Raw genomic sequence first — 57,671 nt, 5'->3', positions numbered from 1 at the left:
CCGGGCTTCATACGTTCCCAGCGGCTGGTAGGCATTGTTGGTCGGCTGTACGTATTCCGACGAGAAGCTGTAATAATCCTGGCTCACGCTGCCTTTCAGATACAGGTTGTCCAGAATGTCGTAACGAATGCTTCCCTGACTCAGAAACCGGTTTTTGGTGTCGTCGTTTTTGAACTTGTTGACCACAAAATAGGGGTTCGGGGCGGCTGGAACCGGGTTCCACTCTACTTCTTTGCCCGTCAAAGGGTCATACCCCGGCGAAAGGCTGCGGATGTCAACCACGTTGGCCACCAGATACGTCGCCCAGTGCGGGTTCATGTCGGCGTACCCCACTTTGGGGCGGTTTTTGCCTTCTTCCAGGTTATACTGGAACACGGTTTCGATGCTCAGCTTCTTGCCCAAAAAAGCGTTCAGGTTCAAATTGGCGATTCGGCGGGTGAACGACGAGTTCGGCACGATGCTGTTGGAACTGGTGTTGTTCAGACCCAGGCGGAAATTGACCGATTCGTTGCCGCCCGTGAAAGCTACCGAGTTGATGTAGTTGCTTCCGGTGCGGTAGAAGTTTTTCAGGTTGTCTTTCTGGGGCGAATACGGGTGCAACTGGCCGTCGACCTGAATGGTGGGCTGGCCGTCCATCCGCGCTCCATACGACAGGCGTCCCGTACTTTTGGCTTCCGTCAGCGTGGTCGGTTTTTTGCCGTCCAGACCCTGACCGAACTCATACTGCCAGTTCGGAATCACGGCGATGTCTTCAAACGTTGTGTTGCTGTTGATTTCCACCCCGATTCCCTTCTGACCGCGTCCTTTTTTGGTCGTGATCAAAATCACCCCGTTGGAGGCCCGGGCGCCGTAAAGAGCTGCTGCGGGGCCACCTTTCAAAACGCTGATGGATTCGATGTCGTCGGGGTTGATCCCGCCGATCCCGTCGCCCCGGTCGACGTTCATCCCGTTGCCGTCCGAAGCCGTGCCACCGCCCGGAATGCTGTTGTCCATCGGCATCCCGTTGATCACATACAAAGGCTGGTTGTTGCCGTTCAGCGAACCGTTTCCGCGGATGATGATCCGGCTCGAACCACCGGGGCCGGTGGCCATACCGGTGGCGTTCACCCCGGCAATTTTACCGGTCAGGGCGTTGGCGACGTTGTTTTCGCGGGCCTGCGTAAATTCACTGCCTTTCACCTCCGAAACGGAATAAGCCAGTGCTTTTTTCTCCCGCGCAATCCCGAGGGCCGTTACGACCACTTCGTTCAGCGACTTGGCTTCCGGAGCCAGTTGCACCGAAAGCGTCGTCTGGTTACCCACCGTTACTTCTTTGGAGGTATACCCTACGAAGCTGAAAATCAGGACGGCAGTCTGAACTTCCGCATCCGGAATCTCCAGTTTGTACTGCCCTTCGGCGTCGGAAGAAGTTCCCCGCTGGGTGCCTTTCACCAGAACGCTGACGCCGGGGAGTCCGACACCGTTTTCGTCTGATACTTTCCCCGTTACATTGCGTTTGGGTGCTTCTTTGACACTGGCTGGTGCGACTTCGACCGGACCCGGAGCGCGTTTCAGGATAATTTTGTCCTGCACGACTTCGTAAACCACCTTATGCGGGGTCAGTATTTTTTCCAATACGCCCGAAAGCGCTTCGTCCTGAAACCGGAAAGTGTATTTCTGGTTGCTGAAAACCTGGGGATTGTACATGAATTTGACTTTCGTCATCTTCTCAATTTTCTCCAGCGCCTTCTCGACATCGACATTGGTTAGCAGCAGCGTTACTTTTTGCTCCAGCACTTTCTGACCCCGTACGTCATGGGCGTGGGCCAGCGGAGTTAAAATAATGAATAGAGACAGCAGGGATTGATACAGAGCAACGCGCATAATCGTCTGTAAAACAGGATGAATAGGTAGGTGTCTTAACATAATGTTGGTCTTGTCGGTTAAAATTCGGCGTAATGATTCCCAATCCATCCACTGGGGATGTAGCAAAACGAGCATAGAAACGAAGGGGATCAACTGACCGGTAATGGATGTCCCACCACCGGCTTTATTAAATAGTCAGCAATGAAGTTTCTTCATAGGCTTCCGTATTTTTTGTCTACAGGATCGTTAGGTTGGTAATTTTTTAGGGTTGTTGGTCCATTTATGGTGGCTAACGCGCCAGCCACCATAAACCAAATACCGTAAACTGAAAACCGTATAATATGGCAGATTTGAGCTAAAGATGCAGTAACCGGTAGTCAATACTCTTTTTGCTGAAATTATTTTTGGGGTAATTTTAGAAATCTGAAATAATATATGGCAGAAAGGCCAGAAATGCGGCTTACTTCTTAAATTTTTTTACAAAAGCGGTTCGCGAACCTCAATCATCGGCCATTTCTCCCGGTTTATTCCGCCTAAATTGTTCTTCGTCGGAAACCGCTTCAATTCCGGGTTCCGGTCGGGTAGCTTTGAAACCGTATTCGAAGTGATCCGCCATGAAACAACCATTACTCTGCTGTTGCGCCCTGTTTTTTCCGTCCTTCGCCTGGGCGCAAACGACGATCACCGGTAAAATCACGGATCGCAAAGGCAATGGCTTGCCCGGTGCCAACGTCTTCATCGCCGGTTCCTACGATGGCGCTAATACCGATGCCACCGGCGCGTTCAGCTTCCAGACCAGCCAGCCAGACACGGCCACCATCGCGGTGAGTTTTGTCGGCTACGAACCGTTCCAACAAAAGCTCCGGCTGAGTCAACCCACCATTCTCTTCACCGCAAAATTGCAGGAAACCGCCACGATGCTCAATACCGTCGTCATTACAGCGGGGGCCTTCGAAGCCAGCGACGAAAAACGCCAGACGGTTTTGAAACCGCTCGACATTGTGACGACCGCCAGCGGGGGTGCCGACATTCCGGCGGTGATGCAGTTGCTGCCCGGTGCGCAGCGCGTCGGCGACCAAACCGGTTTGTTCGTGCGGGGTGGGTCGGCTTCCGAAACCCGCACGATTATCGACGGTCTGGTGGTTCAGAATCCGTTTACGAGTGGCGGGCCGGATGTGTCGCAGCGGAGCCGGTTTTCGCCTTTTCTGTTCAAAGGAACGGCGTTCAGTACGGGCGGTTATTCGGCGCAATACGGTCAGGCGCTTTCGTCGGTGTTGTCGCTGAACACCAAAGACCGGGCGGAAGACAACGACGGCATCAGCGTCGGACTCAATGCCGCCGGGGTCACTTTGTCGGCTTTCAAAAAAGAACGGATAACGTTTTCGGTGAATTATACCAACCTGAATCCGCTATTCAACGTCCTGAAACAGAACATCAACTGGATTCACGCACCCGAAGCGGGCGGCACGTCGGTCATTCTGACGCAGCCCATCGGCAAACGCGGGTTGCTGAAACACTACACCGACGTGTCGGCCAGCCACCAGTCCCTCTCATTCCGGAATTTTACCGGCGACTTCCGGGCGTCGCCCTTCACGGTTCGGAACCACAACGCGCTTTCGATGACGACCTTTCAAACGACCTGGGACGAAGGGCGCTGGGGCCTGCAAACCGGTTTGAGCTACAACTACAACCGCGACCGGCTGGGCATCGATACCGTTCAGGCCCGGACGCAGGAACAGCGGATGCAGGGGCGGGTGGTGGTGACGCGCTCGCTGAGCGACAAGGTTTCGTTGCTGGCCGGGGCCGAACTCCATCGGTATACCTACCAAAACCGCTACGGAATCTGGGGCGGCTCATTGACGGACTGGTATTCAGCGGTTTTTGTCGAAACCGAAGTGTTTTTTACCCGAAAACTGGCCGTTCGGGCGGGGTTGCGCGGGGAGCGGACGTCGGTCATTGGTCGGGCGAATCTATCGCCCCGGCTTTCGATGGCCTACAAAACCGATTCCTACGGACAGGTCTCGCTGGCCGCCGGTCAGTTTTACCAAACACCCGACCAGACCTACCTGCTGACCAATCCGACGCTGCGGTTCGAGCAGGCCAATCACCTGATTTTGAACTACCAGCGCATTCGGGATAACCGGACGTTCCGGGTCGAAACCTTCTACAAAGATTATCGACATCTGGTACGGGAAAACACCAACGGTTTTTATGACCCCAACCCATACCGGTTTCCAACCAGCCGAACCAACAACAGCGGTTTCGGCTATGCGCAGGGATTTGACGTGTTCTGGCGCGACAAACGGTCGATGAAAAACGTCGATTACTGGGTTTCGTATTCGTTTCTGGATACCAAACGCCTGTTCCGGAATTATCCGGTTGAAGCCATGCCGACCTTCGCGGCCACGCACACGTTGAACCTCGTTTTCAAAAAATACATCCCGGCGCTGGGCATCAATACCGGGGCCACGTATTCGCTCGCCAGCGGTCGGCCTTATTACAATCCAGGCAGCGATCAGTTTCTGAGTGACAAAACCCGTCCCTACAGCAGTCTGAGCCTGAACATGAGTTACATCAAAATTCTGCCGCGAAAATTTCTGGTCCTTTACGCATCGGTGGAAAACGTGCTCGGAACGAAAAATACCTACGGCTACCGGTACACGCCCGACGGCAGCCAGAAGTTTGCGGTCGTGCCGCCGTTTTACCGGTTTTTCTTCCTCGGGGCGGTGTTGAGCCTGACCCGAAAACCGATCGATCCTGAACTGATTAGTAATCCATAAGGTGCCCGCAGACTTCAACCATTCAACCATCTCTTTCAACCATTTCTAACCATCTAAAACCATGAAAAAAACCGTTCTTTTTCTGACCCTCGCCCTGGGAATTGGGGCCAATGCCCACGCGCAAAATGAGAAGTACACGAAAGCGATGGAAGGCGCGATTGCTACCGTGAAATTTATGACGCCCACCCCGGAATTGCAGCAAACCGCCGGGCAGTTCGAGCGCATCGCCAATGCCGAAACCGCAGAATGGCTACCGGCTTATTGGGCGGCTTATACCTACGCGCTGCTCTCGTTCAAGGAAACGGATGCCGCTAAAAAAGATGCGCTGCTCGACAAGGCTGCTGCATTTTACCGGAACGTCGCACAAAAACAGCCGGATAACGACGAAACGATGGTGTTGGCGGCTCAACTGGCCAGTGCCCGGCTGGCCATCGACCCGGAAAACCGCTGGCAGCAATACGTGCCGGAATTTGAAGCGGCTCTCGGCAAAGCTAAAGCGAAAAATGCTGAAAACCCGCGTATTTACGCGCTTCAGGGCCAATCGCTGTTTTACACCCCCGAGCAATATGGCGGGGGAAAAGTCGTGGCCTGCCCGGTGTTGAAACAAGCCGCCGAAAAATTCGCTACTTTCAAACCGGCATCGACCATTCACCCCAGTTGGGGCGTGGAAACGAATCAGTATTTACTGAGCCAGTGTGGTCAGTAATGAATCCTAAACCGCCTATGAGTTCCTTTCAACGTCTGAAATCCGGAAGCTGGTTTGTGCAGAATAACCTGCGCGACTGGTTGATTTCGATTGTCGTTTGCGCGATGTTGGTATACGGCCTGAGTGGAATCATTTATTTCACGCTGGAACTGATTAACCCGACCGGTGAGTACATAGAAATCACCATCATGATTTGTTTAAATAACCTGATCAGTGCGGTTTTTGTATTGCTGATTTGTTCATTTTTCGGGTTGATCGCGCATCGTTTTTCGTCGGTTCTGGGGCAGCACCTGGTTCTGTCGCTCATCTTACTGGTGGTGGTAGGAGGGATCAATTTTCTAATGTGGAAAGGATGGATTCTTACGTATTTTAACCAGCCGCAGACCTTTCTCTACCGAAGTCGTGGGAATAATACCTCGATTCTTTACCTGTTGGGGCCGATTGGGGTCGGCAACCTGTTTTTTTATTTCCAGCAACGGGCCCGCCATGTGACGCGCAAAATTACCGAACAGGAATACCAGTTGCTGCACCTGGAACAACTGAAAACCCGGGCCGAACTGGAAGCCCTGCAAGCCAAAATTAATCCACATTTTCTGTATAACGCCCTGAATTCCATCGCCAGTCTCGTTCACGACGAACCCGACCGGGCCGAACGCATGGTGGTGCTGCTGTCGAAACTGTTTCGGTATACGACCGGCATGAAAAACCGGTATTTCAACACCATTGCCGACGAACTGGAGATGGTTCGGACGTATCTGGACGTGGAGCAGGTGCGCTTCGGCGACCGGCTGACCTACCGCATCGATTTGCTCAATCCGGCTTTGAACGAGGTTCAGATTCCGCAGTTTTTGCTGCAACCACTGGTCGAGAATGCCATCAAACACGGAATTTCGAAAGTGGCCGGGCCGGGCGCCATTATTCTGCGGATTACGGAAGAAGAAGGCTGGCTCAGTTGCCGGATTCACGACAACGGGCCGGTATTTCCGGAAGAACTCGTGGCCGGCTACGGACTGCAAAGCATTCAGGACAAGCTGAAACTGCTGTATGGCAACGATGCCCGTCTGATCGTTGAAAATAAACCGCGTAAAGAAGTGGTAGTGCAGATAAAAAAAGAACGGCTGAATAACCCTCCGGATGCGATTCGAAAAACACTATTTGTTGAAAACCAACCGATTCAATCATGAAAGTGGCTACCGAATTTCCGCTCCGAACCTTGTTGGTGGACGACGAACCCCTGGCCATCAACCGGCTCCGGCGTTTGTTGGGTGCGTATGGCGACACGTTTGAGATTGTGGGCGAAGCGGGGAATGGGCTGGAAGGCCTGAAAGCCGTGGAAGCCCTCGAACCGGATCTTATTTTTCTGGATATTGAAATGCCGGGACTGAACGGTTTTGAGATGCTGGCGAAACTGCCGTATCTGCCGATTGTGGTTTTTGCCACGGCCTACGACGATTATGCCGTGCGGGCTTTCGAAGAAAACTCCATCGACTACCTCCTGAAACCCATTGAGCCGGAGCGTCTGGAAAAAACGGTCGAGCGCATTCGCAAATCGCATTCGGCACCGACGGGTTCCAGTCCGGATTTACGGCACGTTCTGGAACTGCTGAAACCCAAAAAAGAACTGCATTCCATTTCGGTCAAAACCGGCGACCGCATTTTGCTGATTCCGCTCGCCAGCATTGCCTATTTTGAAGCCGAAGACAAATACGTGTTTCTCCATACCGTTGACGGCCAGCAGTTTCTGACCAACCATACCATTTCGACGTTGGAAGAAAAATTGCCGGATTCGTTCACCCGGATTAGCCGCTCGACTCTTCTGAATTCCCGCCATATTCAGGAAATTCAGCGGCATTTTAACGGAAAGTATGCGGTTATCATGCGGGACAAAAAAGCTACACAGCTACTAACCGGAAGCAGTTTTCATGACAATCTGAAAAGCCTGATGGAATTATAAAAGTGCCCAAGCTACGATACGTCTGCCGTCCGGAGAAAGGTTGCCGGATACCGGCCAAAGCGATTCAGAAACAGCCGCGAAAAATAGACAACATCCTGAAAACCAACGGCATAACATACTTCTTTAACTGTACTGTACTGCTGGTTTTCGAGCCATTCGCGGGCGGTTTGAAGCCGGATTTCCTGCATGAACTGATTGGGCGAGAAACCGGTCAGCTTCTTCAGTCGCCGGTATAACTGCCGCTCGCTGCTGTGAACGGCGTCGGCAATCGAATGGACCTGAAACTGGGTATTGGTCAGATTTTTCAGAATCAGTTGCTCAATCTGCAAAAGCCATTCTTCGTCCATCGGAACCGGCGAGCCAGCGGTTTCGGACGGAAGCTGCTGCTGCCAGGCGGTACGTTCCTGCGAGCGTTCGAGCAGATTACCGATGCGGGTGATCAGCTCATCCTGGTCGAACGGTTTGGTAACGTAATCGGCAACGCCCAGGCGGAGGGCTTCGAGTTTGACGTCCTGGCTGGTTCGGGCGGTCAGCATCAGCACCGGGATCGCGCGAACTGTCGGTTGCTGGCGAATCTGGTTGACCAGGGCCAATCCGTCCATATCCGGCATCATCAGATCGGTAACAATCAGGTTGGGCTGGTCGGCCACCGGCAGGGCACTCAGCCACTGCCAGGCTTCCCGTCCGTTTCGCGTCACGTGGAGGAGGTAATACGGACTCAGGATCGTTTCCAGATACTCCGCCATGTCGGGATTGTCTTCGACCAGTAAAATTCGGGTAGACAAATGGTGGTTTTTAGCTTCGGCCAAAACCGGCTCGGGGTTTTTGGTTTCCGGTGCCGGAATTGTTTCCTGCGGAGCAGTTGGCTGGTAGGGACAGGTCAGGGCAAATGTGCTGCCTTTCCCCAGGGTGCTGTCGACCGTTAAACCTCCACCCCAGAGTTTACAATATTCCATCGACAAAGCCAGCCCGATTCCGGTGCCTCCCCGCAGCGGAGCATCGGGTTGTTGTGACTGGTAATACCGTTCAAAAATGTGGGGTAGGTCGTTCGGGTGAATGCCGCTGCCGGTGTCGCTCACTTCGATGTGCACCCAGTCTGCCGGTTCGAATAAGCGGACGGTAACCGATCCACCGGCGGGGGTAAAATGCAGCGCATTGGCCAGCAGGTTTTTCAAAACCGTCTCCATTTTGGCTACATCCAGCAAAAGCCAGACCGGTTTTGAGGTTCCTGTCACGGTTAGATGAATACCGGTGTACTCTGCCTGGGGGGTAAAGGAAGAAACCGTCTGATTGATGAGTGCACACAGGTCGGCGGGCTGTTTTGTCAACTGCATCGGGTTGACGTCGAGTTTGGAGAGGTCGAGCAAATCGCTGACCATGGCCAGCAACTGTCGGGCATTGCGGTCCATGCCGGCCAACAACCGGGCGGTAGCCGGCTCGGTAGTCCGTTTGGATAAATACGCCAGCGGACCCAGCAGCAGGGTCAGTGGGGTCCGAAATTCGTGCGAAACGTTCGCGAAGAACCGGGCTTTCAGCGTGGCACTGGCCTGCAAATCGGTGGCCTGTTGCTGGATCAGGGCCTTGTCGTTTTCAATTTGTGCGGTTCGGCGGGTTACTTCCGCTTCCAGCCGTTTGGTTTCCCGAATCAACCGTTCGTTTCGCCACCGGAAAATACCAACGATTACCCACAAGAGGCTCAGGAGACACAGAATTACGAACCACGGCTGTTGATAAAACGGGGTCAAAACCGTAATGGGAATTGTGAGGGTGTCGGATACCCACTGTCCATTAGGATTTTGCGCCCGCACCTGAAGTTGGTATTGGCCGGGGGGCAGACCATTGATCGCCACATCCCGCCGGAGTTGGGACGTCCAATAATTCTGCCAGCCGACAATGCGGTAGGATAACCGAAATTGACGGCCGTAGCGGTAATCGAGCAGTGCAAAAGTCAGAGAGAACGACCGGTTTTGGGTAGGAATGGAAATCTGTTGATCCCGGTTGAAATCCGCAAGATGATCCGTGCGCTGGCCGGTGCTGGCGTTGAGCTGTTCATAATCCGTCACCATGAGAGGAACAACGACCGGTTTTTCGAGCATCTGTCTATCGGGCCGGAAGGCCGTCACGCCGTTCAATCCGCCCAAAAAGAGTTGACCGTCCGGAGCCAGAAAATAGGAAGCCAGGTTAAATTCTTCGTGCGTAATGCCATCCTGCGGCAGAAAGACCTGGGTTTGGTGAGTTTTCTTCTGAAACCGCATGAGGCCGTAGCTACTGGGCAGCCAGAGACGTCCCTGGCGGTCTTCATGAATCGAATAGATTTCGTTGTTGGAAAGCCCGGTTTCCCGCGTGAATTGTTGCCAGCGACCGGTTTGGCGTTCCCACCGGATTAACCCTCCTCCGCGTGTGGCCAGCCAGTAGATACCGGGTTGGCTGCGGTCGGGATGAACAAAGGTAAGGTGGTCGAAGGGAAGGTGATAGGGGGCAGGGTCCTGCGAACTGTAGCGGGCCGTTATGCCCCGGAGTGTGTCGAGCAGATACAGACCCGACGAAGCGGCCACCCAGAGGCCCCCGGCGGAGGAATCCGGAAAAAAACCGTTGACCCGATTTTTCGCCAGTTCCCGGTATTGGTTATACTTTCTGAACGGTTGGTCTCGTTTCCGGTGGTTGTCAAAATACGAAAGGCCTTCATCGAAACCCAGCCAGAAATTGTGTCGACCGTCCTGCCAGAGCGCCCAGCAAAGGCTTGCCGGATTTGTTAGGGGATATTTTTGGATCTCCAGCGTTATTGGATTGACCCGGGCCAGAAAGTGGCCGGTTGCCGGGGCCCAAATCGCCTGATCATGACCCCGGACGACGGGGCCATAGGTTCCCAAAACCACCTGTGGACTTTGTCCGGTTTTCAGGTTCAGTAACTGACTGGTACCAAAATAAGGCCAGTTTGCATTGATCCAGAGCCAGTCGCCAACCTGAGCAATGCCCCGGGTGCTCAGGTTAGGTGTGGCGGTTTCTTGGTCGGAGTTATAGAAATGCCGTTGAAAAGGGTTTGGTTCGACGGTCATCAAAAAAAAGCCATTGTTGGTACCGATCCAAACAGCGCCAGTTCGGTCAACGAATAGTTGATTGAATTCGTCTACGCTGGTGACCGGAAAGCCCGATGCGGCCAGGTTGAAAACGATACCGTGTTTGGGGCTCCAGGCGAACAGGACGCTTTTGCTAATAATCCAAAACAACTGGTGTCTGGCGTCGTAGGTCATTTTACAGCCCTTTCCCGTAAATTTATACTGATTGGGGGCCGGGAACGGATTGGCCGGAAAAGAAATCGGCACATTGATCAGCCTTCCGTCTTCAGTAAGTCGATAGAGCAAGCGATCTACCTGGTGTTCAGTCAGATGGGGAGAGTCCTGTGCCTTGTTGCCGGGGGAAAAGAATTTTTCATTGTTCAGGTAAATCGTTCCCAGGCGGTCTACCCACACCGGAAACAGCCGATTCGGTATGGCTTGCCGCCGGCGAACGGTTCCGTTGGACCAAAGTTCGACTAATTCGTTCAGGAAGGGAATTTGGCTGGTAGGGTAGCGTGTTGGTTCCCGGGAGAAAACCAGCAGTAGGGTCCCGGTAGGCGTCACATGCAGATTAATGAGTTTGTCGGACGATGAAACGAGTTGATTGGATGATACGGTATGGTGATACAACCGCTTGAAATGACCTTTTCCCTCATACCGCCAAATGTCGCCATTCCGCAAGGGCACCAGGATAGGGTCTGTTGACTGCCGGGGACCATTCTCCTGCGAACCAATTTCGATCATCTCATCGGCATCAAAAGGGAGCTTTCGGTGAAAAAAAGCTTCAAATGAAGTGGGCTTCTGCTGCCCCGGAGCCAGGATTTCAATCTGTTCATGGTCGCTGGACGACCAGGCTTTAAAAAACCATAGATTCCGTTCTGAATCAGTACGAATGGCATGAACTACGGAAGCCAATGAACTTTCCCTGGCAGATTGTTCGGGCGGAAGTGCCTTGAACGAATGGCTGTCGAATCGATACGCATTATTCATGGTACCAATCCAGGCAAAGCCTTGATGATCCTGCCCGATGGTCATCACGATCCGATTGGGTAACCCTTCTGCCACGGAATAATGCTGTACTTTGATGGTATACGGCGTGTCCGCACACGCGGGGCTTACCCCAAGAAACCCGCCCGTCAGCAGGAGGCCGATGCACAGATAGCACCAACGCGTTGAAGTCCAATTTCGCCCACTTGTCCCCAGTTTTGTCCTTACCATCCTGCTTTATCGAAAAAACACCTCTCCAAACACGTTATTTTACCCTTTTTGGCAGGATTGCCCTAGTATTTTGGCAGGATTGCCATGTTTTTCTGTCCGTCCTTTGTGCTATCGTTCAAAGCGAGAGTACCACCCGGTCCGCCCTGAATACCCTTCTCCGATAAGAAGGATTTAAAGATAGGCCTTTTTGAAGGTTGGGCGTTGTTTCCAGTTGATCGGGATCGCGGTTTTGTGTGGTTTTTTTTCACGTTTGTGTACTAAATCGTTCAGTTCAATACAGTATTGGTTGAATTGATACCTTTTTGGGAACCCCGGAAATTTTCCGCAGATAACGTTTCTCAAACCTGAATTTCAGTCTACTACGAATGATTATGAATCTACAAAAATGCCTCATTGTGGATGACTCGGCCAAAGCCGGGACGGAGTTGAGAGATTACATTACCCAATTGCCGTTTTTTTTACCACCCGACGTGTGCCATTCCGTGACCGAAGCCCTGGGATTGCTTCGTCAAAAGTCATACAATCTGGTGTGTCTGGACATGCACCGGCCGGGTCTGAACGGATTCGACTTAATTGGCTCCTTTTCAAAACACGTTCCGGTTATTGTGACCTCGACCAATGCGGAGTATGCGGTCGACAGTTTCGATCTGGGTATTGTCGATTATGTGCTCAAGCCCTTCACCTTTCTGCGTTTTACGCGGGCCATCAACCGGGCGCTGAGTGTTCGGCTTACGCCCGGAAGCCAGACTGGTTATCCCTTCATTTTCCTGAAAACCGGGCACACGTTTCAGCGGTTTGATTACACGGATATCGACTACGTACAGGCCTACGGTATTTATTGTAAGATTGCCGGACAACAAAAAGTCGTTGCTGTCAACGACACCATTTCCAACCTCGAAAATGTCCTTCCCCGGCAACAATTCCTGCGGGTTCATAAATCCTACATTGTCAACCTGTCTAAAATTACCAGTTATTCCTACCGGAGCATCTCCGTTGGAAGCCACCAGATTCCACTGGGAGCGGCTTACCGGGAGCGGTTTCAGGGTTTTCTGGGATTGCTTGGCAAAAAAAGCGACGCCTGACACCCGTTGCAGTACCACCTACCCCTACTTTATCCCCAACAGGGTCTAAAAGCGTGAGGGAGTGAAAGATCGATGGCGTGAAAATATAAATCACTCCCTCGTCCCTTCGCTCCCTCATGCCTTTTAAAACCGTGTGCTTTTTAGTAACTTGCAGCCTGATTTTGATCGGCCCACCTCGTCGGGCCGTCTTTATGTTAAAGTTTGTTAAAACGAATCCGGCTGAATGAAAGAACTCATTGACCTGAGCAATCTGCCCCGACACATCGCCGTTATTATGGACGGAAATGGACGCTGGGCCAAAAAGCAGGGAGCTGCACGGGTGTTCGGCCATCGGAATGCAATCAAAGCCGTCAGGGAAGTAACCGAAGGATGTGCAGAACTGGGCGTGAAGTACCTGACACTCTATACCTTTTCCACCGAAAACTGGAGCCGTCCCAAGATGGAAATCGATGCGCTGATGCACCTGCTGGTGCACACCATCCGGGGCGAAGTGCCAACCTTGATGGAAAATAACGTTCGGTTAACGGCCATTGGGAGCATCAGTACGCTGCCCAAAGAGTGCCGGTCGGAACTGGCCGAAGCCATCCGGTTGACCGAAAACAACGACGGCCTGAATTTGAATCTCGCGTTGAGTTATAGCGGTAAATGGGATATTCTGGAGGCCACCAAAAAGCTGGCCCGACAGGTACAGGACGGTACCCTGACGCCCGACCAGATCAATGAAGACGTGTTTGCCGGTGCGTTGGCAACCGAAGGCATCGACGAGGTGGATCTGATGATCCGGACGGGCGGTGATCACCGCATCAGCAATTTTATGCTCTGGCAATTGGCTTACGCAGAACTCTATATTATTAATGACGTGTTGTGGCCCGATTTCCGTAGACCACATTTGTGGGAAGCGATTCTGACCTATCAGAACCGTGAACGGCGTTTTGGAAAAACCAGTGAACAACTCGTAAAGTGACGTATGAAAGGAACTCCTACCACCTTGGTATTTTTGAACAGGAAACGATTTTGGGCGGGAGTGGTCTCGCTGACGCTGTTCATCGCGCTGTCGGCTCAGGCGCAGGTTCGGCCAGGATTCGGGGGCGGGCGCATTACAACGGGCCAGACACCAGTCTCCTCAACACCTTCCCTCATCGATCTGAACTACGCCGATCCAAAAGAGTACGAAATTGAAGGGCTTACCGTAACCGGAAACAAATACCTCGATCCTAACTCCCTGCTCTCGCTGACGGGTTTGAAAGTCGGTGATAAAATCCGGATTCCGGGCGAAGCCATCAACGGGGCCATCAAACGCCTGATGGGACAGGGACTGCTCGAAGACGTCGAGATCCTGGCCACCAAAGTCGACGGTTCGCAGGTAACCCTCAATGTGTCGATCAAAGAGCAACCCCGTCTGTACAAGGTAACGTTCGTCGGGATTAAAAAATCAGAACAGGACGCGCTGAAAGACAAGATAAAATTGAACCTGGGCCGTCTGATTTCCAATACGTTAATCAAAAATACGCAACTGAGTGTGAAGAAGTATTTCGTTGAGAAAGGCTACCTGAACACGAAAGTCAAAATCCTGTCGGTGCCGACCGACAGCACCCGCAACCAGGCCACCATGCGGGTGTCGATCGACAAAGGAAGCAAGGTTAAGATTCATAATATCGAGATCCGCGGCCGGGAACTGGTGGACGAGTCGAAAATCCGAATGAAAATGAAGGGCACCAAACAGATGCGGTTTGGCCGCCTGTTCACACCTTCCAAGTTCGTTCCGAAGAAATTTGAGGAAGACAAACAGAAGATTGTCGAATATTATAACAAGGAAGGCTACCGCGATGCGGCTGTCACCTTCGACTCGGTTTACGCCCACGACGACCGGACCGTCAATATCATCATGAACATTGACGAGGGGCAGAAATACTACGTTCGCACCATCAGCTGGGAAGGCAATTACCTGTATACCGATGAACAGTTAACGCAGGTTCTGGGGCTGAAAAAAGGCGATGTCTATAGCAAAGAGGACATCGAGAAAAAGAAAAACGGGATTCCCGGCAGCGATTTAAGCTCGGCTTACATGGACCGCGGGTACCTGTATTTCAACGCCGAAGACGTAATCAAAAGCGTGGAAGGGGACTCGCTCGATATTGAATTCCGCATTTTTGAAGGCAAGCAGGCCACCATCAACCGGATCATCCTGAACGGAAACACCAAAACCAGCGACCACGTCGTGTTGCGGGAAATCCGGACGCTGCCCGGTCAGAAGTTCAGTAAAACCGACATCATCCGGACGCAGCGCGAATTGTCAACACTGGGGTATTTCGATCCGGAAAAAATCGGCATCAACCCGGTTCCGCAGCCTGACGGCACGGTAGACATCGAATATACGGTCGAAGAAAAACCGAGTGACCAGATTGAATTATCCGGTGGCTGGGGTGGTTACGTCGGGTTTGTCGGTACGCTGGGTCTGGTGTTCAACAACTTCTCGGCGCGCAACATCACGAACATGAAAGCCTGGCGGCCGTTGCCAGCGGGTGACGGGCAGAAACTGGCCCTGCGTTTTCAGGCCAACGGGCGGCAGTTCCAGACCTACTCCCTGACGTTTACCGAACCGTGGCTGGGTGGAAAACGGCCTAACTCGTTCTCCGTCAGTTTGTCGCGGACGGTCTACCGCATTTCGGATTATAACCAGTTGTATACCAACCCGAGTGCCTACGGTAAAAACTTCCTGGGTTCCTACGGAAACACCATGATTTCTCTGGGGCTGGGACGCCGGTTGCGTTTCCCGGATGACTTTTTCCAGTTGAGCAATTCGCTGACCTACCAGCGGTATGAATTGAACAACTACGATATTTTTGGCATCGGTCTGCGCGACGGTACTTCCAATAGCATCACGTTCAACAGCACCCTGGCCCGGAACAGCATCGATAATCCGCAGTTCCCCCGGTCGGGTTCATCAATCTCCCTGCTGGCCACGTTCACCCCACCTTACTCGGCATTCTCGAACAAAACGACGAATGCGAACGTGGACGTGAAAGACCGGTACAAGTGGGTCGAATACCACAAATGGATGTTCGATGCCAGTTGGTTTGCTACCGTGACCGGGAAGCTGGTCTTAAATGCCCGCGCGCACATGGGCTTTCTGGGTCGGTATAACAACCGCACCGTTTTCAGTCCTTTTGAACGGTTTGTGTTGGGTGGTTCAGGTTTGGCCGGTACGGGTCAGTTTGCCCTCGCACAAGACATCATCGGGTTGCGTGGCTACAACGATCGTGACGTTTATACAGGTCTGAATGGTGTTTCACCAACGACTCTGGAACGGTCACAGGGCGGGTTGGCTTTCAGCAAGTATGTGATGGAACTCCGGTATCCGGTCTCCCTGAACCCGTCGGCGACGATTTTCGTTTTGACCTTTCTGGAGGCAGGGAATAACTGGGGAAGTTTCAAAAGTTACAACCCGTTTGACCTGAAACGCTCGGTTGGTGCGGGCGCACGGATCTTTATGCCTGCCTTCGGGTTGATCGGAATTGACTACGGTTACGGTTTCGACCGGATGCCGGGATCTCCGACACGGGTCGGACCGGGTGGTCAGTTCCACTTTACAATCGGACAGCAGATCAGATAAGAAATCGGTCTTCAAGACGTTATTAGAAGATGCAAAACAGGTGACCCATTGACTGTAATGGGTTCATGCAGAATAAAATAATGTCGAAGCACACTGGTTTTGTTTCAAAAAATGTCATGAAAAAAGGACTTATTTTTGTAACTTTGCTCTCCTTTTCGGCTCTTGGGTCGTTACAGGCGCAAAAAATTGGGTATGTAGACTCGGAGTTTATTACGAGCAAGATGCCTGCTTACCAGAAAGCGCTGACGGAGATCGACAAATTTGCCGAGAAATGGTCGAAGGATATTCAGGATAAATATTCGGAGATCGATAAGTTGCAAAAGACCTACCAGGCCGAAGAAATCCTGCTCACGGAAGACATGAAGCGGGATCGGTTGCGGATCATTAGCGATAAAGAGCGCGAAGCGCGGGAGTACAACAATAAAGTGTTTGGGTACGAGGGGTTATTGTTTGAAAAAAAGAAAGACTTGATGAAACCCGTGACCGAAACCGTGATCCGGGCCATCGACAAAGTGGCGGCTCAGAAACGGCTGGACATGGTGCTCGATAAAGCCAGCGAAGGGGTTGTCCTGCTTTTCACCAATCCGAAGCACGATTATACCGATTACGTCATGGAAGAGTTGGGGTTGACGGCCGATCAGAAAGCCAAAACTACCGCAACCTCCGAATCCGTGAGTACCAATCCGCCGGAGAAAGAATTAAACCCGGCCGGTAATTCTAAATCTAATACCAGTAAACCTACAAAACAACCAAAATAACGAGGTAGAAATGAAAAACAAACTCATTGCACTGGCAGTAACTCTGCTATTAGGAGGTAGCCAGGTGTGGGCACAGGCGCAACAACCGGCCACGACAGCGGCCCCGACGGCTTCTGTGAAGATTGGTTATACGAATATGGAATACATCCTGCAAAATATGCCGGAAAGCAAAGATATTCAAAACCAGATTACCATTCAGCGTACGCAGTTGGAGAAAAATTACCAGGAAATGTCCAAGGAGTTTCAGGACAAACTGGCTTCCTACGAAAAAGGTCAGGCCCAGATGTCTGATTTGATCAAAGCGGACAAAGAGAAAGAATTGCAGGGACTGCAGCAGCGGATTCAGGAGTTCCAGGCGAACTCGTCGACGCAGTTGCAAACGAAATACAACCAGTTGGTGAATCCGGTGATGCAGAAAATCCAGAAGAACATCGACGCGGTTGCCAAAGAGAGCGGTTTTACGTTCATCTTTAACCTCGATGCGGGTTCCGGTACGATTCCGGTTCTGCTGTATGCGCCCGAGGAAAACGATGTGACCGAACTGGTATTTAAAAAGATGGGGGTTGCGCTTCCGTCGAAACAGGCAGCCGCTCAACCAGCGGCCAATCCAACGACGGCGAAACCGACGACTCCCGCTCCGAAGAAAAACTAACAGACTCTGTAAAGAGAACGGAAGCCGTCCAGCAATGGGCGGCTTTTTGTTTATCAGCTATCCGTAAACCTGAGATTAAGCGGCTTTTTGCGTCAACTTTTTCTTAAATTAATACAAAATAAAGGGCGCTTTCAGAATCGTTCCATCAATTATACGTTGTGTTTACGGTTTCCATGAAATCTATCTATTATTTTTACGTTACACTTACAAACCATCGGTGACGATTCCTCATGTTTCAAAAAATAGGGAGTATAGTTACTTTATTCGTAATCTTAACCAGACTGACCGCTTTAGCGCAGGAAGCTAAATCTCTTCAAATAATCCTACCTCATCAGTTGGACCGGCAAAACGCGAACTGGAATGTCGTCGCGGAAGGCCAGAGCATTGATGTGCAGATCCGAGTCGCTGGGAGCAAGACCGACTCGGTGACCTATGCCATTAAGCAGGGACAGATGGAAGGCATGACGCTGGACTCCACGGGCCACTTCCGGTGGACGCCGGGTTTTGACATTGCCGACCGGATCAATACGACCAAAAGCGTTCCGCTGATTTTCGAAATTCGCAACAAACAAGGCGAAACCGCCACGCAATCGGTCGATATCAAAGTGCAGCACGTCAACCGACCTCCGATTATTGGTGATTTGCGACCTTTTTACGTTCGGAACAAAACCCAGAATGTTTATAAAATTGACGCGGCCGCCGTTCGCGACGAAGACAATGATCCCGTGGTTTTTATTCCCATTGCCGATCAGATGCCGGAAAATTCGAAACTGACGGCGCAGGGCGAATTTACGTGGCAGTTGTCACTCAACCAGTTCAACCATTTGAGGGCCAACAAGGGGCAATACATTGAATTTTGGGTTGAAGATCAACCCGCCAAATCCCGGACAAAAGGGCGGCTAAAAGTGGAAGTGACGCAGATGGATGTGCCGCCGGAAATCACCCTGATCCCGGAAGAACCACGGGTAAAGATCAAAGAAAACGCGACGGTCAACCTAAAGTTTTACCTGGGCGACCCCAACGGCGACGACGACATTACCACCTTCGATTTTCTGTCGGAAAGCCAGGATGTGCCGAAAAGTGCGCTGCGGAAAAATACCGAAACCAACTATGAGTTCATCTGGAAACCCGGTTATGATTTCGTCAAGGATCCGTATGATTCACTGACGTTTCAGATCGTGTTCTTTGCATTGGATAAGGGCCAGAACCGGGCGGAGCGCAAAATCAATTTTACGATTTATAACGCGGTGAACGAAGATGAAAAAGACCGTTATTATTACGCCCAATACCGTCAGGCACTCGTAACGGCCTGGAATTTACTGGAGCAATTGGGCGAAAAGGAAGAAGAACTGAAAAGAAGCTATCGCCGGGCCAAAAAAGGGAAGCGGAACCGCTCGGTCGCCAATGCCTCGCTGGGGGCCGTAACGGGGGTAACGCCCGCCGTTATTGCCAACAACAAAAGCACGACGGTGCAAACCAATTTACGGTATGTTTCGGCAGTGGGAGGAACAGCGGTTTTGACGATGGGGACGTTGGAGGCTACGGAAGTGATTGGAAAATCGATGAAAGACCTGCTCGACCGGTTCAATTACGTGATGAGCAAAAAAAGTGAACTGCAGAATAAAGGCGATGTTTTTGCCCGTGAATTTGCGTTGAAGGCCACGCGACGGAACCAGGATTTTGTGCGGAAACTGGATGATTTCCGCGCGGCCCTAAGCCTGTCCGGGTTGGTGGCGCTGGAGTTGGATGCCGCCTGGAAAAGCAAGTCGGAAGCGAGCGACAAGGCCCTGAAGCAGATGTTCAAGGATTTTACACCGTTGGAAGAGAAACAGACCAGCAGCCGGCAATAACGTACTCACTAAATAACCGCCGAAGTAAATGTTTATCAGCTCACTGCTTCTGCTGTGGGTAAATTAAAGTGAAACCGAGTCATTGCGAAACCGTTTTAACGGTTTTGAAGGATCATAAAACCGTTAAAACGGTTCTGTGAATAGGGGTTACTTTTTGTTTTTCCCACAGCTAAAGCAGTGGGCTAATAAGCCAAAATGTGAATCCGGCGGTTATTTTGTTTAAATCAGTTAGTACGTGTGATCTTTATTGTTCCCAAATCATATGGATTAAAGTCCGTGAGTACTTTCGTCCGGCGAGTTCCGGGGGCGCTGAGGGCTGGATTGCGGATCGTCCGTTGAAACCGGATCAGGATCTTTTTCGGTTGAATCCGAGTCGGTGGGGGTGGTTTCGCCAAACTCGCTGGCGGGAAGCACCGAGGCCGTATCAGGCGACAGATCGTCGGGCAGCAGGCCGTCCTCTTCGTGTTGCTCCCGGAAAAACCGGCGTTGGAAAAACAGGATGATACAGACGCCGACAAAGATGCAGGAATCCGCAATGTTAAAGATGGGCGTCGAATAGTACTGACCGCCCCAGAGCGGTACCCAATCAGGCAAAAAGCCCTCCCAGACATCCACAAAGACCATATCGATGACCTGCCCGTGAAACCAGGGCGTGGTGGAGCCATAGGGCGCATTGTCGAGAAAAACGCCGTAGAACGTGCTGTCGATGACATTGCCCACGGCACCGGCCAGAATCATTGCCATCGCCCACAACAGCCCGTTGGGGGCACCCCGGTGCGCCAGATGCACCAGATACCAGCCGATACCGGCCATGGCCACCAACCGAAAAAGACTCAGCAGCAATTTGCCGTATTCGTGACCCAACTGCATGCCAAAGGCCATGCCCGGATTCAGTACATAGTGCAATTTAAGCCAGTCACCAATCAACCGGATTTGCCCCGCAAACCCCGGTTCCATATTGAAATGCACCAGGAGTTTGGAGGACTGATCGATCGCAATTAGTAGCAGACTCAACAAAAAAAACTTCAGCGGACTTTTCTTTACCATGACTTATAACATAAAATCACCCGGATGGTCAGACTTGGTCAGCGGCCAGCCGGGTGACGGTTTTGGAGTGTAAAGCTCCTAAAATCGGTCTATCTACTTATTTTTGACAGCTTTTCCGACGTTTCAGCTCATTCTTCACGAGGAGGTACTCACGGCTGCTTTGTCCGGCAATCGACTTGTTTTCGGCGGCCCGGCGGAATAAGTAGGGCATTACGGCTTCAACAGGGCCGTAGGGAACGTATTTGGCCACATTGTAGCCGGCATACGCCAGATTGTACGAAATGTTGTCGCTCATTCCCAGCAACTGCGCAAACCAGATGTGCGTATCGTTGGGTGCAATCCGGAGTTCCTGCATCCGGTTGATGCAATAATGGCAACTGTATTCGTTGTGAGTCCCGAGGCAAATTGACACGGTATCGCGGTTATCGAGGCAAAATTCAACGGACTGGTTGAAATCACGGTCGGTTTCTGCTTTCGTGTGATGAATGGGATCGAGGTATTCTCCTTCGTGGGCCTGAATGCGTTCCTTCTCGATGTAGGCACCCCGTACCAGTTTGGCTCCCAGGAAGTAGCCTTTGGAACGGGCAGTCTGTGTGCTTTTTTTCAGGTTGTCGAAACTGTCGGAGCGGTACAACTGGTAGGTATTGTAGACAATACACTGCTGGTGGTTATACCGGTCCATCATTTCGTAGGCCAGTTTGTCGATGGTATCCTGAATCCAGCTTTCTTCGGCGTCGATAAAAATCCGGACGCTGCGCTCACTGGCTCTTTTGCAGAGGACATCGACCCGTTGGCGAATCCGTTCGTAGGCGTTCTTTTCTTCGTCACTCAATTCCGTTCCGGACTGGGCTTTTTCCAGCAGATCGGTCGAACCGATTCCGGTAACCTTGAAAACACAGAATGGAATGTCGTTCGATTCACTGGCACGCTCGATGGTTCGCAGAATTTCCAGAACCGTTTCGTCGAAAGAGGCTTCATTGTCTTCCCCTTCAACGGAATAATCCAAAATAGTGCCAACGTGGCCGCTGTGCAGTTTTTGGATGGTTTTTTCACAATCGCGGATGGTTTCGCCCCCACAGAACTGCTCGAAAATCGTACTCTTAATGAGTTTTTTTACGGGAAGTTGAAGTTTGAATGCCAGTTTGATAAAAAAAGTGCCTAAATTTACCAGCCAACCTTGATTCATCAACGCAAATAACCAGTACGTTTTACGAAGTTTCCCATTGGACTGGGAGGAGAAGGCAATCGATGTGTCTTCAAACGAGACGGACTTAGTGGTAGTAGCCCGCTGAACGATCGTTGGCATAGAAGATGAACTTCGGTTTGACATAATCACTGTCTGATGCACCAACTTGTGATCCGAAAGTTAAAATTTGTTTTCGGTATTCCTAACACTGAACTATAAACTTGTTTTAACATGGTTTTGTTGTCAGCGCAAAAGGGATGTAAAGTTAACTGAAAACGCCTGTATCTACAGCTAATATAGTAAAATTTTTTAATAAAAAGTTCCCGGTAGAGTAATAGGAGTATTAAACGATTGAGTACGAGTATGAAGCCAAGTTTAGAAGTCCTGCCGCTGAATAGCTGGATAGAGACGAACGGAAAACCGCTCATTATATCGGGGCCGTGCAGCGCCGAAACCGAAGAGCAATTAGTTGAAACCGCCCGCCAGTTGGCTCAATTGGGTGCGGTTCATGTCATTCGTGCCGGTGTATGGAAGCCCCGCACGCGCCCTGGCAGCTTTGAAGGCATGGGAGAAGCGGCTTTGCCGTGGATTCAGCGCGCCAAAGCCGAAACCGGGTTGCCGTTTGCGGTGGAAGTAGCCACCCCCGAGCACATCGAACTGGCGTTGAAATACGGTGTTGACATCCTGTGGGTTGGGGCCCGCACGACGGTAAACCCTTTTAATGTACAGGAGATTGCGGATGCATTGCGTGGCGTCGATGTGCCGGTTTTGGTGAAAAATCCAATTAACCCGGATCTGGCACTCTGGATTGGAGCTTTCGAACGGATTGCCGGAGCGGGAATTACCAAACTGGGTGCTATTCACCGCGGTTTCTCTACCGGAGAGGCTTCCAAATACCGCAACATTCCGCTGTGGCAAATCGCGATCGAACTGAAATCGACATTCCCAAACCTGCCCATCATCGGCGATCCGAGCCACATGGCCGGTAAGCGGGCATATTTGCAGGAACTGGCGCAAATGCAGATGGATTTGAACTACGACGGTTTGATCGTAGAGTCGCACATCGATCCGGACAATGCCTGGAGCGATGCGGCTCAGCAATTGACGCCGGCGGCTTTCGGCCAAATGCTGGAGCACCTGCACATCCGCAAAGTGGATTCGCAAAACATCGAGTTCCAGGGTGCCATGGAGCAGATCCGGAGCAAAATTGATAACGTGGACCGGCAACTGGTCGAGATGCTGGCGGCCCGCATGGCCCTCGTGGAGAAACTGGCCGAGTACAAACGCGAGAACAACGTAACCGTCTTCCAGCCCGACCGTTGGAAGGAAGTTCACGAAACGCGTGCAAAACAGGGCCAGAAAATGGGCCTGTATCCGGAACTGGTGGAAGAAATCTTCAAGATCATCCACATGGAGTCGATCCGGAAGCAGACGGAAGTGATGAACAGCAACGAGCAGAGCGCGTAACGCTGCGATAGCCAAAACGCCAAAACATCGCAATACCTGTCAGGTTTCCAAAACCTGACAGGTATTGCGATGTTTTGGCGTTTAATCCAGTCTAACCGTCAGAGTCGAACGGCTGTACGCGCCGAAGCAACCCAAACCGCCCCGGATGTTGGTCGGAATCGGTACAGGTTCTGCAAACGGATTGCTTTCAACTTCCTGCTGTTGCCCTAACGCCAGATGATACCGGTAATAATCCTCATTGATATGCCGTAAATCGGCTGTCAGCACCAACGGTTTACTGAACAGCGTCGGGAAAAAAGGCTGATTGGACGGAATGGAAACGCCCAGGTAGCCAGGATCAGAAACCATCCGCCCGCCCTTGCTTTCCTGATTGGTATACAACCCCTGATTTCCAGTAAACTGAACCGGTTCGCGAATGGTCTTGTCGGGCGCACAACCGGCACAGCGATAGGTGATGGTTCCTTCCGTTTGATAATAATCGGGTTGTCCGGAACGGTCGTACCAGATATACCGCGCAAAAAACCGTTTTCGCACCTGTTTGTTTTCCAGAACCACTTCCGAATCCAGCCGAACCTGCTGCAACGCAACCGCTTCCGGTACGGTGGTGCGGGCTTCCACCGATTGTCCATCCGGCGTTTGCACGCTCAACTGGTACGTCTCTCCGGCCCGAATCGGAAACTGGTTCGGAGAAGCCCGGTAATAGCGGAGCCGGGAATGATAGGTCAAGACGATGCTACGGGAACCGGCTTTTAGGGTCACGGTTGCGTTGGTAATCTCCAGACTGGTCACGGTTCCATCGTCCAGAATCGGGCGGGAGCGCGCCACTTTGGCCGCCAGCACGGTGTCCTGGGGCGAAATAAAACAGGCTACCAGCAGTTTGACCGGCTGGGCCGCCAGTTGCTGCGGTTGCACTTCCTGCCGCAGATTCTGGCAGGAAACCAACCCCAAAATACCAATAAGCCATCCACACTTTTTCATACCCTTGTCTTCAAAATGAAACCGTATAACTGACCGACGGAACTGCCGGGAAAAGTGAATATTTGTACAGCACGCTTTTGGAATGCTTGCCCGCCCCCTGGTCTTTGCCTTCCAGCGAATAGTAAAAGGGATTCCGGCGGTTATACAGGTTGTAAACCCCGATTTCCCAGGTTCGGGTGTGGTGTTTTCGCTGTTTGTGAAACCGGCAACCGACATCCAGCCGGTGATAAGCCTCCGCCCGAAATCCGTTTCGCGGGCCGTATTCCTTGACATTGGGTGCCGTTCCGAACAACTGCTGTTGCGGATTGCCGGAGTTCACCGCGGAAGTTGGTCGGTTTTCGTAACCGGAAAACCGGGAAATGGGCAACATCAGTGCCTGTCCGGTTCCGTAGACCCAGGTTCCTGAAAGCGTGATGCCGGGTTTGAGTTCATAGAGACCCACCAGCGAGGCATCGTGGCGACGGTCGTAGCGCGGATGAAATTTCACGCCCCCATTCAGGGCCGGAAACTGCCACCACGTCCAGGAAAGCGTGTAGCCCGCCCAGCCGGAAAACCGCCCGGTTTTTTTCTGCAAAAGAATTTCGCTCCCATAGGCCCAGCCCCGGCCGGCCGTAATGTTGCTTTCCCAGGGTTTGGCCTCGGCGGTCTGCGTAGCTTCGGTGGTCAGGAAACTCGCCCCTTCGGTGTAACTGATGCTGTTTTTCAGGCGTTTGTAATACCCTTCGAGTGTCAGCGTCAGGTTTCGGGCGGTTTTTTCGGGCCGAATAAAGTCTTTCGCTAAACCGATGGCAATCTGTTGGGCCTGTTGCGGACGAATCCGGTCGGTGGTCGGGATCCAGAGGTCGGCGGGCAAACCGATGCCGTTGTTCGACAACAGGTGCGTATACTGCGTCATCAGTGCACACGACACTTTCAGCGCGGTGGTGCTATCGATCTGGTAGGCCATCGATAGCCGGGGTTCGGGCCGGAAATACTGAATCGGTCGGCCCGTGCGCTGTCCGGGAACCTCGGGTCGCTCGACCGACTTTCCGCCAACCGAACCCGTTCGGAGCAGCAAGAAATGGCTGAGCCGAAAACCGGCATTCAGGTTCCAGCGGGAAGCCGGTTTCCAGGTATCTTCAGCGTACAGCCCCGATTCCAGCACGTCAATGTACAGGCGTGGTGTGGCTGGGTCGACATCGCCCGTTGTCACCACGGCTCCGGGGGTAAACCGGTGTTGCGTGCTTTGGAATCCGAACCGAAAGTGGTGGTTTTCCGGAAAATAGTCGACGGCGTATTTCAGCGACAGATCCCGAATTCCGGAGCGGTACCGGAGTGAATACCGCAAAGCCGATGTATCGCGACTGCCGCTTTCGTTGGCAACCGCCAGGCGGTATTGATTGTAAACGAGCGAGAGATTGGCCAACCAATGGTCGGAGACCGCGTGATTCCAGCGGAGCGTTCCCGTTGTGTTGCGCCAGGTAAGGCTTCCCTGCAACGGGCTATTGCCAGACTGCTGGCGGTTGGAAAATGCATCCCGGCCCCAATAACCGCTTAGGAACACCTGATCTTTGCGGTTCAATCGGTAGTTCAACCGGGCATTCAAATCGTAAAAATAGGTGGTGTTCCGGGGAGATTGCGATTGGGAGGAAGCGGCAAACGGGCGGGTGACGAGATCGATGTAAGTTCGCCGACCTGCAATCAGGAAGGTGGCCGGGTGTTTCGCCGACTGTTTTTTGCCGAGCGGCCCTTCCAGCAGCAGGCGCGAAGCCACCAGCCCCAGACTGGCCTCTCCAGCCCGTTTTTCCGTATTGCCCTCCTTCGTCGTCACTTCGATGACCGACGACAGCCGTCCGCCATACCGCGCCGGAAAACCGCCTTTGGTCAGTTCGATGTTCCGGACGACGCTGCCGTTGAACGCCGAAAAAAAGCCCAGCAAATGGCCGGAATTGTAGAGTACCGCATCGTCGAGGAGAATCAGGTTTTGGTCGGGACCACCCCCGCGCACATAAATTCCGGTAGTGCCTTCGGAACCTTTCTGTACCCCCGGCAGGAGTTGTAAAACCCGCAAAATGTCCTTTTCGCCCAGCAAAGCCGGTATTCTTTCGATTTGGTGACCCGAAATACTGAGCTGGCTCATTTGCGGAATGCGGCTGATGACCGGCTGATTCATTCCAGAACGAACCGTTAATTCCCGCAACGTTTGCCCAATTGGCAGAAAAACCACTAGTTGCTGCGCGCTTCGGAGAGAGACGGTTCTTGTTACCGTCTGATAGCCTACGGAAGAGAAAACCAGCGTCAGACTGTCGTTACCCGGGAGGGTCAGGGTGAAAAAACCGTTCAGATCAGTTGTGGTACCTGCTGTTCGGTTGGGCGTGTAAACGTTGACGCCTGCCAGCGGATTGCCACGGCCTTCTTCATAAGCCGTACCGCTGACAGTATGCCGATCCTGCCCCGGACTGCTGAAGCCGGAAACAAGCAGGCACAGCACGCTAAGCAGGCGTTTCATCCGGCAGCACGTTGGTGATAAATCAGTTACCCAAGATACGATTTATCGGACAATGTCGATGCAATGGTTTCGTATTGCTGTGTACGAAAACCGCCCGGTTTTGGATGCGTAGCCGTGCTTATTTTAGGGTAGCCGTAATCGTCGAGCGGTTGTAGGCACCGAAGCAGCCCAGACCGCCCTGGATGTTGGTGGGAACCAAAACTGGCTCGGCAAAGGGATTGTCACCGGTTTGGCTCTGGCGTAGAACGGCTTCCTGATACTGATAATAATTGGCATCGACATGGAGCAGATCGATGGTACAATAGGCGCGTTGGGCATACTGGAACAGGATTTGTTGACGGCCTCCGAAAATTCCCAGAAAACCGCGTGCTGAGCTCAGCATTTCGCCATCGCGTTGCCGGTCGTCCGTCAGGTCGCGGGTTTCTGTGTTCCGACGATAATCGACCAAGGTAGACTGCCACTGGGGTTCGGGCGCATTGGGATAATTAGGCCGGATCGGTAAATAATGGAGTGTACCGGCAACCCGGTAAAAATTTTCTTCCCCCGCCGGATCCTGCCAGGTTAAGCGCACAAAATAGTCTTTACCGGAAAATCCATTCTCGAACGTTGGGATCGAATCCAGTACCACTTCTCGGGGAACAACCGCCTTCGGAACGGTGCAAACCGCTTCAACTTTCCGCCCATCGGGGATTTGGACGGTCAGCGTATAGCGTTGACCAGCGACAACCGGAAACTTCTTCGGATCGGCTCCGTAGTAGTATTGTCCCTGGTATTGTCCGTTACGGCGATTGAAAACAATCGAGCGAACGCCATCTGAAAGGGTAATGGTTGCGTTGCTCACCCGCTTGTCGTAACCGATATTTTCGCCCAGAACCGGTCTAGACAGAGAGACTTCCGCCGTCAATACCGTATCCTGAGGAGCAATGAAGCAGGCTACGACAATCTTCTCGGTTTCGGTTTTGATCAGGGCGGGGTCCACTTCCTGCTTCAGACTTTCGCAGGCTATCAGGCCGCTCAGGCAACACAAAACAGCGATACAGTTTTTCATACGATTTTCAGAACTTGAAGTTGTAACTGATCGATGGCACAACGGGGAAAACGGAATACCGGTATAAGACCGTTTTGGTCGGTTGCCCTTCTCCCTGCGACTTTGATCCAAGCCCGTAAAAAAAAGGGTTTCGGCGGTTATAGAGGTTATAGACGCTGAATTCCCAGGTACGTTCGTGGTGCTTTTTCTTTTTGTGAACCTGAACACTTAAATCCATGCGGTGATACGGTTCGGCCCGGAAACTGTTCTTCTGGGTGCCATATTCGTCGACCTGACGGCCTAAATTCAGATACGGCGTCCCATTGCCGAAGTAGGGGTCGTACAGGGGCTGGTGCGTAACGGCCTGGTAGTGGCTGGTGGGGACAGTCAGGGCCTGGCCGGTGCCGTACACCCAGGTTCCCGAAAGCGTGATGCGCGGACTAAGTTCATAAATCCCGACGATGGACGCATCGTGCCGCCGGTCATAACGGGGGAAGAATTTCTGGCCAAAGTTTAATTCGGCAAACTGCCACTGCGTCCACGACAGCGTATAACCCACCCAGCCGGAAAACCGGCCGACCTTCTTCTGTAACAACACTTCCGCTCCGTACGACCAGCCTTTCCCACGGGTTACGTTATCTTCCCACCGCACTTTTTCGGCCGAGGTGGGATCATTGAGCAATAAAAAGCTGGCGCCTTCGCGGTAGTTAATGATGTTATTCATCGTTTTGTAATAGCCTTCCACGGTCAGGGTCAGCCCCCGGGTGGCGCCTTTATCCGCAAAATCTTTGGCAATTCCAACCGCGATTTGTTCCGACTGCTGCGGTTTAACGCGATCCGTGGTCGGCACCCACAAATCAGTCGGCAACCCGATTCCGGTGTTGGAAAGCAAATGCACATACTGGTTCATGAGCGCATACGATGCCTTGACCGACAAACTGGGCTTAAGGATGTATGCCGCCGAAAGGCGCGGTTCGGGCCGGAAATAATTCACCTGCTTCTGCACAAAATGGCTCAGTCGCAGGCCCCCATTAATGCGCCAGCGGCTGTTTGGTCGCCAGTTATCTTCCGCGTACAGTCCCGACTCCAGGACATCGATGGCGTCCACTTCCTGTTTAAACTGGTTGATGTCCGTATTTTTCAACACCACGGCGCTGGGCGTAAACCGGTGAAACGTACTCTGGACACCAAACCGGATTGAATGCTGGGGAGACGGATAAAAATCAACGTCGTGCTTGATCGAAAAATCCCGGATACCCGAACGGTAGCGTAGCGAAAAGGCCTCCTGGTCCTGAAAATTCAACTCATCGGATGAAATCTGAAATTTGTAATTGCTGAAAATGAGCGAGGTATTGGAGAAGGCTTTTTCGGAAATAAGATGATTCCACCGCAAGGTAGCCGTGGCATTCCCCCAGTTCAGCCCAATGTTCGTTCCTTCTTTTTTGTCATTGGCGTAAAACCGGTCCTGGCCGAAATAACCGCTCAGATAGAGTTTATTTTTCGGACCGAAATCGTAATTGGCTTTGGCATTCAGATCATAGAAGTAATAACCCGCCATCGTCTCCCCGTTGGATTGCTGCTTGATGAGGGGCCGGGCCACAATATCCAGGTACGTCCGGCGGGCCGACACCAGAAACGACGACGACCCCGCCCCCGATTTCTTTTTGGTCAATGGCCCTTCGAGCGTCAGCCGGGAGGCAATCAGGCCAATGCCGCCTTCGCCGTGGAGCTTTTCCTTGTTGCCTTCCTTCATGTTCATCTCGATCACCGACGACAGCCGCCCGCCATACCGCGCTGGAAAACCGCCTTTGATCAGTTCGACGCTCTTGAGGGCATCGCCGTTGAAAACCGAGAAGAAGCCGAACAGGTGGTTGGCGTTGTAGACCACGGCATCGTCCATGATCACCAGATTCTGGTCGGGGCCGCCCCCACGGACGTAAATCCCGGTGCTGCCTTCGGAGCCTTTCTGCACGCCCGGCATCAGTTGCAGCACTTTCAGCACGTCTTTCTCGCCCAGAAAAGCCGGTATTTTCTTGATCTGGTTAATCGGCACATCGATGGTGCTCATCCGGGCGCTTTCACTGACTTTCTCCTCGCCCGTACGATTGCCGGTAACGGTCACTTCCGAGAGCACCCGACCGGGTGTTAGCTGAATGTTCAATTCAACGTTTCGCCGGAAAGCAACGGTTTGCTGCACGGATTCGTAGCCGACGAACGAAAAAGCCAGCGTGACGCTGTCCTCCGCCGGAAGGGTTAGGGAGTAAAAGCCATAGGTGTTGGTGACGGTTCCCGTCGAGGTGCCGGGCAGATAAATGTTGACGCCGATCAGGGCTTCCTGACTCCCTTTTTCACGGACATACCCGCTTACGGTGAAACGGCTGGCCGGTTTTTGCGCCCAGGCCGGCAAATCAGAAAAGAAGAAAATGAATAGAGACAGTAGCGAGTGTTTCATCGTTTTTGTGTACAAATGAAAATGCTTCAATCCGTATACGATGAAGGAGATAAAAAAGTGTGGAAAGGTTGGAAATTAACTCTTTTTAAGAACAGGCTTTAACCAGGGGATCGGAACGCGGATTCGGCGGATGGAACGGATCAAAACGGATTTTATCTGTACAAATCTGTTCAATCCGCGTTCCTATCATTTCACAATCTTCACTAACGTCGAACGGTTGTATGCCCCGAAGCAACCCAGACCACCCTGAATGTTGGTGGGCATCAACACCGGCTCGGCAAACGGATTGTTCTGCGATTGGCGTTGCTGCTGGCGCGCCCGGTGGTAGGTAAAATAATTTTCATCAACCTGCAAAACCGACACCCGAATGGTCAGCGGTTTTGAAAATGCATAACTTCCGGCGTACGTCCTCTGTCGGGTGCTGTCATAGTACGAATAATCGAAGTTCAGAGGCACGTCGCCCCGCACCGACAATAGCAATTGCCCATCCTGATTCTGGTCGGAAATGTATTGATCCTGTCGGCCAAAACCGATGAGTCCCCGCATCAGCACTTTGGACCCGGTGGTGTCAATGTGGGCTTCCGGGAAGCGGGGCGGCCAATTGAGGCACTCGCCGTAACCAGCCACCCGGTAATAATTGGTCTGACCCGCCGGGTCCTGCCAGATCGCCCGGACGTTGTACTGCCAGATGGGGGCAAGACCCGGCCCAACGTAGGATTGGGAGGAATCGAGTCTTAGTTCGGAAACCGGTATGTTGGCCGGAATCGTACAGGAACTGGAGACGGTTTCAAAACCCGGTGCGCCGACTTGAAGCGTGTACGTTTTTCCCACCAAAACCGGCAACTGCCGCACGTCGGCGGTATATACCCGCAACGCCGGGTCGAAAACCAGGGTCACGGTTTTTCCTTCACTGGCTATGCGAACGGTGGCTTCCCGAACCGTATTGACCGAGTCGGTGACGATGTCGCCCAAAACCGTCTGCGAACTCGAAACCGATACCGCCAGCACCGTATCCTGGGGCGACAAATAACCGTTCACCACCAGCTTGCGGTCGATGGGCGGCAGTTTGCTGGGGTCAATTTCAGCCACCAGATTCTGACAGGCCATCATAACCAGCAGCAGCAGTACAGAAAAAGATGACAAACGAAGCATCATAACCGGTTAAAATTTAAAGCCGTAGGTAACCGATGGAACAATCGGGAATACGGAATAGCGTTGAAAAACCGTTTTGGTCGGCTGGTTGGTCTGTTCGTTCGTCACCGTGTTCAGTTGGTAGAAAAACGGATTTCGGCGGTTGTAGAGGTTATAGACGCTGACCTCCCAGGTACGCTCGTGGTGTCGTTTTTTCTTGTGAAACTGGATACCAATATCCATGCGGTGGTAAGCCTCGGCCCGAAAACTGTTCTTCTCGCTGTAGTCGTTCACGGCCCGGCCGTAGCTGAAAAACTGGTTGATGAACGAGTTGTCGTTGTTGACAATCGGATTGACCTGGTGTGTTGCGGCCTGGTATTTCGCCAGCGGAACCGTCAGCGCATTGCCGGTTCCGTAGACCCAGGTTCCCGAGAGCGTAATGCGCGGATTGATTTCGTAAATCCCGACCACCGAAATGTCGTGCCGCCGGTCGTAGCGGGGGTAAAACTTCTTTCCGAAATTCAGTTCCGGAAACTGCCACTGCGTCCACGACAGCGTGTAGCCGGTCCAGCCCGTAAACCGCCCCAGTTTCTTTTGCAACAAAACCTCCGCGCCATACGACCAGCCTTTGCCAGCCGTCACGTTGTCTTCCCAGCGCACCTGATTAGCCGATTCCGGGCTGTTGATCAGCAGAAAGCTGGCTCCTTCGCGGTAATTGATGATGTTGTTCATCGTCTTGTAATACCCTTCCACGGTCAGCGTCAGTCCGCGGGTTGTGCCTTTGTCGGCAAAATCTTTGGCGATGCCGACGGCCACCTGCTGCGATTGCTGCGGTTTTACCTGATCGGTGGTCGGCACCCACAAATCGGTCGGCAAACCAATTCCCGTATTGGACAGCAGATGCACATACTGGTTCATCAGCGCGTACGACGCCTTGACCGACAGCGACGGTTTTATGACGTATGCCGCCGAAATGCGCGGTTCGGGCCGGACATAATTCACCTGTTTCTGGATGAAATGGCTCAGCCGAATCCCGGCGTTGATGCGCCAGTGCTCGTTGGGCCGCCAGTTGTCTTCGGCATATAAACCGGATTCCACGACGTCGATGGCGTCGATTCGGGTGGTAAACTGATTGATTAGCGTATTTTGCAAAACCACCGCGCTGGGCGTAAACCGGTGGGCAATGGTCTGAACACCAAACCGGATCGAATGCCGGGGAGACGGATAATAATCGACATCGTATTTCAGCGAAAAATCCCGAATGCCGGAACTGTAGCGCAGCGAAAACTGGTCGGCCGTTTGCAAATCCTGCTCGTCCGACGAAATCTGGAATTTGTAATTGCTGAAAATCAGCGAGAGGTTGGAAAAAAGCCGTTGCGAAAACAGGTGATTCCAGCGGAGCGTCGCCGTGGTGTTACCCCAGTCGAGGTTGATTTTGGTGGCGGTTTCCTGATCGTCGACATAAAACCGGTCCTGGCCGAAATAACCGCTCAGGTACAACTTGTTTTTGGGTCCGAAGTCGTAATTGGCTTTGGCGTTCAGATCGTAGAAGTAGTATCCGGCCACAATCTGCCCATCGGTTTGCTGTTTGATGAGGGGCCGGGCCACAAAATCCAGGTACGTCCGGCGGGCCGACACCAGAAACGACGACGACCCCGCCCCCGATTTCTTTTTGGTCAGCGGCCCTTCCAGCGTCAGCCGGGAGGCAATCAGGCCAATGCCGCCTTCGCCGTGGAGTTTTTCCTTGTTGCCTTCCTTCATGTTCATTTCGATCACCGACGACAGCCGCCCGCCATACCGCGCCGGAAAACCGCCTTTGATCAGCTCCACGCTCTTGAGGGCATCGCCGTTGAAAACCGAGAAAAAGCCGAAGAGGTGGTTGGCATTGTACACAATCGCATCATCGACAATGATCAGGTTCTGATCGGGGCCGCCCCCGCGCACGTAAATCCCGGTGCTGCCTTCGGAGCCTTTCTGCACGCCCGGCATGAGTTGTAGCACTTTCAGAACGTCTTTTTCGCCCAGAAAAGCCGGTATTTTCTTGATTTGGGCCACCGGAACGTCAATTTTACTCATCTGCGGGCTTTCGCTCACTTTTTCTTCGCTGCGATTGCCGGTCACGATCACTTCAGAGAGCAAACGACCGGGCGTCAACTGAACGTCGAGCACGGTATTTTTCCGGAACGCCAGCGTTTCCTGACTGCTTTCGTACCCCACAAACGAGAACGACAGGGTCAGGCTATCCCGAATGGGAATGGTTAGCGAATAAAAACCGTAGGTGTTGGTAACGGTGCCGGTTGGGGTGCCGGGCAGGTAGACATTAACGCCAATGAGGGCTTCGCTGCTCCCTTTTTCGCGCACATAGCCGCTCACCGTCGCGACGGACCGGGAAGAAGAAGGCTGGGCGAGGGCGATAAAACCGCCCATCAAAAACACAAAATAAAACAGGAAGAAATACTTCATTCAGGCATTCAATGAGCTTATTCTTTGTTAGTACGATAGAAGGTATTCAAAAAGTATAACAGAGACTGAAGTTAACAGTTTCGCTGGTGAAGAGTTACCAACCTAACAACTCGATAGAACCCTACGATCATGCTGAATTTTGATAAGCTTTCACTCAATATTCCCGAAACAACCAAACCGCGGGTGGTCGTCATCGGTGGCGGTTTTGGCGGGCTCAATCTGGTGAAAAAGCTGAACGGCAAAGACTTTCAGATTGTGATGTTTGATAAACAGAACTACCACGGTTTCTGGCCGCTGCTCTATCAGGTGGCCACCGCCGGGCTGGAGCCTGACGCCATTGCCGAGCCAATCCGCAAGATGTTCGACGAAGAATACGAGGATTTTCACTTCCGGCTGGTGCGGGTTCTTGGCGTCGATCCGGTGGCAAAAACCGTGAAGACGTTGATCGGCGATCTTCATTACGATTATCTGGTCATTGCGACGGGAACGAAGGCTAATTTTTTCGGGAATGAACAGGTTCAGAAATATTCTTTTTCGCTCAAAACCATTCCCGAAGCACTGAACCTCCGCAGCCAGTTGCTCCAGTCGTTTGAGCAGGCCAGCATTACGGTCGATCCCGAAAACCGGGAAGGTTTGCTGAATTTCGTGATTGTCGGGGCCGGACCAACGGGCGTCGAAATGGCGGGTTCGCTGGCCGAAATGCGAAAACACGTTCTGCCGGGCGACTATCCGGGTCTGGATTTCAGCAAGATGAACATCTATCTGGTGGAAGGGCTGGAGCGGGTTTTGCCGCCGATGTCGCCGGAAGCCAGTGCCAAAACGCAGAAATACCTGGAAGACATGGGCGTGATCATCAAGCTGAAAAGCCTGGTCGATTCCTACGACGGCGACGTGGTGACGCTCAAAACCGGGGAGCAAATCCGGTCGCAGACGGTCGTGTGGGCGGCTGGGGTCACGGGCGCGCTCATCGATGGGTTGCCGAAAGAAAGCATTGTGCGCGGGGGCCGCGTAACGGTCAATGAATTCAACCAGGTAGTCGGCTACAGCGATATTTTTGCCATTGGCGACATTGCCTTTATGAAATCCGAAAAATGGCCGAACGGGCATCCGGGCGTGGCGCAACCGGCGATTCAGCAGGGACAGCACCTGGCGAAAAACCTGCGCCGACTGATTCGCAAGGAGGAAATGACCCCATTTGATTATTTTGACAAAGGCTCGCTGGCCATCATTGGCCGCGTTCGGGCCGTCGCCGATTTGCCGGGCAATCTGCACCTCAGCGGTTTTGTGGCGTGGGTGGCGTGGCTGTTTGTGCATATTTATTACCTCATCGGTTTTCGGAGTAAACTGGTCGTTCTGAGCAACTGGATTTACCGCCTGTTTACTTACGAGCGTGGTACCCGGCTGATCATCAGACCTTTTGTCAGAAAAGATGACAAAGACGCTGAAGAGTTTGTAATGAAGAATGAAATCGGTTAACATTGCCTTACTATGATTCCCGTGATTTCAATGATTGACTATGATAAATTCTTCTGTTAGAATTCTGCTGGCTACTTTTTTGGTCGTTAGCTCACTTACGGCTTCTGCCCAACCTACACTCAACCCCGATACGGTGAAAGCCGGGCTGTTCGATATGGGCAAGATGTGGACGTTCGACAATCCACCTCAGGAGTATTTCCAGAAAACATACGGTTTTACACCCGATCAGAAATGGTTTGACGAGGTGCGGCTGGCATCGCTACGGTTTGCCGATTACTGCTCGGCGTCGTTCGTTTCTGCGAATGGTCTGGTAATGACCAATCACCACTGCGCGCGGGAGTCGGGAACGGGCGTACAGCGGAAAGGCGAAGACCTGAACAGCACCGGTTTTTTTGCCAAAACCTTTGCCGAAGAACGGAAAGTGGAGAATCTGTACGTCGATCAGTTGCTGAAAATCGAAGACATCACCACCCGCATACAGGCCGCGATGGCGTTGGGAAAATCCGAAGCCGAACAACTGCAGATGCGCGAGCGGGAGTTTGCAACCATCAAGCAGGAATTTGGTAGCCAGCCGGAATGGAAAGGCCTTGAACTGCAAACGATTACGTTCTACAACGGCGGGCGGTATTCGCTCTACGGTTTCAAACGCTACAACGACGTCCGGCTGGTGTTGATGCCCGAATTGCAACTCGGTTTTTTTGGTGGTGATCCCGACAACTTCACCTATCCGCGCTACGCCCTGGATTTTTCGTTTTTTCGGGTCTATGACAACGGAAAACCGCTGAAAACGACGCATTTTTTCAAGTTCAATCCCAACGGGATCAAGGAAAACGAACCGGTTTTTGTAACCGGGAATCCGGGCAGCACCGAGCGACTGAAAACCGTGGCCGAACTGGAATTCGACCGCGACCTGAAAATACCGTACATCCTGCAACTGCTCCGCAACCGCGCCGATGCGTTGCAGATTTACAATGCCACCGCGAAAAGCGACAGCATCCAGAACGAAATTTTCAGTTTTGAAAACAGCCTGAAAGCCTACGGCGGTCAGTTGGAAGGCCTGCGCGATCCGTATTTGCTGGCCCGGAAAGGCGCTTTCGAGCAGCAGTTCAAAGCCGACGCCCAGAGGCTGGAAGGCGGGCGCGGCCAGGCGAAAGTGAGTACGGGTTCCGGCCAGAAGAGCGACGCGGCCAATGGCGCTGCCGGATCGAAGGTCGATATCAACCTGAAACTCTGGGACAACATTGCCACCAACGTGGGCGATCTACGGAAATACTATAAGGACAATACCTACCTGTCGCCCAGCGAACTGGCGCGGGGGGATTTGCTGGTATTTGCCCATTTGCTGATTACGTATGCCGACGCGGCCCGCCAGAATCCCGGTCGGGCCGAGCAGATCAAGGAGTTGCTACAAACCCCTAAATTGACCGACCGGGCGCTGGAAGAAGCCTATCTGGCGGCTCACCTGACCGAAGCCCAGGCGGCTTTGGGCAACGACGACCCCTACATCAAAGCGGCCCTGAATGGCAAATCGCCCAAAGAAGCGGCTGCCTATTTGATGAACAATACGAAACTGAACGACCAGGGCTACGTGAACGATCTGGTGACAAAAGGCCCGGCGGCCATCAGCGCCGACAACGATCCGTTGCTGGCCCTGTCGCGGATTTCGGTGCCGCGCTACCAGCAGGCATCAGCCGCCGTGAAGGCCATTACCGGTCGGCAGACGGTGTTGCGGAGTAACCTGGGGCGGCTGTTGTATGAAGTCTACGGAACCGGAATTCCGCCCGACGCGACGTTCTCGCTGCGGATCAACGACGGCATCGTAAAAGGATTTCCGTACAACGGAACTGTTGCGCCGTATCAAACCACTTTCGCCGGACTATACGACCGGTATTATTCCTTCAACGGCAAATTTCCGTGGGCCTTGCCCAAACGCTGGCTGGCTCCCCCGGCCGAATTGCTGCGTCAGTCGATGTGTTTTGTATCTACGAACGACATCATTGGCGGCAATTCGGGCAGCCCGCTGATCAACAAAAACCGCGAAGCCGTCGGGCTGGCTTTCGACGGCAACATGGAAAGCCTGCCGGGAAGTTTCATTTTTGTTCCCGATAAAAACCGGACGGTTTCGGTCAATACCGGAGCTATTGTGGCAGCGATGCGCTACATCTACAAAGCGGATCGGCTGGTGAAAGAACTCGTCGGGAAATGAAGCGAATCGTCCACAAACACCCGCTGGCGATCCGCTGGTTTCACTGGATCAACTTCCCGATTCTGGTCATCATGATCTGGAGCGGTTTACTGATCTACTGGGCCTACCAGCCCTACAAAATCCAGATCGGCGATACCGTTCTGTTCAAATTTTTTCCGAACTGGTTTATTCAGGCCCTAAACCTGCGTCGGCGGCTGGCCGAGGGCATGTCGTGGCATTTTGTTTTCATGTGGCTGTTCACGATCAACGGGGCTTTGTACGTTCTCTATACTTTTGTTTCGGGTGAATGGCGGTTTTTGCTGCCCAACCGACGGTCGTTTCGGGAAGCCTGGCAGGTAATATTGCATGATCTGGGCATTCGAAAAACCGCCCCTCCGCAGGTGAAATACAACGGCGCGCAGCGGATTGCGTACACGGTCATTTTGCTAATGGGCATTGGTTCGCTGCTAACCGGTTTGGCGATTTACAAACCCACACAGTTTTCGGGACTGACGACTTTGACGGGCGGCTACGAGAACGCCCGGATGTGGCATTTCATTCTGACCATCGGCTACGTTCTGTTTTTTGTTATCCATATTTTTCAGGTCGTCCGGGCGGGCTGGAACAATTTTCAGGCGATGGTAACCGGTTTTGAAGTCGAAAAGAAACTGCCTGAAAAAACGCCCCCAGCCCCGACCACCCCGGCCTGACTAATCCTGAACCACTATGGCTACTGTTGACGATACCGAAGAAAAGCTTCCCGAAAAAAAGCCGCATCGCGAAGAGCTAACCTCCGACCAGCAGATCCGGCGTCGGACCCTGAAAGCGTTTGCGTTGTTCGGTCTGGCTGGTGTTATTCCCTTTAGCCTCTGGAAATGGATCAAGATCCAACCCAAAGAAGCCGGGTTGCCGAAGGTGTTCCGCGAAGTGCTGAAGGTGAACGAAGAGGTGGCCAACGGCTATTTCAGCAACGCAAATCTGGCACCGACGTTTCCGAAAGACTGGGCGGTTAAAAACGTGCGGGTGAATGGCCGGGACGGTTTGCGGAGCGCGATCGATAAAGACGCCTGGCGACTGAAAGTGGAGCAACCGGGCCGGAAAGCCCGGTTGATTTCGCTCGACGAGCTGAAAGCGTTGCCCAGGCAGGAGATCATTTATGAGTTCAAGTGCATCGAAGGCTGGAGTCAGATTCAACATTGGGGCGGGGTGAACTTTGCCGAATTTGCCAAAAAATACCAGTTGGGGCAGAAAGACGGCTCGGAAGCGTGGTATCCGTACGTCGGCATGAAAACGCCCGATGGTGGCTATTACGTCGGCATCGACACGCCCAGCGCCCTGCATCCGCAAACGATTCTGGCCTACGAGATGAACGACCAGCCGCTGACCGATCTGCACGGCGCGCCCCTGCGTCTGATTATTCCGGTGAAATACGGCGTCAAAAACCTGAAACGCATCGGCAGCCTCTGGTTCAGCGACGAACGCCCCCGCGACTTCTGGGCCGAACGTGGGTATGACTACCACGTCGGGTTGTAGTCTCTCCGAATTGCAATTTTGGCCAGCAACGTGAAGCCTGAAAGGCTTATATCATTAACCCCGGATGTAAGCCGGGGCCATCCGCCACGTTCCGAGTGCGTCCCAACCCTGAAAGGGTTGAATCATGTCCCGATGGTATAACTCCGTCGGGGTAACGCCCTCCCCGGATAACATCCGGGGCTAGTGATGTAAGCCTTTCAGGCTTTGGGTGGTTGGTAGAGATCGGCTTTTTGTTATCTTCGGGAGTCATTCAGAAACAAACTCATGAAGAAACTTCTCCTCCTCACAGCCGCTTTCGGGCTGTTGTTTCCGTACGCTCACGCCCAAACCGGCAAACAGAAGATTACCGTGACCGACCTGACCCGCATCCGGCAGGTTGGGGGTGTCAAAACCTCGCCCGATGGTAAACACGCGGTTTATACACTGACGACGATTGAACCGGATGCCGAGAAAAAAGACGAATACGAGTATAAGACCCATATCTTCCTAACCGGCTTAAAGCCCGGTGATCCAAAACCGCTGACCAACGGCAGCGAAAGCGCCCGGCAGCCCGACTGGTCGCCCGATGGCCAGTCGATTGCGTTTGTGCGGACGGTGAAAGGCAAATCGCAGATTTTTGTGATGCCGCTCGATGGGGGCGAAGCTTGGCAGTTGACCAAACTGAGCTACGGAGCTTCCAGTCCGCAATGGTCACCGGACGGCAAACAGATTCTGTTTACCACCAGTGCTTCCTTGTCCGATATTCTGAAAGATTCGCTGCTGAACCAGGGGAAAACCCTGCCGGCCTGGTCGTTGGAAAAACCGGGTTTTGCCACCAATGAGTTTATCAAACCGGACAAAACCGTGAAGGCGAATCCCGACGGATCGCTGGCCGAAATCCGGGCCTATCTGAACAAGGATGTGGAGGATAAAAAAGCAAAAGTCATCAACCGGCTCAATTTTCAGGGCGAATCGACCACCGAACCCGAGCTGAGTTTTACGCACCTGTATGCCGTTGAGGTCAAAGAGAACGCAACGCCGAAACCGTTGACGCGCGGTTTTTATTCGTTTCAGGCCCCGGTCTGGATGCCCGACGGGCAGGGGATTCTGGCCGTAACCGACCGCGACACCCTCCGGCATCCCGACCGGGAGCAGGATGCCGCGCTGATCTGGCTGGCCGCCGATGGGTCGGGCAAACGGATCAGCCTGTTATCGGAAGCCGGGAAAACGTATTTCTCGCCCTCGGTTTCGCCCGATGGTCGCCAGTTGGTTTTGCTGACCAATTCGGCGCAGGGCGTTAATGCCGGGCAGCTTGCCATGGCTGCCCTAAACGGTACGTCGGTTTCTGATTTACAGGTGGTTGCCTTCGACCGGGCAGCCGGCAATCTGAAATGGGGAGCGGTGGCGGGTTCGAAAAAGAAAAAAGGCACCTCAACAACAGCGTATGCGGTATTTTTTACAGCCTCATCGAACGGCGGAGCGCCACTCTACCGGCTTGATCCGGCCACAAAGCAAGTAACGCAATTGTCGGATTTCGACAGTGGAATTAGTGCGTTCGATCTGGCGGGCGATCAGGTGGTGTTTGCCAAAACCGCCGTCGCCAATCCATCGGAACTGTACTTGGCAGCTTATACGGGTGCTACGACGCAAAAACCGCTTACCGCCAATGCGGTTAAACTGAGCAATCACAACGACTGGGTGGCCGGAAAAGCGTTGAGTTTTCCGGAAAAACGGACCTATAAAAATTCGAAAGGGCAGACGGTCGAGTACTGGATTATGAAGCCCACGGCAATGGCCGCAAACGAAGCGTCCGCTTCCACGAAAAAATACCCCTTACTGCTCAACATGCACGGTGGCCCGACGGCGATGTGGGGACCCGGCGAAGCGTCGATGTGGCACGAATTTCAGTATTTCTGCTCGCAGGGCTACGGCGTGGTGTATGCCAATCCGCGAGGATCGGGCGGCTACGGAATTGATTTTCAACGCGCCAACGTCAAAGACTGGGGAACCGGCCCGACTGAAGACGTGCTGGCAGCCGCGACCGATGCCGCCAGAGAAGCCTGGGTCGATACGAGCCGGCAGGTGATTACGGGCGGTTCGTATGCGGGCTATCTGACGGCCTGGATTGTGGCCCACGACAACCGTTTCAAGGCGGCTTTTTCGCAGCGCGGGGTGTATGACCTCACGACCTTCATGGGCGAAGGCAATGCGTGGCGGCTGGTTCCAAACTATTTCGGGGGTTATCCGTGGCAAAAGCAGGTTGCAGAAACGCTGGAAGCCAATTCGCCGTACACGTTTGTCGAAAACATCAAAACGCCCCTGTTGATCAAACACGGCGAAAACGATCTGCGGACGGGCGTCATCCAGAGTGAAATGCTTTACAAGAGTCTGAAAATACTGGGTCGCCCGGTCGAATACGTGCGGATGCCCGGTGGTACACACGAGATGAGCCGAACCGGAAACGTTCGGCAGCGGATCGACCGGATGCTGCGGATTTACGAGTTCTTCGAGCGGTATGTCGGCGAAAAGAACAACCGGCAATAGATAGAAACGCGGATTGGACGGATATAACGGATTGAAGCCGATTTTATCCGTGGGAATCCGTTGCATCCGTTCAATCCGCGTTTCTATCTATTGGATTTTAAAGAGAAATAATTTTACGTTACCAATGGTTACATTTGGCAAATGATATTTTTTTGAAAATTTTGTACGTATATACTTAAAAAAGTGACAATTTAATTTGGCAAATATATTGTTTTGCTTACTTTTGATTTATCAACAAACCACAGTGACTTCTTTCTTTCTACAGGGCAATCCGCTGGCCGCACTACCGGAAAGCCCTGACCGGATCACGCATTTCCTGCATGGAGCAGGGAGGGTCCGAGTTCGCTGCCTGAGCAATTCAGCGCAGTTCAACCATTCCGTTTAGCCTTAATCAAACCAATTACCGACAATCTGGCCGGCACGGTTTTGCTTTGTCCATTCGGACCAAAACAGCACCAGAAAGTTCGGGCAAAGCACTGAATCCGGAGCCAATCCGAATTGTCAGTCATTGTCATGCGCCCGGTTGCGGAGGGCGGTTCGGCGAAGCGGCCAGTGTCCGGCCGTCCAACGCTCCGGGTTTGCATGACAGTGGACGTGTTCAACTATCCATCTTTAACGTACTTTGTTAACCTAGCTAATTATGAGGAAAACGCTACTATTACTAGTAGGGATGATCTGGTTGTCGGTAGTGGTTGCTACGGCCCAGACGCGTACGCTTAGCGGTACCATTCTGGCGGCAGAAGAAGGGCCTCTCCCCGGGGCCAATGTCGTCGTGAAAGGCAGTACGACCGGAACGACCACCGACAATGAGGGCAAGTTCACCCTGAAAGTTCCCTCCGAAAACGCAACCATTATCATTAGCTCCATTGGTTTTCTGACCGAAGAAATCGTCATCGGCAATCGCTCTACCCTTGATTTAACCCTGAAAACGGACGTCAAGTCGCTGTCTGAGGTCGTGGTAACGGCTTTTGGGGTGGAGAAAGAAGTGAAATCGCTCGGCTACGGGGTGCAGGAAATCAAAGGCACGGCACTCACCGAAGCGCGTTCTTCCAACGTCGTCAACGCCTTGTCCGGCAAAGTGGCTGGTTTGCGGGTTAGCTCCAACGGCGGGCCGGGTAGCGGTTCCACCATCCAGATTCGGGGCGCATCGTCAGTTTCGGGTAATAACCAGCCGCTGATTGTGGTCGATGGTGTACCAATTCAACAATCCTTCGATAAAACGTACGGTTCCGGAATTTCGGAAGTGAACCCGGATAACATCAAGGAAATGAGTATTTTGAAAGGCCCGAATGCGGCTGCTCTCTATGGCTCACGGGCGGCTAACGGGGTCATTCTGATTACGACCAAAAACGGATCGGGAACAAAAGGCATCGGTGTTGAAATCAACTCCAACGTCACGTTCGAACGCCCGTGGATCAAACCCCAATTCCAGAACACGTATGGTGGCGGAAATGGCTATCGCACCTGGTATAACGACGGCTGGTCGGGCGCCATTACCGATCCGCTCGAAATTCAGCAATACCGGGCGGCTTATCCAACGGCTCCGCTGACCGGCACCGAAGGCACCGACGAAAGCTGGGGAGGACCCATGGACGGTCGGCTGGTTCGGCACTGGTGGTCGGGCAAGGAAGTGGCTCCGCTGACGCCCAATCCCAACAACTGGGAAGATTTCTGGCAAACCGGCCAGACCATTACGAACAGCGTAGCGGTTTCGGGCGGGAACGACAAGGGCAGTTTCCGCTTGTCGGCCGGTCGGATGGATCAAAAAGGATTGGTGTATTACAACGACTTCTACCGGAATAACTTCAAATTCAACTCCGCCTATAACTTCACGCCGAAATTTAGCGCAACCGTTTCGGCGGAATACATCAAATCAGGCGGTAACCGGAGCTACAGCAGCGGTCAGGAATTCATTTGGTCCCACCGGCAAACGGACTGGACCAAACTCCGAAACTGGCGGGATTACACCAGCGTTCACATTCAGCGGGCATTGCCCGGCAAACCCGCCGACAGTGATCCTCCAAACTGGCAGCACACGTTCTTTACCAATCCGTATTTCTCTTCGGAAATGCTGCCGTCTAACAACGAAAAAGACCGGCTGGTGGGCAACATCGCGCTGAACTACAAAATCCTTCCATCGCTGAGTCTGATGGTGCGGAGTGGAACCGACGTCTGGACCGATACGCGGATCAGTGTCAACAATTTCGAGCGGGTTCGGAACGGAAACCGGACGCCCGGTGCTTTCACGGAAGAAATTCTGCGTCGTCAGGAAACCAACCACGATGCCATCCTGACGTTCAACAAAGCCCTTAATTCGGATTTTTCGACCAACATTCAGGTTGGTGCGATTTCCCGGACAAACTATTACAAACGCAATTCGCTCGCCGTGGGTGAATTGGTTGTCGACGGGCTCTACAATGCTTCCAACGCCAACCCCAGCCGGAACACGGCCCAGAGCGCGATTGAAAAGTCGCAGGTTAACAGCGTATTTGGATCGTTGGAAGTAAGCTACAAAAACGCACTCTTTCTGAACGCCACGGCCCGCAACGACTGGTCGAGCACGCTGCCCTCAGACAACCGCTCGTATTTCTACCCATCCATATCGGGGAGTGCCGTGATCACCGACCTTCTGAATGTGCAGAGCAATGTGATTTCGTTCGGTAAAATTCGGGCGAGCTGGGCGCAGGTTGGAAACGATGCGCTGCCCTACCAGTTGCTGCAAACGTTCCGGGCCGGAACTTCCTGGGCGGGATCGACGCCGGAGTTTTACGAAAACACCCAGATTGCCAACTCCACGCTGCGGCCGGAAATTACGACCGGAACCGAACTGGGGCTTGACGTCCGCTTCCTGAAAGGTCGGATTGGCCTGGATGTTACGTATTACGATCAGCTCTCCCGCGATCAGATTCTGGCCGTTGAAATCTCGAAATCAAGCGGGTATAACTCCCGCGTTCTCAACGCCGGTAAGATCTCCAACAAAGGGCTGGAAGTGGTGCTGACCGGTACGCCTGTCAAAACCGCCACCGGTTTTAGCTGGGAAACGACCCTGAATTTTTCCCGCAACCGCAACAAAGTGCTCGAACTGGCCGAAGGGCTGACGACCTATACCCTGGCCACCCGGCAGGGATTGATCACGGAAGCGCGGGTTGGACAGCCGTACGGCAGTTTCTTCGGAACCGGTTTTGAAAAAGCCCCCGATGGACAGCGGATTTACAATGCCAATGGCTTGCCGGTGGTTTCGACCACGCCCCGCACGCTGGGCAATGTGCAGCCAAAATGGACGGGTGGCTGGTTGAATAGCCTGACCTTCAAAGGCTTCTCGGTTTCGGCCCTGGTGGATGTGAAATGGGGTGGTGACTTCTTCGACGAAGGCACCGGAACCGCCCGCTGGACGGGTCAGTACGAAGAAACCGCCGTGGGCCGCGAAGAAGGCGTGATTGGCAAAGGTGTCTACAACGCCGGAACCGCCGAAGCACCGAACTACGTCCCCAACACGGTGATTGTTCCGGCTAAAACTCTCATTGCCTATAACAACCCACGCAGCTACCACGAAGCGTCGATTTATGACGGCAGTTACGTTAAACTCCGCGAGGCTACGATTGGCTACCAGCTACCGGCGGGTTTCCTGAACCGGGTCAAAATTCGCTCGGCCAAGATCTCTCTGGTGGGCCGCAACCTGGCGATGCTGTTCAAAAACACCACCCACGTCGATCCTGAAGTGGACCGGTTCGGGGCTAACCAGCAGGGATTTGCCTACGGCGAATTGCCCAGCTCGCGCAGCATCGGTGCCAACCTGAGTCTGTCCTTTTAATTCCGACCAAACGATTTGACTATGAAGATCATAAAAGCACTTTTTGTGAGTATCGGTTTGATGACGCTGGCGGGTTCCTGCACATCGGAGTTTGACGAAATGAACGTCAGCCCGAACGATCCGACCGCCATCAGCCCCCAGTATCTGTTGCCCTATGCCCTCGAAGCGTCCGTTGACCGGTATTGGGGCGTCCGGACCCGTTTCGAACGGTTGAATCTGGATGGGGCCATGTGCTGGATGCAGTATCTGACCCGCAACATCTACTCGAACGAGGGAGATAACTACGAAGTTTCGGTTGGTTTTTACACCAACAACTGGAAAGGGTTTTTCAACGACGCTCAGGTAAACTACCAGCGGATTATTGCATTGGCCGGACCGGGTGGCAAATTCGAAAATGCCAATTACGAAGGCGTGGCACTGGTGATGCGGTCGTGGGTCTTTTCATTGCTGGCAGATGTCTATGGCCCCATTCCGTACACCGAGGCTCTGAAAGGCACGGCTGAGACACCCAACTACACGCCGGTTTACGATCCGGTCGAAACGGTGTATGCCGGTTTGCTCAAAGACCTGAAAACCGCCAACGAAAAGTTGAGCGTGACGGGCCCGGGCATTGCCGGTGATATTCTGTACGGTGGTGATATTCTGAAATGGAAGAAGTTTGCCAACTCACTGCGGTTGCGGCTGGCAAACCGTCAGGCCGTGAAAAAATCGGCGGAGTCGAAAGCCGTCATGGCCGAGATTCTGGGCAATGCAACGATGTATCCGGTTTTTACGAGCAACGCTGATAACGCCAAACTGACCAACTCCGCCGTATTGCCCAGCAACAACGAGTGGCACCAGGTGATGATTCAGGACGGCCGGACCGACTGGAACATCAGTAAAACCCTGGCCGACCGGCTCAACGAACTGGGAGACAGCCGGATTACGGTGTATGCCCAGCCCAACAAAGCCGGTAAATATGAAGGCCACGCCAACGGATTGCCCGATGCCGTTGCTACGGCCTACCTCGGAACGAGTTCCTTACTGGGAACGTACTTTACGGCCCCGACGGCTCCGGCCGTGATCATGACGTTTTCGGAACTGAACCTGATTCTGGCCGAAGCCGCTGCGGATGGCGACATCACGGGCAGTGCGCAGACGTATCTGGAGAAAGGCATCACCGCTTCCTTCGACCAATACGGTTTGACGGTACCCGCCGGGTATCTGGCCAAAGTAGGAACCGCTACCAAGACGACCATTATGGAGCAGAAATGGATTTCGTTGTTCGGACAAGCCATTGAAGCCTGGACGGAATACCGCCGGACGGGTTTGCCGGTGCTGCCCGCGAAAGATGCCCGGTCGGTTTTCTCGAACGATGGCGTTTTGCCAACCCGCCTGAAATACCCCACTTCGGAGTATTCCCTGAACAAAGCGAGTCTGGATAAAGGCATTTCCCTGCTCGGTGGAGCGGATGACATGAAGTCCAAATTGTGGTGGGTTGAGAAATAATTATAATTAACCATGAAGATGCGTATGAAGAGCTATAAATACCTTATTTTAAGTGGCTTAACGGTCGTAAGCAGCCTGCTCGCCGGGTGTGAAAAAACCGAGGATCCCTTTGTCGATCGCGTCGTTGCGCCGGTTCTGGTGCTGGTCGATGGAGCCTCCGATGGGGGTGGGCAAACCGCTGAACCGGTGGTGACGCAGAAAATCACCGCACCGGTCGTGATGACCGTGAAAATTCTGGAACTGGACAAAAGCGGTATTCTGGACTATAAGGTGGGCATCGACTCCATTCCGGTAGCGTCATTAACCGTCAAGCTGATGAAACGCGAAGTGAAAGGCACGGCGACCGTCATGACGGCGATTGCGGATCTGAAAACCGATGCCACCGGAAAGGCTACTTTGACCAAAACCTGGGCCGAACTCGGTATTGCAGCGCCCGCCGTCGGGAGCAGTGTGTCACTGACCTGGATGGGCGAACACAAAGGCCAGGCGTTTTCCCGGTTGTCGCGGGTTCAGGGGGTAAATTAAACGAAAACAAATATCTAACCACTTCTTTATTATGTCTCTTAATCGTCGTGAATGGCTCCGCTCCGGATTGCTCGCGGGTGTCGGTTTAGCCGCAGCTCCGGCCGCGTATTGTGAACCCTGGCTGGACAAGGCTGCGCCAGCCGGTGTCTTACCGCCAACGGCTCCCAAAGGTGCGCTGAAAGCACGTCTGTCGGCCAACGAAAATCCGTATGGTCCATCGCCAAAGGCGTTGAAAGCGATTAACGAAGCCGCTTCGGATGGCTTTTTGTATCCGTTTTCCTACGGCGCGCAATTGCAGAAAATGATTGCGGATGAGGAGGGGGTGGCACCGGAGCAAATTCTGCTTTCGGCGGGTTCGGGCGCACTGCTGCACGCAACGGCTTTGCAGTATGCCTATGCCAGTCCGGGCAGCAGCGTTCTGTCGGCCGACCCCACCTACGAGTCACTTGTTCGGGCGGCTGTGATGCACGGCATGACGTGGGACAAAGTACCCCTGACCAGCGGTTCATACGACCACAATCTGGAAGAAATGGAGAAGAAGGTCAACGACAAAACCGGTCTGGTTTACATCTGTAACCCCAACAACCCGACGGGCGTTACGATCAATCCGGAAAGCCTGCGGGCGTTTGTGGACCGCGTTTCGGCGAAAAAACCGGTATTTGTGGATGAAGCCTACATTCATTACACCGGCGATCCGAAGAAGTACACGGTGATCGAAAACATCAAAAAAGGCCAGAATGTAATGGTGGCCAAGACGTTCTCGAAAATCTACGGCATGGCCGGTTTGCGGATGGGCTACATGGTGGGTCAGCCGGATACGCTGAAAGCTATCTCGAAGTGGGGCGGTGGAGCCGGTAACCTGAGCATGACCACGTTGCGGGCTGCCCTGGCGTGTTACAAAGACGAAGAATTTATCAAATATTCACTGGGCAAAGGACTGGAAGCCCGTGAGTTTCTGTATGCCACGCTGAAACAAAACGGCTACACGTATCTGCCATCCGGCACGAACTTCGTGTTGTTTCCGATCCGAATGAAGGGCGACGATTTCACCAAGAAAATGATGGAAAACGGCGTGAGCGTTCGGCAGTGGAAGTTCGACGGTCAGTTCTGGTGCCGTGTGAGCCTCGGGACGATGGATCAAATGAAATACTTCGCCGATGCGCTGAAAGTTATTTCCTAAGTCCCGACGGACTTTCGTACCTTGAAATCGCTCCTGAAGACTTACCTTTGGGAGCGATTTCTATATAACCACCTATGTCCGTTCACATTTCACCCCTGGCCGAAAGCTTGCCGGCTTTTCTAAAGCAGCACAATTATTCGGCCATTGCGGTTCTGGCCGATGCAAATACGAAGCGTCTTTGCTATCCGGCGATAAAAAATTTTTTACCGAAACATAAGATTATTACGGTTCGGGCAGGGGAAGAATTCAAGAATTTAGCGACTTGCGAAACCGTCTGGCAAGCCCTGACCGACGCCCAATTTGACCGTCACGCCCTGCTGATCGATCTTGGAGGGGGCGTAATTGGCGATTTAGGCGGTTTTTGTGCCGCAACCTACAAACGGGGCATCGATTTTATTCAGATTCCAACCACCTTATTGTCGCAGGTGGATGCGAGTGTAGGCGGAAAGTTAGGTATTGACTTTCACGGATTTAAAAACCATATTGGGGTCTTCAAACTACCGGAAACCGTTCTGATCGACACCCTTTTCTTTCAAACCTTACCGGAGTTGGAATTGCGGTCGGGCTTTGCCGAAATCATCAAACATTGTCTGATTGCCGATGCGGCCAAATGGAATGTCATCCGTCGCCGGGATCTGCACCAGCAGGACTGGAACGATCTGGTGGCGCATTCGGTGGGCGTGAAAAAAAATATTGTCGAGCAAGATCCAAACGAGAAGGGAATACGTAAAGTATTAAACTTCGGTCACACGCTGGGACATGCGCTCGAAACCCATTTTCTGGCCGATCCCAAGCACCGGTTGCTGCATGGTGAAGCCATTGCCGCCGGTATGATTGCCGAGGCTTTTATCGCCAAGCGCAAAGGGTTGATCGAAACAGGATTGCTGGAACAGATTGAAGAGTATCTGTTTTCCATCTATGGCCGTGTTAAACTCACGGATGCCGACCTGGAGCCGGTGTTGAAGCTGACGTTGCAGGACAAGAAAAACCGCAATGGCGAGGTTCGGATGGCCTTGCTGGACGGACCGGGAAGTTGCACCTACGATGTGCTGGTGACGAAAGCAGAAATGCGCCGGGCATTGGATTATTATCGAACCTAAACTAGTCTGTAAGCGGGCCGTTCAAACGGTTTTTGAATCTTATAGCTAGACCATTACTATACCAATAGTACCATTCATTTTTAACCAGTTTGTCTATACGATTCTAACTTTACAACCCTGTTAAACAGTCCGTTTATGAAACATTTTATCGGCGTTCTTGTGTTACTGGCTGTGGTTTCGCTGGCCGGATGCATGCCTGGGAAATTATTCGTTGAGCACGATTACAGCTACGAAGGGCATTTTAAAAACTATGAATCTTTTAACTTTCTGGAATGTGAGTACATCGACTCCACCCTGCTTTGCTCGGACATTCAGGAAGCCATTCGTCACCAAATGGAAGCACGGGGCTACAAAGTGGCCAACCGGGGTCCCAATCTGCTGATTTCCTACAATATTTTCCGCAACGATCTGCGTTTCAGAGGGTATCAACAACCGGTTATCAAGGACTGGGTGGTGAGTGAAGATGGCGATGCCACCTACAAACGCATCGACTACAACCTTGACGAGGGAACGCTGATGATTTCATTGATTGATGCCGAGACCTATCAGGTGATCTGGAAAGGCTACGCATCGAGGGTCACCCGAAATCCGAACTTCAAGAACAATTACTTCAAAGGCATTGTCCGATCCATCTTCGACCAGTATCCATTGCTGGCGACGGCCCGAAAGTGAAGTAAAAATTAAATACTGAATACCGAACGCTGAATAGCGAATAACGAAATAAGGAGGCAACGCCACTTCGTTATTCGCTATTCAGCGTTCAGTATTCGTTATTGATTGGTCGGTGTTGTCAATTGTTTAAATACCCCCTCCAGATTGCTTTCCAGCTGTTTCAGGCCGACGAGGGTGAGGTTTTTGTCGGCGGCTAACCGGAAAACAGCAGCTCGCAGGTCGCTGTCTTTGTGAGCCGTCAGCCGGTAGCGGTTTTCGCCAAGGGGCTCGATCCGCAGAATGCCGGGAAGCGTGTTCAACACCGCAACATCCTCGAGACCCTGTTCAAACTCGGCCACAATAGCGACCGACCCGTCGGACGTTTCCCGCAATTGACTCAATGGCCCATCCGCCACAATCCGGCCCCGGTTGATGATGATGACCCGCTCGCAGAGGGCTTCGACTTCCTGCATGATGTGGGTTGAAAACAACACGGTTTTTTCGCGGCCCACTTCCCGAATCACCTGGCGGATTTCCGTCAGCTGATTGGGGTCGAGTCCCGTGGTGGGTTCGTCCAGAATCAGAACGGGCGGGTTGTGAATCAGCGCCTGCGCCAGCCCGACGCGCTGCCGGTAGCCTTTCGACAACTGCCCGATTTTTTTGCGTTGCTCCAGTTCCAGCCCCACCAGCCCGATCATCTCCGTGACCCGCCGACTCAGCCCGGAACCCCGCAAACCGTGGAGCGATCCCGCGAAGTGCAGAAACTCCTTCACGTACATGTCGAGGTAGAGCGGATTATGCTCCGGCAGATAGCCCAAACTTCGCCGTACATCGATTGAATTCGTGCGAACGTCAAAACCATTCACGACAACCGTGCCTTCGGTAGGGGGCAGATACGCCGTCGCAATTTTCATCGTCGTGGACTTCCCGGCCCCGTTGGGACCCAGAAATCCCACGATCTCACCCGGCTGAACGGAAAAGGAAATGTCGTCGACCGCGCGCTGGGCCGTTTCGCCGGTTTGGGCGTATCGTTTGGTCAGGTTTTGTACCAGAATGGACATCGGTCAATACGAAAATGCAAAGAGACAGTGTACAAGGTAAAAAAACAATGGAATGTCCCTGTATTAACGGCGTTTTTGGGAAACCGCTTTTAATACCAAAAACAATTTTTATTTTTAGCCTTCCGTTCAACCTGAAACGGGTTGAAACAACTGCAATGAGAACGAAGCACATCGGCATGGTAGTGGGCTGCCTGATGGCCATCAGTACCTGGGCGCAGCGACCGGCGGCCCAAAGTCCCGCACTGGAACACATCGATATTCTCAGTCATCCGCCGGATGTCCTCACCAACTGTGACAGCGCCCAAACGCAGACGGAGATGAATTTATGCGCCCAGATGCGGTTTCAGAAAGCCGACCACGAATTGAATGCGGTTTACAAACAGTTGATCGGGCTGGTTTCGAAAGACGAGAAAACCATCGTGATGGAAGCCCAGCGGCAGTGGATCGTTTACCGCGATGCCCACTGCAAAATTTACGAGAAAATGTACGAAGGTGGTTCCGCGTTGCTGATGGTGATTGCCAATTGCAAGGAAGCCACCACCCTGAGCCGGATTGCCGAATTGAAAGAATTAGTAGCCGAACGCAAACTTAGACAATAGACACCAGCCTTATGAGTGACTCTGTATTCCGGAAAAAATCGGTTGTAAAAGCCATCGCCGATGTGGACGAAGGACATGCGTCACACATGAACAAGGTGCTGGGCGTCCGCGACCTGACTTCGTTTGGAATCGCGGCCATCATTGGAGCCGGTATTTTCAGCACCATCGGACGGGCCAGTGTCAACGGCGGTCCGGCGGTCTCGCTGCTGTTTGTCTTCACGGCCATTGCCTGCGTTTTTACCGCCCTCAGTTACGCCCAGTTTGCCTCCACCGTGCCGGTCAGCGGCAGTGCCTACACCTACGCGTACGTGTCGTTCGGGGAGATTTTCGCCTGGATTATCGGTTGGGCGCTCATTCTGGAATATGCCGTCAGCAACATGGTTGTAGCCATTTCATGGTCCGAATATTTTACGTCGATGCTCGAAGGGTTCGGAGTTCATTTTCCGTCGTACTGGGCCACGGACTATGGATCGGCGGCTAAAGCGTATGCGCTCGTGCAGGCCAGTGCCACACCCGCTGAGTTACCGGCGCACACCCGGGAACTGGCGCAGGCTTTTCAAGATGCTCCGGCACTCGGAAGTTTGAAATTCATTGCCGACTTGCCCGCCGGTTTTGTCACGGTTTTGATCACGGCTTTGGTCTACGTCGGCATCAAGGAATCCCGGGCTGCCAGCAACCTGCTGGTGGTTCTGAAACTGGCCGTCATCGGTTTGGTCATTGCCGCCGGAGCCTTTTACGTCAAACCGGAAAACTGGTCACCGTTTGCACCCAATGGTGTTGCGGGGGTGTTGAGCGGAGTAGCTTCGGTGTTCTTTGCCTTCATCGGTTTCGATTCCATCTCGACTACGGCGGAAGAGTGCAAAAATCCGCAGCGTGATCTACCCCGGGCGATGATTTACTGTCTGATTATCTGTACGGTTCTGTACGTGCTGATTACGCTGGTGTTGACCGGGATGGTAAATTACAAGGAACTGGGCGTTGATGATCCACTGGCGTATGTTTTCCAGAAAGTGGGGCTCGACGCGATTGCGGGGGTGATTTCGGTTAGTGCCGTTGTTGCCATCACCAGCGCGTTGCTGGTATACCAACTGGGTCAGCCCCGCATTTGGATGACCATGAGCCGCGATGGCTTGTTGTGGCCGCGTTTCTCCAAAATTCATCCGCGCTACCGGACGCCTTCGTTTGCCACCATTGTAACCGGTTTTCTGGTCGCCATCCCGTCGTTGTTTCTCGATATGCAGTTTTTTATCGACCTCACGAGCGTCGGAACCTTCTTCGCCTTTATTCTCGTTTGCGCCGGTATTCTGTTTCTGGACGCCAAGGGCCTTTCCAAACATTCGAAGTTTAAAGTACCTTACATCAACGGCAAATACATCATCGGCCTGGCGCTGGTCGTCGCGATGTTTCTGGTTTTGCGGGCGGGCGGTCTGCTGAGTGGGATGCAGGAAAAACCGTTGCTGGCGGTTTTCTGGCTTACCTGGGCGCTGTTCTCTGTTCTCTCGTTTCGGTACAATTTCTCCCTTCTCCCGGTTTTAGGCATTCTGACCAACCTCTATCTGATGACTGAACTGGGCATCAGCAACTGGGCCATTTTCCTGGTTTGGCTGGTCATCGGTCTGGTAATTTACTTTTCGTACGGCTACCGGAAAAGCAAACTGGCTGCCGAAACCGCTCCGTAACCAGCAGTTTTAAACCCTGAATAGAAAAATAATGCAATAATTTATTAATTGATTGTACAGGCAATAATAATTAATACTATCTTGTGACCCGGAAATCGTGGCGGTCTATTAACGGTTTAAGCGGTTTTCCAATTGGAATTAATCTTTACATCTCGCAATAATGCAGAAAGCCTATAGGGTCTCCCTATGGGCTTTTTTATCGCAGGGAACGGGGTCTGGATGCCCCTAAATCCCCTTAACTGGACTTGGACATAGCTTAAACTGAATGCAAAAGTCCCCTTTAGGGGATATCATGCAAAAGAGGGTACCACGCTATTTTACGTAGTACCCTCTTGACAAAAATAAATAAATTCTAAACTTAGTCGCTCCGGCGACCACCCATCAGCAGACTGGCGTAATACAGCAGCGTGGCCAGCGAACCGAGTGCGGCTACCACGTAGGTCATGGCCGCCCACCAGAGGGCATCTTTGGCAAAACCGTATTCCCGCTGGTTGACGATGTTCCGGCTTTGCACCCAGGCTAGGGCCCGGCGGCTGGCGTCGAATTCGACGGGCAGCGTTACAAAACTGAACAGCGTCGTCACGGCAAACAACGCCACCCCAACCGCCAGCGGAATGATGGTGGTGTTGATCAGCAAAATACCGATCAGGATGATCCATTGCAGGTAACTCGACGAAACCGTCAGGAACGGCACCATCGCCGAACGCAGTTTAAGCGGACCGTAGGCCGTCGCGTGTTGCACGGCGTGACCGCATTCGTGGGCTGCCACAGCCGCAGCCGATACGCTTCGCCCGTAGTAGACATCGGCGCTCAGGTTAACGGTTTTATCCTGCGGGTTATAGTGGTCGGTCAGCATTCCTTCCACCGAGAGGACGCGAACGTCGAAAATGTTGTTTTCATGGAGCATTCGCTCGGCAATCTCCTTGCCACTCAAACCGTTGCTTAGTCCGATTTGTGAATACTCGTTAAACTTGCTTCGCAGACGCCAGCTAATACCGGCACTCAGGAGAGCGAAAATGATGAAAATAATCCAGATTCCAGGCATAATTCAAGAAAGACCGGGGTCGCCGGTGCGATTAAGAGTACATGGTTAAACAGTAGTGTGGATCACTATACTAACTTAACAAATATCACCAAAAAAACAGTTCATTGTTTATCCATACAGGCAACCGTTGATCCCGGTTTTGGGAAAATCATCCTTCCGGGTAAGCGTGGCGGATTTTTCCAATTAGCGCCGTGGTGGAATAACCCGCCACGAGCGGAATGGTTTGCACCCGTCCGCCGTTTTCCAGCACAAAATCAGCACCCACGATGGCACTGACGGCGTAGTCGTCGCCTTTGACCAGCACATCCGGTTTCAACGCCTGAATCAAGTCAAGCGGTGTGGACTCACCGAAGAGAACGACCGCATCGACAAACGCCAGCGAAGCCATCAGTCGGGCGCGGGCGTATTCGTTGACAACGGGGCGCAGTGGCCCTTTGATGCAACTGACAGACGCATCGGTATTCAACCCCAGAATCAATTTGTCGCCGAATTGACGGGCTTTTTCCAGGTAATCGACATGACCCAGGTGCAGAATATCGAAACAGCCATTCGTGAAAACCAGTTGCTGCCCCTCAGCGTGCCACTGTTCGGCTAACGCAACGGCCTGATCCCGGCTGAGGATTTTGGATTCGGTCATTTTGTTTTAAAGGGTTGAAGGATGGTTAAACATGGTTAAACATGGTTAAATGGTTGGATGGCTTGTTTTTAAACAACCATTTTTAACCATTCAACCATGTTTAACCATCCATCTTATCATCACTCCGCGCCAACTACCTGTTGCGGATTTCGGCCTTTCAGCATCACAATCAGGAAACTCAGCGCGCCCAGCACCACGACGTAGAACCACTGCGTAAACAGCATCAGCGTCGCCAGCGTGGCCCCATCCTGGTTACTGATCCCGTAAAGCGCCAATGCTGCCCCAACCAGAATGTTGAACGTTCCGGCACCGCCCTGAACGGGAGCGGCCATTCCCAACGCACCCATGATCAGAATGGTCAGACCCGCGCGCCAACCGAGGTCGGCGGTTTGGGGCATGGCCGAAAACAGCACAAACGACATGAAATAGTACATTGTCCAGATCAGCACCGTGTGAAGAATGAATGCCCAGGGGTTTTTCAACTTGCGGACACTCAGCAAGCCTTCAAGCAGGCCGACCACAAACTTTTCAACGCGCTGGTAGAACGGTTTCTGACGAAGAACCTCTTTGTAACGGGTGTAAAAAACCCAGATCATTACCGCAAACCCAAGCAGACAGCCAACCAGAATGACCAGCAACCAGGTGTTATCGCGCAGACCGGCCATGTTGAATTTGGATGCGAAAAAGTCCATCAGGAACGTGCTGAGCCGGTTGAATTCGATCAGAAAGGTGGCACCGAGGAGGAGAAACAGCACCACGACATCGATAATCCGCTCGGCCACAACGGTACCGAAACTGACATTGACGGGAACGCCCTCCAGCCGGTTGAGCGTCCCGCAGCGGGTGACTTCGCCCATGCGCGGCACCACCAGATTGGCAAAATAACCGGTCAGAACGCCCAGGGTCGTGTTGACAATCGCGGGCCGATAGCCCACCACCGGTTCGAGCAGCAGACTCCAGCGATAGGCCCGGCTCCAGTGGGCCACTACCGTCAGCAAGCCCGACACGGCAATCCAGGTATAGTCGGCTTTGCTGAACGCGTCGAACATGGCCGCCCGGTCGATGTCCTTGAACACGTACCAGAGCAATCCGGCGGCAATGCTGAGCGAAATGCCGTATTTTAGAATGTTTTTCAAGGGCTAAATGGTTTTTATGGCTCTGATGGTTAAATGGTTAAGAATGGTTGAATGGTTAAAATTAGAGAGCCATTCAATCATTTTTAACCATCCAGCCAGCACAACCATTTAAATTTAAACTAATCGGTTATTGTTGTCGGGAAAAACCACCAGCGGTTTGTAGGATTTGGCTTCATCGGTGGTCATCATGCCGTAGGCAATGATGATGATGATGTCGCCGACCTGCGCGCGCCGGGCGGCTGCCCCGTTGAGGCAAATAATGCCGGAACCACGTTCTCCCTTGATCACGTAGGTGACCAAACGTTCGCCATTGTTGTTGTTGACGATATGCACCTGCTCATTTTCAAGCAATCCGGCCGCATCCATCAGATCCTCGTCAATGGTAATGCTGCCGACATAATTCAGTTCAGCCTGCGTTACCCGGACCCGGTGGATCTTGGATTTCATTACGGTAATAAACATAGTTGTAGTGACTGCCCGGTTTAAACGGACGGTCAAAAGTAGTGAAAAACCGTCCACCCGAAGCAGTTACCGCAAAAACAGCCCGCGAAAAGAGTTAGTTCAGCCGCCGGTTTGTCACAGGATGAGGTTGTCGATCAGCCGGGTTTTTCCCAGATGCGCGGCAATGCACAAGGCCGTTGCGCCCGGTGCCTGGAGTTGTTCAACGGGCTGGAGCGTGTCGGCATTGGCGATTTCGAAATACTCCAGCCGAAAAGCGGGATGGTTCTGTAAATAGCCTTCTACGGCGGTTTTGGCGGTATCGAGCGTGCCGTCGTTGCGCAAAATGTCCTGTGCCTGGCTCAATGCCTGGAAGAGAACGGGGGCTTCCTGCCGTTCGGCGGGCAACAGGTTGCGGTTGCGCGACGACATCGCCAGGCCGTCGTCTTCCCGCACGATGGGCATCCGAATCAGTTCCAATTGAAAACCCAGGTCGCGGATCAGCCGTTTCACCACCGCCACCTGTTGCAGGTCTTTCTGGCCGAAATACGCCCGGTCGGGCTGGATGATGTTGAAGAGCTTGGAAACCACAATGCCGACGCCGTTGAAATGCCCCGGCCGGAAGGCCCCTTCCAGCACGGTTTCGAGTTCGCCAAAATTCAGTTTCATCAGGGGATTGGTCGGGTATATTTCGTCTACTGACGGCGCAAAAACCAGGTCACAACCGGCTTCTTCCAGCAGTTGACAGTCGGCTTCGAGCGTGTGCGGATACCGGGCGAGGTCGTCGGGGTTGTTGAACTGCGTCGGATTGACAAAGATGCTGCAAACCGTGAGGTCATTCTGGGCTTTAC

At 52.8% G+C, this 57,671-nt stretch carries 40 protein-coding genes (2 of these 40 running past the window's edge); 24 read left to right on the top strand and 16 right to left on the bottom strand.

Annotated features, from left to right (window positions below):
* Nucleotides 1-1,863: the 5' portion of a SusC/RagA family TonB-linked outer membrane protein gene (locus F0P93_RS13050; RefSeq protein WP_150876859.1), read on the bottom strand. The gene continues 1,542 nt to the left of window position 1, outside the view; 1,863 of the gene's 3,405 nt are visible here — the first part of the coding sequence; its start codon is at nt 1,861-1,863; its stop codon lies beyond the left edge, outside the window.
* Nucleotides 1,864-2,459: 596 nt separating this feature from the next.
* On the opposite strand from F0P93_RS13050, the gene F0P93_RS13045 reads away from it, so the two are divergent.
* From F0P93_RS13045 to F0P93_RS13030, 4 genes are all read left to right on the top strand, one after another.
* Nucleotides 2,460-4,625 (top strand): TonB-dependent receptor, encoded by a 2,166-nt coding sequence (locus F0P93_RS13045; protein ID WP_150876858.1) that lies wholly within the window; start codon nt 2,460-2,462, stop codon nt 4,623-4,625.
* A gap of 61 nt (nt 4,626-4,686) precedes the next feature.
* Nucleotides 4,687-5,331, top strand: a complete 645-nt coding sequence (locus F0P93_RS13040; RefSeq protein ID WP_150876857.1) for a hypothetical protein — start codon at nt 4,687-4,689, stop codon at nt 5,329-5,331.
* A 17-nt stretch (nt 5,332-5,348) separates the two neighbouring features.
* Entirely contained in the window at nt 5,349-6,515 is a 1,167-nt protein-coding gene (locus F0P93_RS13035) for a sensor histidine kinase (RefSeq protein WP_191908805.1), read from the top strand.
* Complete coding sequence (locus F0P93_RS13030) at nt 6,512-7,285, top strand: LytR/AlgR family response regulator transcription factor (protein ID WP_150876855.1); 774 nt, start codon at nt 6,512-6,514, stop codon at nt 7,283-7,285. Before F0P93_RS13035 ends, F0P93_RS13030 begins: the two co-directional genes overlap by 4 nt.
* Before the next feature lie 11 nt (nt 7,286-7,296).
* Here F0P93_RS13030 and F0P93_RS13025 read toward each other — a convergent pair whose 3' ends face one another.
* The gene (locus F0P93_RS13025; protein WP_191908804.1) at nt 7,297-11,406 is read right to left on the bottom strand and encodes a hybrid sensor histidine kinase/response regulator transcription factor; all 4,110 of its coding nucleotides are present in this window, start codon (nt 11,404-11,406) and stop codon (nt 7,297-7,299) included.
* 524 nt (nt 11,407-11,930) lie between these two features.
* Here F0P93_RS13025 and F0P93_RS13020 point away from each other — a divergent pair.
* The 6 genes from F0P93_RS13020 (at nt 11,931) to F0P93_RS12995 (ending at nt 19,514) form a co-directional block, all read left to right on the top strand.
* Nucleotides 11,931-12,641 carry a LytR/AlgR family response regulator transcription factor gene (locus F0P93_RS13020; protein ID WP_191908803.1) on the top strand — a complete coding sequence of 237 codons (711 nt, stop codon included), beginning with the start codon at nt 11,931-11,933 and terminating at the stop codon, nt 12,639-12,641.
* A gap of 223 nt (nt 12,642-12,864) precedes the next feature.
* Nucleotides 12,865-13,605, top strand: coding sequence for an undecaprenyl pyrophosphate synthase (gene uppS / locus F0P93_RS13015; RefSeq protein WP_150876852.1), 741 nt, complete (start codon nt 12,865-12,867; stop codon nt 13,603-13,605).
* 33 nt (nt 13,606-13,638) lie between these two features.
* Nucleotides 13,639-16,254 (top strand): outer membrane protein assembly factor BamA, encoded by a 2,616-nt coding sequence (gene bamA / locus F0P93_RS13010; RefSeq protein WP_225309474.1) that lies wholly within the window; start codon nt 13,639-13,641, stop codon nt 16,252-16,254.
* 116 nt (nt 16,255-16,370) lie between these two features.
* Nucleotides 16,371-17,012, top strand: a complete 642-nt coding sequence (locus F0P93_RS13005) for an OmpH/Skp family outer membrane protein (RefSeq protein ID WP_150876850.1) — start codon at nt 16,371-16,373, stop codon at nt 17,010-17,012.
* A 10-nt stretch (nt 17,013-17,022) separates the two neighbouring features.
* Nucleotides 17,023-17,664 (top strand): OmpH/Skp family outer membrane protein, encoded by a 642-nt coding sequence (locus F0P93_RS13000; RefSeq protein WP_150876849.1) that lies wholly within the window; start codon nt 17,023-17,025, stop codon nt 17,662-17,664.
* 230 nt (nt 17,665-17,894) lie between these two features.
* Nucleotides 17,895-19,514 (top strand): hypothetical protein, encoded by a 1,620-nt coding sequence (locus tag F0P93_RS12995; protein WP_150876848.1) that lies wholly within the window; start codon nt 17,895-17,897, stop codon nt 19,512-19,514.
* Between the two features lie 267 nt (nt 19,515-19,781).
* Here the strand turns inward: F0P93_RS12995 and F0P93_RS12990 are convergent, their stop codons facing one another.
* Both F0P93_RS12990 and F0P93_RS12985 read right to left on the bottom strand, forming a co-directional pair.
* Complete coding sequence (locus F0P93_RS12990) at nt 19,782-20,561, bottom strand: lipoprotein signal peptidase (RefSeq protein WP_150876847.1); 780 nt, start codon at nt 20,559-20,561, stop codon at nt 19,782-19,784.
* Nucleotides 20,562-20,658: 97 nt separating this feature from the next.
* Nucleotides 20,659-21,867, bottom strand: a complete 1,209-nt coding sequence (locus F0P93_RS12985; protein ID WP_225309473.1) for a proline dehydrogenase family protein — start codon at nt 21,865-21,867, stop codon at nt 20,659-20,661.
* 243 nt (nt 21,868-22,110) lie between these two features.
* On the opposite strand from F0P93_RS12985, the gene F0P93_RS12980 reads away from it, so the two are divergent.
* Nucleotides 22,111-23,214 (top strand): chorismate mutase, encoded by a 1,104-nt coding sequence (locus tag F0P93_RS12980; RefSeq protein WP_150876845.1) that lies wholly within the window; start codon nt 22,111-22,113, stop codon nt 23,212-23,214.
* An 81-nt stretch (nt 23,215-23,295) separates the two neighbouring features.
* On the opposite strand, the gene F0P93_RS12975 is transcribed toward F0P93_RS12980, so the two are convergent.
* From F0P93_RS12975 to F0P93_RS12950, 6 genes are all read right to left on the bottom strand, one after another.
* Entirely contained in the window at nt 23,296-24,192 is an 897-nt protein-coding gene (locus F0P93_RS12975; protein WP_150876844.1) for a DUF4249 domain-containing protein, read from the bottom strand.
* Nucleotides 24,193-24,202: 10 nt separating this feature from the next.
* Entirely contained in the window at nt 24,203-26,680 is a 2,478-nt protein-coding gene (locus F0P93_RS12970) for a TonB-dependent receptor (RefSeq protein WP_150876843.1), read from the bottom strand.
* A gap of 118 nt (nt 26,681-26,798) precedes the next feature.
* Nucleotides 26,799-27,728, bottom strand: coding sequence for a DUF4249 domain-containing protein (locus F0P93_RS12965; protein WP_150876842.1), 930 nt, complete (start codon nt 27,726-27,728; stop codon nt 26,799-26,801).
* A gap of 7 nt (nt 27,729-27,735) precedes the next feature.
* Nucleotides 27,736-30,159, bottom strand: coding sequence for a TonB-dependent receptor (locus F0P93_RS12960; protein ID WP_150876841.1), 2,424 nt, complete (start codon nt 30,157-30,159; stop codon nt 27,736-27,738).
* 186 nt (nt 30,160-30,345) lie between these two features.
* Nucleotides 30,346-31,314, bottom strand: coding sequence for a DUF4249 domain-containing protein (locus F0P93_RS12955; RefSeq protein ID WP_150876840.1), 969 nt, complete (start codon nt 31,312-31,314; stop codon nt 30,346-30,348).
* Nucleotides 31,315-31,320: 6 nt separating this feature from the next.
* Complete coding sequence (locus tag F0P93_RS12950) at nt 31,321-33,753, bottom strand: TonB-dependent receptor (RefSeq protein ID WP_150876839.1); 2,433 nt, start codon at nt 33,751-33,753, stop codon at nt 31,321-31,323.
* A 129-nt stretch (nt 33,754-33,882) separates the two neighbouring features.
* On the opposite strand from F0P93_RS12950, the gene F0P93_RS12945 reads away from it, so the two are divergent.
* The 11 genes from F0P93_RS12945 (at nt 33,883) to F0P93_RS12895 (ending at nt 50,246) form a co-directional block, all read left to right on the top strand.
* Nucleotides 33,883-35,229 (top strand): NAD(P)/FAD-dependent oxidoreductase, encoded by a 1,347-nt coding sequence (locus F0P93_RS12945; protein ID WP_150876838.1) that lies wholly within the window; start codon nt 33,883-33,885, stop codon nt 35,227-35,229.
* A gap of 40 nt (nt 35,230-35,269) precedes the next feature.
* Nucleotides 35,270-37,435: a S46 family peptidase gene (locus tag F0P93_RS12940; RefSeq protein ID WP_150876837.1), complete on the top strand. Its 2,166-nt coding sequence runs from the start codon at nt 35,270-35,272 to the stop codon at nt 37,433-37,435.
* Entirely contained in the window at nt 37,432-38,124 is a 693-nt protein-coding gene (locus F0P93_RS12935; protein ID WP_150876836.1) for a cytochrome b/b6 domain-containing protein, read from the top strand. Before F0P93_RS12940 ends, F0P93_RS12935 begins: the two co-directional genes overlap by 4 nt.
* Nucleotides 38,125-38,140: 16 nt before the next feature.
* Nucleotides 38,141-38,947 carry a molybdopterin-dependent oxidoreductase gene (locus F0P93_RS12930; protein WP_150876835.1) on the top strand — a complete coding sequence of 269 codons (807 nt, stop codon included), beginning with the start codon at nt 38,141-38,143 and terminating at the stop codon, nt 38,945-38,947.
* A 264-nt stretch (nt 38,948-39,211) separates the two neighbouring features.
* Nucleotides 39,212-41,470: a S9 family peptidase gene (locus F0P93_RS12925; protein ID WP_150876834.1), complete on the top strand. Its 2,259-nt coding sequence runs from the start codon at nt 39,212-39,214 to the stop codon at nt 41,468-41,470.
* A 640-nt stretch (nt 41,471-42,110) separates the two neighbouring features.
* Nucleotides 42,111-45,281, top strand: coding sequence for a SusC/RagA family TonB-linked outer membrane protein (locus F0P93_RS12920; protein ID WP_150876833.1), 3,171 nt, complete (start codon nt 42,111-42,113; stop codon nt 45,279-45,281).
* Between the two features lie 21 nt (nt 45,282-45,302).
* Nucleotides 45,303-46,769, top strand: coding sequence for a SusD/RagB family nutrient-binding outer membrane lipoprotein (locus tag F0P93_RS12915; protein ID WP_150876832.1), 1,467 nt, complete (start codon nt 45,303-45,305; stop codon nt 46,767-46,769).
* A 24-nt stretch (nt 46,770-46,793) separates the two neighbouring features.
* Nucleotides 46,794-47,294, top strand: coding sequence for a hypothetical protein (locus tag F0P93_RS12910; RefSeq protein WP_150876831.1), 501 nt, complete (start codon nt 46,794-46,796; stop codon nt 47,292-47,294).
* Between the two features lie 31 nt (nt 47,295-47,325).
* The gene (locus tag F0P93_RS12905; RefSeq protein ID WP_150876830.1) at nt 47,326-48,474 is read left to right on the top strand and encodes a pyridoxal phosphate-dependent aminotransferase; all 1,149 of its coding nucleotides are present in this window, start codon (nt 47,326-47,328) and stop codon (nt 48,472-48,474) included.
* Between the two features lie 74 nt (nt 48,475-48,548).
* Nucleotides 48,549-49,574, top strand: a complete 1,026-nt coding sequence (aroB, locus tag F0P93_RS12900; RefSeq protein ID WP_150876829.1) for a 3-dehydroquinate synthase — start codon at nt 48,549-48,551, stop codon at nt 49,572-49,574.
* 135 nt (nt 49,575-49,709) lie between these two features.
* Nucleotides 49,710-50,246: a DUF4136 domain-containing protein gene (locus F0P93_RS12895; RefSeq protein WP_150876828.1), complete on the top strand. Its 537-nt coding sequence runs from the start codon at nt 49,710-49,712 to the stop codon at nt 50,244-50,246.
* Nucleotides 50,247-50,344: 98 nt separating this feature from the next.
* Here the strand turns inward: F0P93_RS12895 and gldA are convergent, their stop codons facing one another.
* Entirely contained in the window at nt 50,345-51,286 is a 942-nt protein-coding gene (gldA, locus tag F0P93_RS12890; protein ID WP_150876827.1) for a gliding motility-associated ABC transporter ATP-binding subunit GldA, read from the bottom strand.
* Between the two features lie 155 nt (nt 51,287-51,441).
* Here gldA and F0P93_RS12885 point away from each other — a divergent pair, with 155 nt between their 5' ends.
* Both F0P93_RS12885 and F0P93_RS12880 read left to right on the top strand, forming a co-directional pair.
* On the top strand, nt 51,442-51,885 hold the full coding sequence (locus F0P93_RS12885; RefSeq protein ID WP_191908802.1) for a lysozyme inhibitor LprI family protein: 444 nt from the start codon (nt 51,442-51,444) through the stop codon (nt 51,883-51,885).
* 11 nt (nt 51,886-51,896) lie between these two features.
* A complete protein-coding gene (locus tag F0P93_RS12880) occupies nt 51,897-53,564 on the top strand; it encodes an amino acid permease (RefSeq protein WP_150876825.1) in 1,668 nt (555 codons plus the stop codon).
* 358 nt (nt 53,565-53,922) lie between these two features.
* On the opposite strand, the gene F0P93_RS12875 is transcribed toward F0P93_RS12880, so the two are convergent.
* The 5 genes from F0P93_RS12875 to panC form a co-directional block, all read right to left on the bottom strand.
* Nucleotides 53,923-54,609 carry a zinc metallopeptidase gene (locus F0P93_RS12875; RefSeq protein ID WP_191908801.1) on the bottom strand — a complete coding sequence of 229 codons (687 nt, stop codon included), beginning with the start codon at nt 54,607-54,609 and terminating at the stop codon, nt 53,923-53,925.
* 148 nt (nt 54,610-54,757) lie between these two features.
* Entirely contained in the window at nt 54,758-55,246 is a 489-nt protein-coding gene (gene rfaE2 / locus F0P93_RS12870; protein ID WP_150876824.1) for a D-glycero-beta-D-manno-heptose 1-phosphate adenylyltransferase, read from the bottom strand.
* A gap of 119 nt (nt 55,247-55,365) precedes the next feature.
* Entirely contained in the window at nt 55,366-56,382 is a 1,017-nt protein-coding gene (locus F0P93_RS12865) for a lysylphosphatidylglycerol synthase transmembrane domain-containing protein (protein ID WP_150876823.1), read from the bottom strand.
* Between the two features lie 114 nt (nt 56,383-56,496).
* Nucleotides 56,497-56,844, bottom strand: a complete 348-nt coding sequence (panD, locus tag F0P93_RS12860) for an aspartate 1-decarboxylase (protein ID WP_138994988.1) — start codon at nt 56,842-56,844, stop codon at nt 56,497-56,499.
* A gap of 114 nt (nt 56,845-56,958) precedes the next feature.
* On the bottom strand, nt 56,959-57,671 hold the 3' portion of the coding sequence (panC, locus tag F0P93_RS12855) for a pantoate--beta-alanine ligase (protein WP_150876822.1). It continues 130 nt past the right edge of the window; only the last 713 of its 843 coding nucleotides appear in the window; the start codon falls outside the window, past its right edge; the stop codon is at nt 56,959-56,961.

This window comes from Larkinella humicola (genome assembly GCF_008727875.1).
In the GTDB taxonomy this organism is placed as follows: Bacteria; Bacteroidota; Bacteroidia; order Cytophagales; family Spirosomataceae; genus Larkinella; species Larkinella humicola.
Note: the sequence above shows the minus strand (reverse complement) of the source record. Positions and strands in the feature narration are given on the sequence as shown.

What these genes read in the sequence shown, in the direction of transcription:
- F0P93_RS13045 (WP_150876858.1), top strand. Translation starts at nt 2,460, where the DNA reads ATGAAACAACCATTACTCTGCTGTTGCGCCCTGTTTTTTCCGTCCTTC.
- F0P93_RS13040 (WP_150876857.1), top strand. Translation starts at nt 4,687, where the DNA reads ATGAAAAAAACCGTTCTTTTTCTGACCCTCGCCCTGGGAATTGGGGCC.
- F0P93_RS13035 (WP_191908805.1), top strand. Translation starts at nt 5,349, where the DNA reads ATGAGTTCCTTTCAACGTCTGAAATCCGGAAGCTGGTTTGTGCAGAAT.
- F0P93_RS13030 (WP_150876855.1), top strand. Translation starts at nt 6,512, where the DNA reads ATGAAAGTGGCTACCGAATTTCCGCTCCGAACCTTGTTGGTGGACGAC.
- F0P93_RS13020 (WP_191908803.1), top strand. Translation starts at nt 11,931, where the DNA reads ATGAATCTACAAAAATGCCTCATTGTGGATGACTCGGCCAAAGCCGGG.
- uppS (WP_150876852.1), top strand. Translation starts at nt 12,865, where the DNA reads ATGAAAGAACTCATTGACCTGAGCAATCTGCCCCGACACATCGCCGTT.
- F0P93_RS13005 (WP_150876850.1), top strand. Translation starts at nt 16,371, where the DNA reads ATGAAAAAAGGACTTATTTTTGTAACTTTGCTCTCCTTTTCGGCTCTT.
- F0P93_RS13000 (WP_150876849.1), top strand. Translation starts at nt 17,023, where the DNA reads ATGAAAAACAAACTCATTGCACTGGCAGTAACTCTGCTATTAGGAGGT.
- F0P93_RS12995 (WP_150876848.1), top strand. Translation starts at nt 17,895, where the DNA reads ATGTTTCAAAAAATAGGGAGTATAGTTACTTTATTCGTAATCTTAACC.
- F0P93_RS12990 (WP_150876847.1), bottom strand. Translation starts at nt 20,561, where the DNA reads ATGGTAAAGAAAAGTCCGCTGAAGTTTTTTTTGTTGAGTCTGCTACTA.
- F0P93_RS12985 (WP_225309473.1), bottom strand. Translation starts at nt 21,867, where the DNA reads ATGCCAACGATCGTTCAGCGGGCTACTACCACTAAGTCCGTCTCGTTT.
- F0P93_RS12980 (WP_150876845.1), top strand. Translation starts at nt 22,111, where the DNA reads ATGAAGCCAAGTTTAGAAGTCCTGCCGCTGAATAGCTGGATAGAGACG.
- F0P93_RS12975 (WP_150876844.1), bottom strand. Translation starts at nt 24,192, where the DNA reads ATGAAAAAGTGTGGATGGCTTATTGGTATTTTGGGGTTGGTTTCCTGC.
- F0P93_RS12970 (WP_150876843.1), bottom strand. Translation starts at nt 26,680, where the DNA reads ATGAAACGCCTGCTTAGCGTGCTGTGCCTGCTTGTTTCCGGCTTCAGC.
- F0P93_RS12965 (WP_150876842.1), bottom strand. Translation starts at nt 27,728, where the DNA reads ATGAAAAACTGTATCGCTGTTTTGTGTTGCCTGAGCGGCCTGATAGCC.
- F0P93_RS12960 (WP_150876841.1), bottom strand. Translation starts at nt 30,159, where the DNA reads ATGAAACACTCGCTACTGTCTCTATTCATTTTCTTCTTTTCTGATTTG.
- F0P93_RS12955 (WP_150876840.1), bottom strand. Translation starts at nt 31,314, where the DNA reads ATGATGCTTCGTTTGTCATCTTTTTCTGTACTGCTGCTGCTGGTTATG.
- F0P93_RS12950 (WP_150876839.1), bottom strand. Translation starts at nt 33,753, where the DNA reads ATGAAGTATTTCTTCCTGTTTTATTTTGTGTTTTTGATGGGCGGTTTT.
- F0P93_RS12945 (WP_150876838.1), top strand. Translation starts at nt 33,883, where the DNA reads ATGCTGAATTTTGATAAGCTTTCACTCAATATTCCCGAAACAACCAAA.
- F0P93_RS12940 (WP_150876837.1), top strand. Translation starts at nt 35,270, where the DNA reads ATGATAAATTCTTCTGTTAGAATTCTGCTGGCTACTTTTTTGGTCGTT.
- F0P93_RS12935 (WP_150876836.1), top strand. Translation starts at nt 37,432, where the DNA reads ATGAAGCGAATCGTCCACAAACACCCGCTGGCGATCCGCTGGTTTCAC.
- F0P93_RS12930 (WP_150876835.1), top strand. Translation starts at nt 38,141, where the DNA reads ATGGCTACTGTTGACGATACCGAAGAAAAGCTTCCCGAAAAAAAGCCG.
- F0P93_RS12925 (WP_150876834.1), top strand. Translation starts at nt 39,212, where the DNA reads ATGAAGAAACTTCTCCTCCTCACAGCCGCTTTCGGGCTGTTGTTTCCG.
- F0P93_RS12920 (WP_150876833.1), top strand. Translation starts at nt 42,111, where the DNA reads ATGAGGAAAACGCTACTATTACTAGTAGGGATGATCTGGTTGTCGGTA.
- F0P93_RS12915 (WP_150876832.1), top strand. Translation starts at nt 45,303, where the DNA reads ATGAAGATCATAAAAGCACTTTTTGTGAGTATCGGTTTGATGACGCTG.
- F0P93_RS12910 (WP_150876831.1), top strand. Translation starts at nt 46,794, where the DNA reads ATGAAGAGCTATAAATACCTTATTTTAAGTGGCTTAACGGTCGTAAGC.
- F0P93_RS12905 (WP_150876830.1), top strand. Translation starts at nt 47,326, where the DNA reads ATGTCTCTTAATCGTCGTGAATGGCTCCGCTCCGGATTGCTCGCGGGT.
- aroB (WP_150876829.1), top strand. Translation starts at nt 48,549, where the DNA reads ATGTCCGTTCACATTTCACCCCTGGCCGAAAGCTTGCCGGCTTTTCTA.
- F0P93_RS12895 (WP_150876828.1), top strand. Translation starts at nt 49,710, where the DNA reads ATGAAACATTTTATCGGCGTTCTTGTGTTACTGGCTGTGGTTTCGCTG.
- gldA (WP_150876827.1), bottom strand. Translation starts at nt 51,286, where the DNA reads ATGTCCATTCTGGTACAAAACCTGACCAAACGATACGCCCAAACCGGC.
- F0P93_RS12885 (WP_191908802.1), top strand. Translation starts at nt 51,442, where the DNA reads ATGAGAACGAAGCACATCGGCATGGTAGTGGGCTGCCTGATGGCCATC.
- F0P93_RS12880 (WP_150876825.1), top strand. Translation starts at nt 51,897, where the DNA reads ATGAGTGACTCTGTATTCCGGAAAAAATCGGTTGTAAAAGCCATCGCC.
- F0P93_RS12875 (WP_191908801.1), bottom strand. Translation starts at nt 54,609, where the DNA reads ATGCCTGGAATCTGGATTATTTTCATCATTTTCGCTCTCCTGAGTGCC.
- rfaE2 (WP_150876824.1), bottom strand. Translation starts at nt 55,246, where the DNA reads ATGACCGAATCCAAAATCCTCAGCCGGGATCAGGCCGTTGCGTTAGCC.
- panD (WP_138994988.1), bottom strand. Translation starts at nt 56,844, where the DNA reads ATGTTTATTACCGTAATGAAATCCAAGATCCACCGGGTCCGGGTAACG.